This is a genomic window from Hahella sp. CR1, assembly GCF_029813005.1.
GTDB lineage: Bacteria > Pseudomonadota > Gammaproteobacteria > Pseudomonadales > Oleiphilaceae > Hahella.
Map to the genome: position 1 here is coordinate 229,021 of NZ_JAPELK010000008.1, position 56,876 is coordinate 285,896.

General features: G+C 53.8%; 54 protein-coding genes (1 of these 54 running past the window's edge). 29 read left to right on the top strand and 25 right to left on the bottom strand.

The features are described 5' to 3' along the window. Positions 1-98: 98 nt before the first annotated feature. A complete protein-coding gene (locus ONV78_RS19995; RefSeq protein ID WP_279505810.1) occupies positions 99-1,025 on the bottom strand; it encodes a DMT family transporter in 927 nt (308 codons plus the stop codon). Positions 1,026-1,199: 174 nt separating this feature from the next. On the opposite strand from ONV78_RS19995, the gene ONV78_RS20000 reads away from it, so the two are divergent. After that, the gene (locus ONV78_RS20000) at positions 1,200-2,078 is read left to right on the top strand and encodes an AraC family transcriptional regulator (protein WP_279505811.1); all 879 of its coding nucleotides are present in this window, start codon (positions 1,200-1,202) and stop codon (positions 2,076-2,078) included. Positions 2,079-2,086: 8 nt separating this feature from the next. Here the strand turns inward: ONV78_RS20000 and ONV78_RS20005 are convergent, their stop codons facing one another. Further along, positions 2,087-2,971: an SDR family oxidoreductase gene (locus tag ONV78_RS20005; RefSeq protein ID WP_279505813.1), complete on the bottom strand. Its 885-nt coding sequence runs from the start codon at positions 2,969-2,971 to the stop codon at positions 2,087-2,089. 166 nt (positions 2,972-3,137) lie between these two features. Here ONV78_RS20005 and ONV78_RS20010 point away from each other — a divergent pair, with 166 nt between their 5' ends. Then, positions 3,138-4,055, top strand: a complete 918-nt coding sequence (locus tag ONV78_RS20010) for a LysR family transcriptional regulator (RefSeq protein ID WP_279505814.1) — start codon at positions 3,138-3,140, stop codon at positions 4,053-4,055. Here the strand turns inward: ONV78_RS20010 and ONV78_RS20015 are convergent. Continuing rightward, on the bottom strand, positions 4,052-5,047 hold the full coding sequence (locus tag ONV78_RS20015) for a DUF4124 domain-containing protein (protein WP_279505817.1): 996 nt from the start codon (positions 5,045-5,047) through the stop codon (positions 4,052-4,054). The genes ONV78_RS20010 and ONV78_RS20015 overlap by 4 nt on opposite strands. Before the next feature lie 535 nt (positions 5,048-5,582). Here ONV78_RS20015 and ONV78_RS20020 point away from each other — a divergent pair. The 6 genes from ONV78_RS20020 to ONV78_RS20045 all read left to right on the top strand — a co-directional run bounded on the left by ONV78_RS20020 (position 5,583) and on the right by ONV78_RS20045 (position 10,517). After that, a complete protein-coding gene (locus ONV78_RS20020) occupies positions 5,583-6,074 on the top strand; it encodes a hypothetical protein (RefSeq protein WP_279505820.1) in 492 nt (163 codons plus the stop codon). Between the two features lie 301 nt (positions 6,075-6,375). Then, positions 6,376-7,065: a hypothetical protein gene (locus ONV78_RS20025; protein ID WP_279505822.1), complete on the top strand. Its 690-nt coding sequence runs from the start codon at positions 6,376-6,378 to the stop codon at positions 7,063-7,065. A gap of 93 nt (positions 7,066-7,158) precedes the next feature. After that, positions 7,159-7,869, top strand: a complete 711-nt coding sequence (locus tag ONV78_RS20030; RefSeq protein ID WP_279505824.1) for a PEP-CTERM sorting domain-containing protein — start codon at positions 7,159-7,161, stop codon at positions 7,867-7,869. Positions 7,870-7,965: 96 nt separating this feature from the next. After that, a complete protein-coding gene (locus tag ONV78_RS20035; protein WP_279505825.1) occupies positions 7,966-8,685 on the top strand; it encodes a hypothetical protein in 720 nt (239 codons plus the stop codon). Positions 8,686-8,697: 12 nt separating this feature from the next. Beyond that, positions 8,698-9,393 (top strand): PEP-CTERM sorting domain-containing protein, encoded by a 696-nt coding sequence (locus ONV78_RS20040; protein ID WP_279505827.1) that lies wholly within the window; start codon positions 8,698-8,700, stop codon positions 9,391-9,393. 128 nt (positions 9,394-9,521) lie between these two features. Further along, complete coding sequence (locus ONV78_RS20045) at positions 9,522-10,517, top strand: hypothetical protein (RefSeq protein WP_279505829.1); 996 nt, start codon at positions 9,522-9,524, stop codon at positions 10,515-10,517. Here ONV78_RS20045 and ONV78_RS20050 read toward each other — a convergent pair. Beyond that, positions 10,474-10,941, bottom strand: a complete 468-nt coding sequence (locus ONV78_RS20050) for a GNAT family N-acetyltransferase (protein WP_279505831.1) — start codon at positions 10,939-10,941, stop codon at positions 10,474-10,476. The two genes, ONV78_RS20045 and ONV78_RS20050, sit on opposite strands and share 44 nt — an antisense overlap. A gap of 183 nt (positions 10,942-11,124) precedes the next feature. On the opposite strand from ONV78_RS20050, the gene ONV78_RS20055 reads away from it, so the two are divergent. Together ONV78_RS20055 and ONV78_RS20060 are read left to right on the top strand one after the other, a co-directional pair. After that, the gene (locus ONV78_RS20055) at positions 11,125-11,910 is read left to right on the top strand and encodes a PhzF family phenazine biosynthesis protein (RefSeq protein WP_279505833.1); all 786 of its coding nucleotides are present in this window, start codon (positions 11,125-11,127) and stop codon (positions 11,908-11,910) included. A 104-nt stretch (positions 11,911-12,014) separates the two neighbouring features. After that, positions 12,015-12,518 carry a hypothetical protein gene (locus tag ONV78_RS20060; RefSeq protein WP_127973222.1) on the top strand — a complete coding sequence of 168 codons (504 nt, stop codon included), beginning with the start codon at positions 12,015-12,017 and terminating at the stop codon, positions 12,516-12,518. A 43-nt stretch (positions 12,519-12,561) separates the two neighbouring features. Here the strand turns inward: ONV78_RS20060 and pbpG are convergent, their stop codons facing one another. The 3 genes from pbpG to ONV78_RS20075 form a co-directional block, all read right to left on the bottom strand. After that, positions 12,562-13,503 (bottom strand): D-alanyl-D-alanine endopeptidase, encoded by a 942-nt coding sequence (pbpG, locus tag ONV78_RS20065; RefSeq protein ID WP_279505836.1) that lies wholly within the window; start codon positions 13,501-13,503, stop codon positions 12,562-12,564. 438 nt (positions 13,504-13,941) lie between these two features. Continuing rightward, entirely contained in the window at positions 13,942-17,340 is a 3,399-nt protein-coding gene (locus tag ONV78_RS20070) for a hypothetical protein (protein ID WP_279505837.1), read from the bottom strand. Next, positions 17,333-17,863, bottom strand: coding sequence for a hypothetical protein (locus ONV78_RS20075; RefSeq protein WP_279505838.1), 531 nt, complete (start codon positions 17,861-17,863; stop codon positions 17,333-17,335). The genes ONV78_RS20070 and ONV78_RS20075 overlap by 8 nt, the downstream gene beginning before the upstream one ends. Before the next feature lie 362 nt (positions 17,864-18,225). Between ONV78_RS20075 and ONV78_RS20080 the strand changes: the two genes are divergently transcribed. The 6 genes from ONV78_RS20080 (at position 18,226) to ONV78_RS20110 (ending at position 25,648) form a co-directional block, all read left to right on the top strand. Continuing rightward, positions 18,226-19,542: a sugar ABC transporter substrate-binding protein gene (locus ONV78_RS20080; protein WP_216736959.1), complete on the top strand. Its 1,317-nt coding sequence runs from the start codon at positions 18,226-18,228 to the stop codon at positions 19,540-19,542. Positions 19,543-19,675: 133 nt separating this feature from the next. Continuing rightward, positions 19,676-20,536, top strand: a complete 861-nt coding sequence (locus ONV78_RS20085) for a sugar ABC transporter permease (protein ID WP_216736960.1) — start codon at positions 19,676-19,678, stop codon at positions 20,534-20,536. Between the two features lie 7 nt (positions 20,537-20,543). Further along, complete coding sequence (locus ONV78_RS20090; protein WP_279505840.1) at positions 20,544-21,374, top strand: carbohydrate ABC transporter permease; 831 nt, start codon at positions 20,544-20,546, stop codon at positions 21,372-21,374. An 18-nt stretch (positions 21,375-21,392) separates the two neighbouring features. Beyond that, positions 21,393-22,499, top strand: a complete 1,107-nt coding sequence (locus ONV78_RS20095; RefSeq protein ID WP_279505841.1) for an ABC transporter ATP-binding protein — start codon at positions 21,393-21,395, stop codon at positions 22,497-22,499. After that, positions 22,492-24,753, top strand: a complete 2,262-nt coding sequence (locus ONV78_RS31935; protein ID WP_347815425.1) for an L-iditol 2-dehydrogenase — start codon at positions 22,492-22,494, stop codon at positions 24,751-24,753. The genes ONV78_RS20095 and ONV78_RS31935 overlap by 8 nt, the downstream gene beginning before the upstream one ends. A gap of 16 nt (positions 24,754-24,769) precedes the next feature. After that, positions 24,770-25,648 (top strand): AraC family transcriptional regulator, encoded by an 879-nt coding sequence (locus ONV78_RS20110; protein WP_216736963.1) that lies wholly within the window; start codon positions 24,770-24,772, stop codon positions 25,646-25,648. 15 nt (positions 25,649-25,663) lie between these two features. Here the strand turns inward: ONV78_RS20110 and ONV78_RS20115 are convergent, their stop codons facing one another. Both ONV78_RS20115 and ONV78_RS20120 read right to left on the bottom strand, forming a co-directional pair. Beyond that, the gene (locus ONV78_RS20115; protein WP_127973212.1) at positions 25,664-25,843 is read right to left on the bottom strand and encodes a hypothetical protein; all 180 of its coding nucleotides are present in this window, start codon (positions 25,841-25,843) and stop codon (positions 25,664-25,666) included. 362 nt (positions 25,844-26,205) lie between these two features. Then, the gene (locus ONV78_RS20120) at positions 26,206-26,949 is read right to left on the bottom strand and encodes a hypothetical protein (RefSeq protein WP_279505842.1); all 744 of its coding nucleotides are present in this window, start codon (positions 26,947-26,949) and stop codon (positions 26,206-26,208) included. A gap of 197 nt (positions 26,950-27,146) precedes the next feature. Here ONV78_RS20120 and ONV78_RS20125 point away from each other — a divergent pair, with 197 nt between their 5' ends. After that, complete coding sequence (locus ONV78_RS20125; RefSeq protein ID WP_279505843.1) at positions 27,147-27,704, top strand: MarR family transcriptional regulator; 558 nt, start codon at positions 27,147-27,149, stop codon at positions 27,702-27,704. 66 nt (positions 27,705-27,770) lie between these two features. Further along, on the top strand, positions 27,771-28,907 hold the full coding sequence (locus ONV78_RS20130) for a glycerate kinase (RefSeq protein WP_279505845.1): 1,137 nt from the start codon (positions 27,771-27,773) through the stop codon (positions 28,905-28,907). Positions 28,908-28,914: 7 nt separating this feature from the next. Here ONV78_RS20130 and ONV78_RS20135 read toward each other — a convergent pair whose 3' ends face one another. Next, positions 28,915-29,529 carry an NAD(P)H-dependent oxidoreductase gene (locus tag ONV78_RS20135; protein ID WP_279505846.1) on the bottom strand — a complete coding sequence of 205 codons (615 nt, stop codon included), beginning with the start codon at positions 29,527-29,529 and terminating at the stop codon, positions 28,915-28,917. Between the two features lie 138 nt (positions 29,530-29,667). Here ONV78_RS20135 and ONV78_RS20140 point away from each other — a divergent pair, with 138 nt between their 5' ends. Beyond that, positions 29,668-30,657, top strand: coding sequence for a LysR family transcriptional regulator (locus ONV78_RS20140; protein WP_279505847.1), 990 nt, complete (start codon positions 29,668-29,670; stop codon positions 30,655-30,657). On the opposite strand, the gene ONV78_RS20145 is transcribed toward ONV78_RS20140, so the two are convergent. Next, positions 30,617-31,474 (bottom strand): LysR substrate-binding domain-containing protein, encoded by an 858-nt coding sequence (locus tag ONV78_RS20145; protein WP_279505848.1) that lies wholly within the window; start codon positions 31,472-31,474, stop codon positions 30,617-30,619. The genes ONV78_RS20140 and ONV78_RS20145 overlap by 41 nt on opposite strands. Before the next feature lie 106 nt (positions 31,475-31,580). On the opposite strand from ONV78_RS20145, the gene ONV78_RS20150 reads away from it, so the two are divergent. Further along, entirely contained in the window at positions 31,581-31,784 is a 204-nt protein-coding gene (locus ONV78_RS20150; protein WP_279505850.1) for a hypothetical protein, read from the top strand. Here ONV78_RS20150 and ONV78_RS20155 read toward each other — a convergent pair. Then, the gene (locus ONV78_RS20155; RefSeq protein WP_127973204.1) at positions 31,749-32,240 is read right to left on the bottom strand and encodes a hypothetical protein; all 492 of its coding nucleotides are present in this window, start codon (positions 32,238-32,240) and stop codon (positions 31,749-31,751) included. The genes ONV78_RS20150 and ONV78_RS20155 overlap by 36 nt on opposite strands. A gap of 165 nt (positions 32,241-32,405) precedes the next feature. On the opposite strand from ONV78_RS20155, the gene ONV78_RS20160 reads away from it, so the two are divergent. Further along, the gene (locus ONV78_RS20160) at positions 32,406-32,699 is read left to right on the top strand and encodes a hypothetical protein (RefSeq protein WP_279505852.1); all 294 of its coding nucleotides are present in this window, start codon (positions 32,406-32,408) and stop codon (positions 32,697-32,699) included. Positions 32,700-32,725: 26 nt separating this feature from the next. Next, positions 32,726-33,673: an exo-alpha-sialidase gene (locus ONV78_RS20165; protein WP_279505854.1), complete on the top strand. Its 948-nt coding sequence runs from the start codon at positions 32,726-32,728 to the stop codon at positions 33,671-33,673. On the opposite strand, the gene ONV78_RS20170 is transcribed toward ONV78_RS20165, so the two are convergent. Both ONV78_RS20170 and ONV78_RS20175 read right to left on the bottom strand, forming a co-directional pair. Beyond that, complete coding sequence (locus ONV78_RS20170) at positions 33,674-34,684, bottom strand: GTP-binding protein (protein WP_279505856.1); 1,011 nt, start codon at positions 34,682-34,684, stop codon at positions 33,674-33,676. It lies immediately after the preceding gene. A 110-nt stretch (positions 34,685-34,794) separates the two neighbouring features. After that, positions 34,795-35,781, bottom strand: a complete 987-nt coding sequence (locus ONV78_RS20175) for an AraC family transcriptional regulator (protein WP_279505858.1) — start codon at positions 35,779-35,781, stop codon at positions 34,795-34,797. A gap of 196 nt (positions 35,782-35,977) precedes the next feature. Here ONV78_RS20175 and ONV78_RS20180 point away from each other — a divergent pair, with 196 nt between their 5' ends. After that, positions 35,978-38,017 (top strand): TonB-dependent receptor, encoded by a 2,040-nt coding sequence (locus ONV78_RS20180; protein WP_279505859.1) that lies wholly within the window; start codon positions 35,978-35,980, stop codon positions 38,015-38,017. A 124-nt stretch (positions 38,018-38,141) separates the two neighbouring features. Continuing rightward, positions 38,142-38,429, top strand: coding sequence for a DUF2218 domain-containing protein (locus ONV78_RS20185; RefSeq protein WP_127973198.1), 288 nt, complete (start codon positions 38,142-38,144; stop codon positions 38,427-38,429). A 193-nt stretch (positions 38,430-38,622) separates the two neighbouring features. On the opposite strand, the gene trxA is transcribed toward ONV78_RS20185, so the two are convergent. The 3 genes from trxA to ONV78_RS20200 all read right to left on the bottom strand — a co-directional run bounded on the left by trxA (position 38,623) and on the right by ONV78_RS20200 (position 41,701). Continuing rightward, complete coding sequence (trxA, locus tag ONV78_RS20190; RefSeq protein ID WP_216736977.1) at positions 38,623-38,949, bottom strand: thioredoxin; 327 nt, start codon at positions 38,947-38,949, stop codon at positions 38,623-38,625. A gap of 132 nt (positions 38,950-39,081) precedes the next feature. Further along, on the bottom strand, positions 39,082-40,725 hold the full coding sequence (locus ONV78_RS20195) for a PAS domain S-box protein (RefSeq protein ID WP_279505861.1): 1,644 nt from the start codon (positions 40,723-40,725) through the stop codon (positions 39,082-39,084). An 85-nt stretch (positions 40,726-40,810) separates the two neighbouring features. Beyond that, complete coding sequence (locus ONV78_RS20200; RefSeq protein ID WP_279505862.1) at positions 40,811-41,701, bottom strand: DMT family transporter; 891 nt, start codon at positions 41,699-41,701, stop codon at positions 40,811-40,813. A gap of 196 nt (positions 41,702-41,897) precedes the next feature. Between ONV78_RS20200 and ONV78_RS20205 the strand changes: the two genes are divergently transcribed. From ONV78_RS20205 to ONV78_RS20215, 3 genes are all read left to right on the top strand, one after another. Continuing rightward, complete coding sequence (locus tag ONV78_RS20205) at positions 41,898-42,236, top strand: aldehyde-activating protein (protein WP_279505863.1); 339 nt, start codon at positions 41,898-41,900, stop codon at positions 42,234-42,236. Between the two features lie 27 nt (positions 42,237-42,263). Then, positions 42,264-42,665 carry a hypothetical protein gene (locus tag ONV78_RS20210; protein WP_279505865.1) on the top strand — a complete coding sequence of 134 codons (402 nt, stop codon included), beginning with the start codon at positions 42,264-42,266 and terminating at the stop codon, positions 42,663-42,665. A 148-nt stretch (positions 42,666-42,813) separates the two neighbouring features. Then, entirely contained in the window at positions 42,814-44,691 is a 1,878-nt protein-coding gene (locus ONV78_RS20215) for a hypothetical protein (protein WP_279505866.1), read from the top strand. Between the two features lie 50 nt (positions 44,692-44,741). On the opposite strand, the gene ONV78_RS20220 is transcribed toward ONV78_RS20215, so the two are convergent. Continuing rightward, complete coding sequence (locus ONV78_RS20220; RefSeq protein WP_279505867.1) at positions 44,742-46,085, bottom strand: diguanylate cyclase; 1,344 nt, start codon at positions 46,083-46,085, stop codon at positions 44,742-44,744. Positions 46,086-46,317: 232 nt separating this feature from the next. Between ONV78_RS20220 and ONV78_RS20225 the strand changes: the two genes are divergently transcribed. Beyond that, complete coding sequence (locus ONV78_RS20225) at positions 46,318-46,968, top strand: DUF3885 domain-containing protein (protein WP_279505868.1); 651 nt, start codon at positions 46,318-46,320, stop codon at positions 46,966-46,968. Positions 46,969-46,983: 15 nt separating this feature from the next. Here the strand turns inward: ONV78_RS20225 and ONV78_RS20230 are convergent, their stop codons facing one another. Then, on the bottom strand, positions 46,984-47,310 hold the full coding sequence (locus ONV78_RS20230) for a hypothetical protein (RefSeq protein ID WP_279505870.1): 327 nt from the start codon (positions 47,308-47,310) through the stop codon (positions 46,984-46,986). Between the two features lie 198 nt (positions 47,311-47,508). Between ONV78_RS20230 and ONV78_RS20235 the strand changes: the two genes are divergently transcribed. Next, positions 47,509-49,515, top strand: coding sequence for a calcineurin-like phosphoesterase C-terminal domain-containing protein (locus tag ONV78_RS20235; RefSeq protein WP_279505872.1), 2,007 nt, complete (start codon positions 47,509-47,511; stop codon positions 49,513-49,515). Positions 49,516-49,583: 68 nt separating this feature from the next. Here the strand turns inward: ONV78_RS20235 and ONV78_RS20240 are convergent, their stop codons facing one another. The 6 genes from ONV78_RS20240 to ONV78_RS20265 all read right to left on the bottom strand — a co-directional run. After that, positions 49,584-50,258 (bottom strand): hypothetical protein, encoded by a 675-nt coding sequence (locus tag ONV78_RS20240; RefSeq protein WP_279505874.1) that lies wholly within the window; start codon positions 50,256-50,258, stop codon positions 49,584-49,586. A gap of 112 nt (positions 50,259-50,370) precedes the next feature. Next, complete coding sequence (locus ONV78_RS20245) at positions 50,371-53,808, bottom strand: hypothetical protein (protein WP_279505876.1); 3,438 nt, start codon at positions 53,806-53,808, stop codon at positions 50,371-50,373. A gap of 388 nt (positions 53,809-54,196) precedes the next feature. Next, a complete protein-coding gene (locus ONV78_RS20250; RefSeq protein WP_279505877.1) occupies positions 54,197-54,664 on the bottom strand; it encodes a hypothetical protein in 468 nt (155 codons plus the stop codon). Between the two features lie 59 nt (positions 54,665-54,723). Next, on the bottom strand, positions 54,724-55,476 hold the full coding sequence (locus tag ONV78_RS20255) for a 2OG-Fe(II) oxygenase (RefSeq protein WP_279505879.1): 753 nt from the start codon (positions 55,474-55,476) through the stop codon (positions 54,724-54,726). Continuing rightward, a complete protein-coding gene (gene ada, locus ONV78_RS20260) occupies positions 55,473-56,540 on the bottom strand; it encodes a bifunctional DNA-binding transcriptional regulator/O6-methylguanine-DNA methyltransferase Ada (protein WP_279505881.1) in 1,068 nt (355 codons plus the stop codon). The genes ONV78_RS20255 and ada overlap by 4 nt, the downstream gene beginning before the upstream one ends. A 165-nt stretch (positions 56,541-56,705) precedes the next feature. After that, positions 56,706-56,876, bottom strand: partial view of a Crp/Fnr family transcriptional regulator gene (locus ONV78_RS20265; protein WP_279505883.1) — the 3' portion only. The gene runs 426 nt beyond the window's last position; only the last 171 of its 597 coding nucleotides appear in the window; its start codon lies beyond the right edge, outside the window; its stop codon occupies positions 56,706-56,708.

Here is a 56,876-nt window from a genome sequence, read left to right on the forward strand (position 1 = left end):
GTAAATGTTGGACCGCAGATCATACAATGAACTTATTTAAATTCGAATCATTTTTAACGAGCGGCGCTCAATTCTGTGAACGCCGCCAGCCCTCGCCATCAGGGGCTGTGCGGGTTGGCGGCGACTTCGCTGCGGGCGCGCAAAAACTTGCGGATTTTATCGACAGAGCCTTGCAGAATGAGATTGCCCGACAGCACCAGGATCAGTCCTGCGATATTCCACCCATCCCATTCGTATCCTTCATAAATAGACGACAGGCTCAAGGCGACTACCGGGAATAACACCGTCGCGTAGGCGGCGTTGTTGGCGCCGATGCGTGACACCAGCATCAGGTAAGCGGTGAATCCTACAATGCTTCCAGGGATAGCCAGATAGAGCAGACTGTAGAGGTACGCTGGCCGCTCATCCCAAACGATGGGGGTATCGGAAACGCAGATAAGCGTCAAAAGAATCGCGGCGCCGTACAGCATGGCGAAGGCGTTGCTGGTCAGAGGCGTCAGACCCTGACGGCTGTGCCGCACGCTGATCATATTGCCCAGAGAGAAGAAGTAAGCGCCCACTGCCGCCAGCCCCAAGCCGGTCAGCGCCTCAGTAGACAGCGTATTGACGCCCAGTTCGCGCCAGAACAGCAAAGTCAGTCCCAGTACGCCGACGGCGCCGGCCACATAAACCCGTCCGGCGGGCTTTTCTTTCCATATCATCCAGCTATTGAATGCGTTGTAGAGGGTGGCGGCGGAAAAGACAACTGAAATGACGCCGCTCGCCACATACTGAGCGGCGTTGTAAAAGCAGATGAAGTTCAGGGAAAACAGGCAGGCGCCCTGAAGCAGAAAAAACAGGTGGTCCACCGTCCGCGTAGACTGTAGGCGGCGGCATAGCAGCAGGATTGGCAATAACAGGCTCCCCGCCAACGCAAAGCGGAAGAACACTGACGTCAAAACCGGCGTTGAACCCAGTTGCAAATGGATGGCGATCCAGGTGGTTCCCCAAATGAGGACGGTGGTCAGATAGAGCAGGGCGTTCATAGATGCTTCCCATCATGCATGACATTGATGCGTGAAAGGTTAATAAGCCCGAGAGATTGCGTCTTTTCTGAAATTGCTCTTTTTGCATAATCTTGCGCATTTCTGACTGTCGCTGGCTTGCCAGTCAATCATCGACCGGTTAATTTCTGAGTTAACCCCATTTGTTGTCATGTTATGCGTAAATCCTTCACCAATAGCGTTGATCTCACCTTGAGTCGTTCGTCCGCAACACGACTGGATTATTTGCGCCTGAATGAGGATCTGGCGCTGGCGCGTTGGGCGAACCGGCAGGACCGGGTGCGCTATCAGATGGTGGGACACCACACCTTGAGTATCTATTTGCGTGGCGGGACGGAAACCTGCCGTATCGATGCGCCCGAACGTTACGGTGGCCCAGGTAAAATCTGCCTGATGCCGGCGGAGCACGACTCTACATGGCAAGTCAGCGGTCCCCTGGAGTTCGCGCATCTCTATTTTTCTGAGGCCAGCTTCAAGCAGATGGCGTTGAGCTTATGGGATATGGACCCTCGTCGCGTAGAACTGCCGGACCTGGCTTATGCGGACGATCCGGAGCTGGCGAGACTGGGGCATATCGCGGCTCTGCAACCGGAAGGATTGATGGGCGCGGACAATCTGGCGCTGCAGCAAATCAGTTATGAGATGATGGCGCACGTGCTGCGTCGTTATGCGGTTTTTCGCAAACCTGAAGCGGCTTACAAAGGCGGACTTGCGCCAGCGACCAAAAGAAAAGTGCTGGAGTATATGCAGGCGCATTTTGGCGAAGATCTGTCTCTGGAGCGCCTCGCGTTGGTGGCGGGGCTCAGTCCTTTCCACTTCGCCAGGATGTTCAAAGTCACCATGGCGGAGGCGCCGCATCAGTACCTGCGCCGGCTGCGCATTAACGCGGCGAGAGAGCTTCTTGCGCAAGGCGTGGATCTGTCGGAAGCGGCTTTAATATGCGGATTCGCCAATCAAAGCCACTTTACACGGGCGTTCAAGCAAATGGCGGGCGTTACGCCGGGGAGCTATCGTCGCCAGACGAGGCTCCCTTGAGTCACGGCTTATGCGAAAGACTTGATATAGTCGCGCACAGACTGTGGTTTGCGCCCCAGGATGCGTTCGATATCGCCGGATACTGCCGCATATTCGTTCTGTTTGGTGGCGGCGAAAATGCCCAGCAACGCCTCCACCATGAATGGCGGTAAGCCAACTGACTGCAGTATTTCACCAAATCCCGCTGGCTCCGCCTCAATAACCGTTACCTGCGCGCCCCGAGCTTCGCCCAGGATGTCTGCGACGTCATACAGACTCAACGCCTCAGGACCAGTCAGCTCGTAAGTGCGGCCTTCGTGTCCTGACTCCAGCAACACAGCGGCGATGGCGTCGGCGATATCTTCATGAGTAATAAACGCCACTTTGCCGGCTGCGCCAGGCTGCGCCAATTGGTTGGTTTCTTTCGAGTGCGCCAGACCTGAGCTCAGGTTGGCGATATATTGGTTGTTGCGCAGGATGCTGTACTGCAACCCGGATTTCTTCAGGTACTGTTCTGTGTCCTCATGAATGCGAGCGAAAGTGAACGGACTTTCTGCGGTTGGGTTGACGAAGCTGGTGTAAACCACGCGTTTGACTCCCACTTTCCTGGCGGCGTCGATAGCGTTGCGGTGTTGGCGAATGCGCACATCTACAGGGGCGTCGCCGGAGATGATCAGCACGGTGTCGGCGCCGGTGAAAGCGGTTAGCAAGGTCTCTGGCTGGTCGAAGTCCGCTTTGACTATTTCATTGCCCGGCGCAGCCAGCGCGGCGATTTTTTCAGGAGCGCGTGCGGAGAAGGTCAATTGATCTGCGTCGCCTGCGCGCGCTATCAACGCTTTTGCGACCAGTGAGCCCAAGCGTCCGCTGGCGCCAGTGATAACGATTTTGCGGGTAGAAGGAATCGATGTGTTCATAGTCTGCTCCTCATATAGTCTTGTTACTAAGCGAAAGCCGGTATGGCTAAAAGATGGACACACTATAATTTTCTTTATGCGCCCAATAAATGCAGTAAAATGACCTTCTTTGTTGCTTGAATTGAACAAATAAAGTTTCCGTTCACATACCGGGGAGACGCTGAAGATGGATAGACTGACGGCTATGCAAGTGTTCGCCGAGGTCGCCGCCCGCAAAAGTTTTACTGCGGCGGCGGATAATCTGGACATGTCGCGGGCGATGACCACCCGTTATGTGAATGAACTCGAAAGCTGGCTGGGCGCGCGCCTGCTAAACCGCTCGACCCGGCGCATCTCTTTGACTGAGGCGGGAGAAGCCTGCCTGTTGCGCTGCCGGCAGATCCTGGACCTGACCGATGACGTGGAAGCCGTCGCGGGTAAACGGGAGACCGAGCCCTATGGGCTGATTCGAATCACGACAAGTGTGGCCTTCGGACAAGTGCATTTGGCGCCGGTGGTGGCGGAATATCTCAAGCGTTACCCGAAAACCCGTGTGGACATGCAACTGCTTGATCGTAGCGTTAATCTGATAGAAGAGCGTATTGATCTGGCCATACGCACCACGAACGACCTCGACCCCAACCTGATCGCCCGCAAACTGACGGACTGCCGTTCTGTCATCTGCGCTTCCCCGCAATATCTCAAAGAGCGGGGCGCGCCCAAAACGCCAAGAGAGTTAACGGAGCATAACTGTCTGACATACTCGCACTTTGGCAAAAGTCAGTGGCGCTTTACCCATAAGAAGACCGGCGCTGTCGACGCTGCTGAAGTGACAGGTAACCTTAGCGCCAACGAAGTACTGGCGTTGACCAACGCCTGTGCTGCGGGCGCGGGGATCGCCATGTTACCAACTTATATGGTGACGGATTATGTAAAGCGTGGAGAGTTAACTGCGCTACTAACCGATTGGGAGGCGCTGCGATTGGGCATGTTCGGCGTCTATCAGTCCCGCAAGCACATGCCCGCAACCTTGCGCACGCTGCTGGACTTTTTGGTGGAGCGCTTTGGCGATACGCCGCCCTGGAACGATGACATATTGGGCTAGCGGTAGCGTCGCCAGGACTTCAGAGAGCAACTGATGTCTCTGCGAAAGCTATGGCGGCCAATACCCGGAAGTTTATCCAATACGGCCTGTAAGGCTTCGTCAGAGAGTTCATTCTTCTTCTGCTCGACTTTCTCCATAAGCAGGTCGCGTGCGAAATGGCCGCCACTGGCGTTGGTGGCGCCGAGCTTGAGGCGCTCCTCCTCAGAAACCGGGCGATACTTGATCAGAGTGTCGAGCTCGCCGCAATCCACGTTTTTATCCGCCTCACACTTTTCGGGCGCGTTGAGCAGCCAGTCGCGAACGGCGCCGCAGCTTTCCCGATAATCCTTCTGGCATTGCGACTCCAGAGCCAGCTCATCGCAATAGAAGCCACTGTGTTGCAAGCAGCTCCAGTCTTTGTCGGAGACATTGGCGCGCAGGGGGAGTGAACGCCCGAGATCTCGAACACCCACGACAGGGGGACGCCAATCGATAACAAAACGCGCGTTATCGCAACGGTCAGTCGTACAAACTTTCTGTAAGGCGCAGACTTTCCAGAGATAAACCTCTTCGCAGGGCTTGCCGAATCGCAGCTTACAGACGCGGGTGTCCTGTTCGGAAAAACAGTCGCCATTAACGTCATCGCAAAGGATATCCTCAGTTTTGACTGACTCAGACACATTAACGACAGGGTTTGAGCTGGGCGCATTGGTTTGCTCTGGCTCTGAAGGGAGATTTTTAAAACGCGCTTTGGCCTCATCGGACAGCAGCCTGACGCCGTCAATGGCGGATGTGGGAGTAATAACCTGCGCGTCGCTTTCAGCAGGAGCGGCGTCGGAATAGTGCACAGTGCCTTTGGCGTCGGTCCATTTGTAGATTTCAGCCCTGCTGTTTATTGAAAGCGTGAATAAGACGACGGGAATCAGCATCATCAAAACATGCGTCATTGATGAATGGGGGGAGGTCTGCTGGCGTCTTGAGAATCCCATCGCAGTTTGAAGTGAACAGCGCATATAAACAGTCCTGTGCGACACTGACTCAGCAATTTTGCGGCTGACTACTAACGACTATTAAGTTACGGAATTATAAGCACATCTTTGAAGATAAAATAATAGCAAATGTCACGTTTTGTTTGGTCATAAATATCCGCTATATGCGGGCTCTGCGCTGTGAAAACATAGTCTAACCCGTGCTTGAAGGTAATCGGTATATTCTCTAAATTGGAGATTCAATTACTAAGGAGCCTATGAAAAACTACCTGCGGCCGCCAACGTTTTTCAGAGGCTCCCTAATAAACAGACCCCGTCCAAGACATGGGGTCGTCGGACTTTCCTTCACCGCCTGAGCAGTCTCAAACCAGACACGATAGTTGGATTGAGAAGAGGTTTGCGTCAACGGACCTAACGCGTCAGCTTGATGTCCATCATAAAAACTGACGCCCTCTTGCGCTATAAAGAGCCCGGTATTGCCAAGGCTCTTTGAAAATAAAGTACGTTGCGGAAAGAGCGATGACGCAAATCAGGAATCAAGGGAAACACGGAGAAGGATATGAGATACATCGCGACAATCGCCCTGGCGCTATTACCCACACTGACCCCCGCCTATGCTTTGCCCACATTTAATGTCGCTCCTGCTATTACGGAGATTCATCACGATGGATTAGCTGGCGATCATTTGTTGTCAACGGATGAGTGGCGATATACGCCTTTTGCCGGAGATATAGCGCCACGCAACCTGATTCGGGCCATTGCGACTTCTGCTTCATCTAGGGCGGGACTCACAAGTTCGAACTTCTCATACTCCAAGCGTGCTGATACGCGGGAGTTGTACTATGCATCTGGCGTTAACAACGATGCGGACCGGTATGAAAGGTTGATAGTAATCCCTGAGCCAGCCACTAATACGCTTCTGCATACTGCGTTGCTTGTTATGTTGGGAATAAGGGGGCGCAGATTCATTCTCAATGAGAAGACGGTCACGCTATTCGCTGCTTTTTGTCGCCATAACCCGTCTTTTGGGGGGGACGGATTTGCAGTATAAAGTGACAAAATATCACCTGAAAACAATGCGTTGAATGTCCCTCGGCGATACATTATAGTGCTTGAAATAACATAATAACTTATCGGCTGTAGAGCCCTCTACAAGCCAATTCGACTTCTCTTCACGCCAATAAATAAATCCTGCGTCGTTGCGATGCAAGATACCGTCTCGCGCCAAATTTGGGTTGTATTGGCGTTGGCGATATTAACCCTCGTGAGTTTGCTTTTGACACCTTACGGAACGTCCATTGACGGAGTGTCGGCATGTCTCACGATCATATGGAAGATCAATAGGATTGATAATGAAACTCTCCAGAACTTTACTGTGCGCAGCGATGGCTGCGGGATTGGCTGGGCAAGCTAATGCGGCCCTGATTGAACTCGGCTTTGAAGGCGTAGTCGACACTGTGACGAATGGCGCTGGTAGCGCGCCATATTCTTATGCGGATCCGGTGACTGGAAAAATTCAGTTTGACTCAAACTCCCCTGATTTAGACCCCGTTGATATAGTTGAAGGTCCTGTGGTTGTCACACATGGCTTATACCTGAATGCGTTGACGGATATGAAGTTAAACATCAACGGCGATAATTTTGCTTTTGATGCTTCGAAAGAAAATCAAATCGAAGTGACAAGTGACACTAGCGCAGCGCTAAACTTTAACTTCGACGTTACAGCTTGGTTGACTTCAGAAAGCGGCACGAGTCTGAAGGTCTCCTTTAAAGCGCCGGATGCATTTAGAGGAATGATCGATTACCCGGAATACCCAGACTATATATTGGACGCCCTGCCTGAGAGTGGCTCCGGCGGCTCCGGCATATGGTTCACCGCTGAAGCATACGATAACGATGGCGAACTCCAATATACCCTTTTTACTCCAAGCAATGGCTATATAAATGCTTCTGAGTTCAAAAAGGTTCCTGAGCCTTATACGGCGACCATCTTGCTGATGGGCGTTGCAGGACTGGCGGCTCGACGCCTGAAGAAAGTCTAAACGATGACGTATATGCCGCTTTGCATTCAGCAAAGTGGTTCCCCTCAAAAATATAATTTTGTTTGTTCTCTCGTAAGATCAATAGGAATGATAATGAAGCTTACTACTACTCTTTTATCCGTATCTATATTTTCCGGTATTGCCTTCCAAGCCAATGCGGCCCTGGTTGAAATGGACTTCGAAGGTGTTTTTAGCGAAGTGGAATCTGGCGACTCCCCTTATGAGATTTGGGGCGATATTTTTTATGGAACCATTCAGCTTGATTCGCGTACGCCTGTTTCTGAATACAGTACTGAGTCTACTAATCACTCTGGCGATGTATGGGTGGATTATTCAGGGAAGTACAATAATGCAATTACAGACTTTAGCTTTCTGATTGGTGGAGATAAGTATCATCTTGATGGGGCTGCTTCCAATGATGTGACGGTTGCTGGATATGTAACTTATGACGAAGAAGGAAATATGTCTGGATACAACTATTATACATTTTCCTTTTCGGCATGGCTGGAGTCGGTTGATGGTAAAAAAGTGAAAATAAGCTATCTGGGATCAGATGCATATAGAGAAAAGGGCCCAGGTAGCGATGTTCTCTATGCTTTGCCTACCGATGGGTATGGCCCATCCAGTATGACTGGAATTGATCTTGAAGGGTACGATGCAAGTGGAAACATGACTTATAAGATTAAGTCAATATCCTCAGATAGCGCTAGCTACGAGTTTAAAAAGGTCCCTGAGCCTTATACCGCTTCAATGTTGCTAATAGGGATTGCGGGATTAACCGCAAGACGGTTTATAAAGGCGTAATAATCTAATGATTTGCCGCCCTGGTATCCGCTGGGGTGGCTTATTTCTGAGAAATCAGAGTCTTATTATTCATATGGACGCTCAATAGGATTGGCAATGAAGATATCTACGGCTCTTTTATCTGTTCCTTGTGTTTTAGGTCTGGCTTTTCAAGCTAACGCTGCGTTGATTGAAACAAATTTTGAAGGTTTCTTTCATGAAGTGGAATTTGGCGATTCACCCTATGAGTTGTGGGGGGGTTATATTTTCTCTGGCTCGGTGAAATTTGATTCATTAACGCCCGTTACCTATACCAATTATGATTACTTTGAATATCCCGGCGGTAGTGGCGAAGAAACGGAAGTGACTTATTTAGGCGCCTATAATAATGCCCTGTCTCAGTTTAGCCTGTTAGTGGGGGATGACAGATTTTATCTGGATAAAGATAAGGTTAATACCGTCACAATAAACGGAATGGCTAATTCTGTTAAAGATGTCGGCGTATTCGGAGGCGAATATTATGACTTTTCTTTCTCTGCCTGGTTGGAAGATGAGGGTGGTAATAAACTGAAGGTCAGCTATATGGGGGCAGGGGCGTATAGAGATTTTGATGTGAGTAGTGGTGTGCTTCATGCACTGCCAACAGGAGGATATGCGCCATCCTCTGCATGGATATCCTTTGAAGGATATGATAAGGACGAACAGCTTCTGTATAAAATAAATTCATGTTCAGGGTGCAATGAAGGTGATGGCTTTAAAGTGGTTTCTGAGCCAGCGTCTATCTTGTCAATTTTCCTTGGCCTGATTGGATTGGTAGTTAGAAAGTATAAAATTTAAATGGAGTAACCGATGAAATTAACTACAATTTTTCTGACATCTATCTGTGCTTTTGGCGCTTCTTTTTCAGCGCATTCTGCTCTTATTGAAACGGACTTAAATGGTGTCTTCGATACATTAGAGATTGGAAATGGTCCATATCAAACTGGTGATGATGTGTTCTCTGGATTTTTTCAGTTCAACTCAAACGCATCAGTTTCTGAGTATAGCTACAAGGACGAAAAATATAATTTTATGCATTATTCTGGTAGCTATGATAATGCGTTTTCTGAGTTTTCCTTTATATTAGGAGGGGATCGTTATCACCTGAGTGATAGTGGCTCTAATAACATAACTATAAGTGGTTATGTTCAGTACGCGGAAGAAGATGGGACTGAGTTTCATTCCGAGTATTATGATATGTCATTCTCTGCATGGTTAGAAACAGATAGCGGCGATAAAGTAAAAATTGGCTATCAAGCATATGATGGAATAAGAGATACTATTACCGGCCCATTGTTTTCTCTTCCAGTTGATGGAGATGGCCCTAATTCAGGTAATTATATGTATCTTGAAGGGTATAATGAGTTTGGCGAGATGACTTACCGGTATGGCTCAACCTATAACAGTGATTACTTTGTTTTTCGAGAGGCTCCTGAGCCAGCTACATACGCGATGTTGTTGTTGGGTGGTATTGGACTGGTCGCCAGACGCCTGAAACGAGCCTGATTTTATCCTTTCTTATCAATAAAGAGGCCAAAGGCCTCTTTATTTGTTTTCACCTCGGCTATTTGCAAGGCTTAAATTCTCTATAGCGGCTAATATATCTTGAAATCACGCGCCAATGAGCTGTTGCAATGCACAAAGAATACCGCTTATCCAACCAAGTCAATCAGCTGTTAAAGCGCTGTCTTCTTCACGCCTTTGTTTTGGTGGCGGTGTGGATGGTGTTTTTTGGGCCATGGCGAAACAGGGTTTTTGAGTGGCTTCCCTATCTGGAGAAGCATGGGACGGAGCTTTTCGTCGTTTTCCTATTTGTCTGGTCGGTGCAGTTGCTTCGTTTTATACGCCGAGGCGCTATTTCCGGCATTGCGTTGCAAGATAATGCGGTTCGGTTGACTTATAACGGTTACTTTTCTGATGAGCCTATTACTGAAAGAACGCTAGAGGCCAAAGATATTTATTACATTGGTAGGCGAGGCTTTAACCTCGCGCTAGTTACCTCTGAGGGGCGTATTGAGCTGGGCGCTTCCGCCGCCGTGAATGAGTTTCTAAGCGACTTACAAAATACTTTCCTGTTGAATAAAGCGCACTATCAGAGCCTGGATAAATCTCGCTTGTATGACATTTTTCAAGCTTTGCCGGCGGGCGCGCAGGCGGAATTGGTGGGAGAGGTCATTAACGAGAAAACAGAGACGGAGGCGCTTGAACGCCAGCAGGAGTACTTTACGCCAAGTGAAGAAGCTGAGCCTCATGTTCATGGCGGAAATATTCATGAGTATCGAGGTTATAAAGCGCTTCCAGAACTTTCTTTCTCTGTTTGTCCCCGATGTGCTGGTGAGTTGATATTAGCGGGAGGGTTGCTGTATGCGAATGCTGTTCCGCTTGAACTCGACGACGCCAAAGCGAAAGGTATACGTCAAAGGCTAAGCAATTCGCCGGCTCTAATGGATCGCCGAATATGTGCATGTTTGTCATGTGGGCTGGTGATAGGACAGGCGCGACCTGGCGGCTTGCAAGAACAGGTCAGGAAGTATGGGCCGGAGGAGCTTCGAGCGAAACTGGAGGCAATGTCCGACCCGGGAGGCTCTACTTCCGGGGTGAATGCATCTGGTCGTTCAGACGCATCGTGACTCTATCGATACCCTCGCCAAATCCGTCGGTCTCTGACTTTTCTATTGCAAAGCCATAGCGGGCGAAGAAGCCTTGGGTGTGTTGTGAGGTTTCAATCACAATCTCTTTTCCAGGATGCAGACGAGTTGCCTGCTCCAGCCGATGCCGTAACAGTTGTTCGCCCAACCCCGTTTTATGCTTTGTTCTGGCGAGCATGCCCCAGGATAAATAGACCGTATCCTGATACAGGCGCAGTCCGCCGCATCCTACGAGCAGGCCATCCTGCAGGGCGACGTAATACTGATTATCGTCAGCCTGGGTCACGCTATCTAAGAACTCAACGAATTGTTCTCTTTCATGAGGCGCGAAATATTTGTCGAGATTGCTGTCGAAAACACGAAGGCAATCCTGTTTGTGGATAGCGGAATAAAGTTTGATTTCCATGGTGTGCGCCCCTGATTTTGTCACGTCCTGCCTGTTGGCTATACAGATCGCAAGATTAAGTTGCAAGCTGCTGTTCTGCAAATGATTATTGGAGTCCGTCGGATTTGATTCCACGTCTGTCGAAAAAGACGTCAGGGATCTTGTTGTCCGCTTTTTGAAAGAAGTCACTCAGCGAGGAGAATGATGGATATAAAGCTTTTTCAGGTTGACGCCTTTACCGATGAAGTCTTTGGCGGTAATTCCGCGGCGGTGTGTCCATTGGAGGTCTGGTTGCCTGACTCTGTGCTGTTGAAGATCGCACAGGAAAACGCCTTGGCGGAAACGGCCTTTTTTGTGCGGGAAGGGGATGCCTTTCATCTGCGTTGGTTTACGCCGGAAATAGAGATGGACTTATGCGGCCATGCAACCCTCGCATCTGCTCATGTTTTGACGACGCATCTCGGTTATGAGCGTGACGCCATGGTATTCCGTTCCCTTAGCGGAGAATTGCGAGTGACCAGGAGAGATGGACGGTTGACCCTGGACTTTCCCGCCCGGCCGCCGAGTGTGGCGACAGCGCCGGTTGAGGTGCTGGAGTCGCTTAATATCCAGCCGCTGGAAGTCTTGCGCGCACGGGACATCGTGCTGGTGTACGCCGATGAGGACGCGATTCGGGCGCTGCAGCCAGATCGAGTGTTGATGGACCGCATTAACCTGGACCCTGGCGGCGTAGTGGCGACAGCGCCGGGCAAAGAGGTTGATTTTGTCTCCCGGTTTTTTACGCCCCAGGCGCACATTTTCGAAGACCCGGTCACTGGGTCCGCGCATTGCACTCTGGCTCCGTACTGGGCGGCCCGGCTTGGCAAGACTTCGTTGACCGCGGCGCAGTTGTCCCAGCGTGGAGGTCGTCTGGACTGTGAAGTGGCCGGCGACAGAGTGCTGATGTCCGGATCGGCAGTGACCTATCTGAGAGGCGTTATCTCGATCTGATCAAGTGCGTTTTCGTCTGCTCCAAGAAGCGTTTTTCTTTTGCGCCGGTTATGCCATTATCCGACACAGATTTTTGATTTTTGTTGAGATAGCGGCGATAGCGGATGACTCCTGGCGAATCGGAAAAACTGGTGCTTGAACATGATGCAGCCCGTTTGTTCATGCGGTGTTATGAGCGGCTGACGGGAACGCCAATCCGGCATATCTGGCACAACCAGCCGATCAAGCCGGATGTTTCCTGTTTTCTGAACGGTGAGCGTCTGGATATGGAAATCGCGCATTTGTATGGCTCAGAAAAGGAAGCCATGCAACTACTGGGGCGCGACCTGGACCGTAATACGCTTCATGAGCTGCAGATGCTGGAGGAATCGGACGCCGACGGACGTTTGTTGCGAGCGCTGAACCGCATACTCGCCAACAAAGCCTTGAAGACATACAAAAGCGAGCGCGTATGGCTGGTCATCCGCAACGCTCATCCAGCTTGGCGCGCTGATGAGATTCGAGGTTTGCAGCATTGTATTCAGGTGCCGGACAGTCACCCTTTTGAGCAGATTTGGATGGTGGCGGATATGAAGGCGGAAAGCGGTATCGTACAGCTGTTTCCCTGAGACGGAGACTGCGGCGCGATGGAGTCGCCGCAGTCAAAGACCCTTAGCTTTGTGTGTCGTCATCCATTGCAGCGGTCTGGAATACGCCGGAGTTTTTCTCCTGTTCGTATTTGAGCGCCGCACCCGCGACGGGCGCGCTTTTTCCAGTGACCATCCATTGTTTGATGCGGTTGGCGTCGCCGATAGGCGTGCGTCTGCCATAGGAATCCAGCAGCACGATCGCCACAGGGCGTTCGCCCACGTCCGCCAGCATCACCAGACAACGACCGGCTTCATTGATAAACCCGGTTTTACTGAGTCTGATGCCCCACTCGCCCTGGCGCACCAAAAGGTTGGTGTTGCGGTACTCCATTTCGTTTTCCGTTTCGCCAAGCTTGATCAGGTGACTGGGAGTCGTGGTGTAATCACGGATGAGTTTATAGCGTGACGCAGCGGAGACCATTCTGACCAAGTCCGAGGCGGTGGACACATTCTCCATGGACAATCCGCTGGGCTCGACAAAGCGCGAGTCGCGCATGTTCAGCGCTCTCGCCTTGTCATTCATAGCATTGACGAAGGCGCTCATGCCGCCAGGATATGAACGTCCCAACGCCAGCGCAGCGCGGTTTTCCGAAGACATCAGCGCCAGCAGGAGAAGCTCGCTGCGGGGCAATACGGCGCCGATACGCATCCGCGAATATGTATTTTTCCAGGTGTCGACGTCTTCTTCCGTAATCGTCACCATTTCATCAAGGGGCAACTCCGCATCCAGCACGACCATGGCGGTCATCAGCTTGCTGATGGATGCGATGGGCGCCACCGTTTCCGGATTTTTGGCGAATAAGGTAACGCCGCTCTCCACATCCACCACCTTGGCGTTTACGGAACCCAAGCTGATGTTGGCCGTATCCAGACTTTGCAGGTTTTCAGGGAGAATGGTTTCAGAATCAGCGAGTACAACCGAGGAACAGAATAAAAGAGACAGAGCGATCAGGATGTTTTTCATAAATGGCGCAACGTGGTAGTCAGGTCTGAAAAGTATCTTGCCGCACGAACCCCGACCGTAAACGGGTGTAAGGCGTTAAACAGGGTCTATTGCTCTAGCATAGACCAATTGTGTGATTTTGCACCCATGGTGCGACAAAATTACACAATTCTATACCTTTTTAATCAAAAGATTATGGTCTTCTTTTAATGTGGTTTAGGTCAATGGGAAATCCGGTATAAAGCAAAGGTTTAGCGTGGATTAGGTCACGCCGGGCAGGGTTGTTTAATGGCGTCCATGAATACGGATATGCTGGATTTTTTCCGGTGGAAAACTGGCTATGTGGCAGAGAAAGTCCAGCCTCATACAGTTTTCACATTTTTCTGTGGGACTGGCTTTTGCTGTTTGCTGATATCGATTTGAAAGGCGCGGTGGGACGCGCCTTATTGTTGAAACAATCTACTTGCTGCGTTTTTTCGCTTTTTTAGGCGCTGGTTTTTCCTGACTGTAGCCAAGAATCATGGCCTCAAACGCCATGGATTGCGCCAGTGATAGCGCGGCGTTTTCATTCTGGACGGGGATCTGTCCCGCGCTCTTCAACTCCTCGTCCTCCATACAGGTGCGGAAGTAGAGGTTATGCACGCCGCACTCAAACATGACGCTGTCGCTGGTGGGGGTAATCGTCAGCGTGTAGATGGCTTCGTCATCGTCGGGGCCTTTAATAGGCTGTTTGAAACGGATGGTTTCGCCATTGTTTATTTGGAACGCGTTTGCATCGGGCAGGGCGCGGCGACGGGTCAGGCGGCTGACGTCGAGGGTGTACAGGCCCGCCTTGTCTGCACAGCGCTTAAGTTTCTTTAAGCTGCCATCTATGCGTTTATCGCCTTTGAATCGCGACAGGATCTGCGGCAGCCTGATCAGTGTCGGTTCTTCATCGCTCCAGTCTCCCAGGGGAAATGACAAGCGGTGTTCCATCGCTTGAGAGAGCGCATTGATCAACGGCTCCGAATCCTGATTTTGATTAAGGGCGATGGCGCGTGCGGCGATCAGGTCCAGCCAGGGTAGAAAACGGGGCGCTGGGTTGGCGAGTTGCGCCAACAGCTCAGCCAAGTCCGCGCTGTATAGCCACTCGCGTAAGTCGGCTTCAGGCTCCACGAAACGCATGGTGTAGATAATCGTGTTGAAATGGTCTGTCGCCATATGCTCCAGTTGCAGGAGGCTCGCCAATGCAGGCTGGGCCTCAACTCCCTGAATGCGTAAGGCGCGCAGGCCTTCCCTTGCTTCGACTCTATCGGTGTCGTCACCACTGTATTGCAACAGGTCTGTTAAATATTTGGATAAAGCAGGTATGGCTTCCGGAGAGACGTGGTTTTCCTTGTAGATGCGCTTGCATACATGGTCCGGATCGTGTCTCTCAGGATGACCCAGGGCGTCAGCGAGCTTGTCCACTTCGACATAACGGGCGAACTGGTCTTTCTTCCTTTGAGCAGGGGCCTCGATGCCATCTTTATTGAGCGCGCGATAACTGTCCCAAGCGATTTCTTTGAGCAGAACTTGTTCGGGAAATAAGTCATTGTGATCAGAATAAAGGTGATAACGGACGTCCTCCATCAGCGACGTCAGCTTAAGCTCCCCCGCTGCGCGAAGGGGGCCGCAAATACGCGTGGCGTTACTGCGATTGCCCAGCAACCGACGCGCCCAGCTCAATAATTCAGCGTTATCTTTATCATCCGCCAGCAAGGCGTAGAGCTGCCCGGACTTGATTTCCAGGTCGAAATACGGACTCTCGGTTTTGCGCTTAAATAGTTTTTTAGCGGTAGCTTTGGCCGCCTTAGGATCTAACTTGCACCAGGCGATGGCGGCCTCAATATAGTTAAGCAGTGTGAGGTCGTCGATGGTCATTTCAGTATCGTCAACTTCAATCGCTGCGACGCGCGTTACGTAATATTTAGCGAACTCCGCATGCTCTTTCAGGTCGTGGTCCCCGGCGAGCCTGAAGGCGTCTCCCAATATGTGCTTGAACAACCTGAAATGCTCACGGTTACCAAGAAGCTTTTCAGCGACCTGTAAGGCTTCGCTGGAGCCTTCCTGCAAAAATATATGCGTCGCCGTTAGATAATGGTTCTCCACATCGATCATATTATCCAGCGTCGGGCCTTCTTCTCGGCGTTGCTGGGCCTGCTCCTGCTGATTTTTCAAAGCGGCTTCCAGAATATCGAACAGCCGCCAGGCGGCTTTGCTCATCATTTCGTTGCGACGGGGATGCTGGCTGTCCTGCAAGCATTGAATGACATACTCAAGGCGATCATCGTCTGGAGGCAGTTGTGATACTGCCGCTTCCAGCGCAGCCATTGCGTTGTCATCGTCATACTTGCCAAGAGTCAGGGTGATGCCTGAGTAAGCTTTTTTATGATCTGCGTCGTACTTCAACCCGGATTTAAACGCAGCGGCCAAAGGCAGTGACAAGCGCCTGTCTATAAGCTCTGGCTGTCGCTTGTAGGGCCACTCATTAAACGCGTCTCCAGTTCGCTCCTTGAAATAGGCGGTGACTATTTTATTGAATTCACTGTCTTGTTCTCCCAGGGCGGCCAGCGCCAAGTCATGGGTGGCCACGTCATCAGGATATTCCGCTATCAGCGTTAGCGGATCGACGCCGCTGGCGAGACGCTGTTTGCATTCTTTGGGGTTTAGCCGTTTAAGCTGGGCCTCGCCTCTGGCTTCCAACAGGGCTGCGCGGTGCGCAGGCTCCAGATGCTCAGGTGAGCAATTGGCTTGAGTCTGGCTTATCAGGTCAGTTATTTTCTGATGATCCAGACGTCCGAATTGTGCGGAGTCCGGCTTGGTTTCCAAGGCGGTCAGTGTTTCATCCAGGGCTTCCGCCAGCGCTTGCGTAATGCTTCCGAGGGCGTTGGCCTGTTTGACCAGATTAATCGTGTCGCGACAGGCGGCATGATTGCCCAGAAAGAAATGCGCGAGCATCCAATAGTTCGCCAGCGCAGGTTCTTTATCGAGTAATGGTTTCTCCTGCTCGTACACCTCAAATGTAGGGGCTTGATCCATTTTTGAGGCGAAGGCGTAAGTGGGGCGGCCGGAGGGGTGGCCATGCAGCCAGTCTGTGCGGTTGAATAATTGTTTGGGGTCGTGGTAGTAAGGGCGTTGTTCTATTTCCGCTTCGGCGAAGGCGTTGAAGTCTTCAATGGCTTGTTTGGCGGCGTCGGAGTGTTTGCTGAACCATTCTTCTTCCTGGAAGTCTTCCTCGTACTCATCTTCATCCTCTTCATCATCACCTTCGTCCTCATCATCCATGTCATCGTCGTCCGGCTCTCTAAGGCAGTCCTCCTCCCAACGGTCTGCGACGAAGTCTGCGATGGAGAAGTACTCTTCGGAGGACGGCTCCCCGGTTTCGTGATCATAAACGATCACTCGGGCCGTACCGAGAGGAGAGGGGAGCATGTTGAGAAAGCAGGTGTCGCCGCTGGGGTCCCGGCCGATAATTTCGAGCCCGGTGAGCAGGCGCATAATCAGTTCGAAGTCACGGAGAGAGGTAGCGATGTCTTTGGCGCTGACTTTGTTTGGCAGGCTCATCATTTCGCCAGCAAGCATCCAGACGTCTTGGGCGACGCCACTGTACCTGTCATAAGCGGTCATGCACTCTTCCGCTTCGATAACTTCAGCGGGGACGGGGTAGCCGAAAAGCGACTCTACGCGTTTGGCTTTGTCCTCGAATTTACCTTTTTGCTTGCGGGCGATGTTTAAGAAGTCCTTTCTGTCCGCGTCCTGCTGCAGCATGTAGTAGCTCATGATCTCCGCCAGCTTGCCGCCCAGCAGATCGTCTCGCGTCAGTATGGGATTATTCATTTTTACTTCCAGGAAATGCAGGTCTCATAAATGAATGGCGTGTTTGTTCTGACAAACAGCATAACTCATATTTCGACATATCCCGAACCGACACCCGGGCCAGGAAAAATCCATGGCGCTTGAACATCAGGTAGGAGCGGAATACGACGAAACTGATCGACTCCGAGGTGACTTGCGGGGTGATATCGTCAGGGCCCTGGCCGGTGTAAGCTTCGACACCGGCCCAGTAAGGCGAGTTGGCGCATACCAGCTCTCCCATATGATTTAGCTTGCAGAGTATTTCCGCCATGCCTCTGGCTTGTGATGGCGAAAAATGGCTGACGAATACGCCATTTTGGATCAGCAGATTATTCAGGTCCGCAATGTCGCAGACTTCTTCTTCGATATTATCGTTGGCGTACACCAGCTTGAAGCGGGTGAGCCGGGCGATATCCTGATAGGTGGCGCGTTCCTCAAACTCGCTCACTGAATACAGAGTGAGCTCCCAACCAACGCCACAGATTTTTCCCGCCACTTTTGTCATTGTCTTCTTCCAACTCCCTCAATCGGCTCGGTCAGCGTTGAGCGTCGCTATCGCATCCGGTCGGCGCCGGATGCAGAAACATAATAGACGCTCATAACCGCACGCCACCTGGGGTGTACCCTAGGCTGCGGTAAAGAAACGCTGTGCAACGCCAGCTGACTTTGCCGATTCCCTGAAGATCTACGTTATATATGTACTGAATTTACAAAATTATCCCGATTTCATGGAAATTTTGTCAAAAAAGTATAATTTTTTCGATGGTAGGTATTAGAGTTGGAAACTGGATTGACGCATAGTAATTCTGCTTTAAGTCATTAAGGCCCCCTTTGAATATAAAAATAACACTTCTTCGGAGGTAACCTATGAAGTTTCTATCCCGCGCTGCGCTGGTTTCGGCGGCGACCATTTCCCTGGGGATCTCATCTCTCGCGTCGGCGGTTGAGGAAATCACAATCGCTACCGTCAACAACGGCCACATGATCGAAATGCAGAAGCTGAGCAGCCATTTCGAAAAGGCCAATCCAGACATCAAATTGAAATGGGTGACGCTTGAAGAAGGCGTGTTGCGCCAGAACGTCACGCAGGACATCGCCAATAAGAGCGGCTTGTACGATGTGATGACCATCGGCATGTACGAAACGCCGATCTGGGGCAAACGCGGTTGGTTGAAGGAAATCAAAACCGACGCGTCCTATGATGTGGACGATATTCTACCGGCGGTTCGTAAAGGACTGTCGGTCGACGGCAAACTCTATGCTGCGCCTTTCTACGGCGAAAGCTCCATGATCATGTACCGCAAGGATCTGGTTGAAAAAGCGGGCATGACCATCGAAGACCGACCCACCTGGGGCCATATCAGAGACGTCGCCGCGGCGCTGCATAAGCCCAAGGATGGCGTCTACGGCATCTGCCTGCGCGGCAAATCCGGATGGGGCGATAACATGGCGTTCATCTCCACCATGGCCAATTCATTTGGCGCGCGCTGGTTCGACGAGAAATGGAAACCGCAGCTGACCACTCCAGCCTGGACTCACGCCGTCAGCTTCTATGTCGATCTGCTGAAGAACTACGGCCCGCCGGGCTCCAGCTCTAACAGCTTCAACGAGATCCTGGCGTTGTTCAATGAAGGCAAGTGCGGCATCTGGATCGACGCCACTATTGCTGCGTCATTCGTCAGCGATCCCAAACAGAGCAAGGTTGCGGATAAAGTCGCCTTCGCTCAATCACCCGTCGCTGTGACCGATAAAGGCGCCAACTGGCTGTGGGCATGGTCGCTCGCTATTCCCGCCGCGACCAAGCATGCTGAAGCAGCGCAGAAGTTCGTCACCTGGGCTACTTCCAAGGACTATATCCAACTGGTGGCGGATACGCAGGGATGGGGCTCGGTTCCCACTGGAACACGCACCAGCACCTACGAAAATCCTGAGTTCCTGAAAGCGGCGGTATTCGCATCAGCGGAACTCAAGGCCATTAACTCCGCTAATCCGGAAGACAACACTCTGGAGCCGTCGCCCTATATCGGTGTGCAGTTCGCAGCCATTCCCGAGTTTCAGGCGATTGGCATGGCGACCGGGCAGATGTTGACCGGGGCGTTGACGGGCAGCGTGTCCGTTGAAAAAGCGCTGCAGTCCGCCAATGTATCGGCGGATCGTCAGATGCGTCAGTCCGGCTATTACTGATCCGCACTTCGTGACATGAGGTAGGCCGCCTGCGCCGCCGTGTTTATGGGCATTCACGGCGGGCTGCGGGCGGCGACTCCAGCCGCGAAGCCGTCTTCGGATCTTAAGAACCCAGTTACCAGAGAGTGTTTCGATGCAACGTGCTGTAACGCGAACGTTACTCGCTCCGTCCGTCATCTCACTGTTGTTGTGGATGATCGTGCCCCTGGCGATGACGATATATTTCTCCACCATCCGTTATAACCTGCTGTACCCCGGCGAGCATAACTTCACTGGCTTGCTGAACTACGAATTTTTCGTCACCGACCCCGGCTTCTGGCCGGCGGTGAACAATACCCTGATCCTGCTGGGATCGGTGCTGGCTATCACTGTGGTGCTAGGCGTGGCGTTGTCGGCCCTGATTGATCAGCCTTTCTTTGGGCGCGGCGCCGTGCGCGTATTGTTGATCTCGCCGTTTTTCGTCATGCCGACGGTCAGCGCATTGATCTGGAAAAACATGATGATGAACCCGGTGTATGGGGTCTTCGCCTGGCTCTCGCAAATGGTCGGCATGGAGCCGATGGACTGGCTGGCGGATGCGCCCCTGCTGTCCATTATCATCATGGTGAGCTGGCAGTGGCTGCCGTTTGCAATTCTGGTGTTCGTCACCGCGTTGCAGTCTCAGGATACCGAGCAAAAAGAAGCGGCGCGTATGGACGGCGCCACCAGCTGGCATATTTTCCGCTATCTCACCATTCCTCACCTCGCGCGTCCGGTTGCTGTGGTGATCATGATCGAAACCATTTTTCTGCTGGTGGTATTCGCCGAGATTTATGTTTCCACCGGCGGCGGTCCCGGCTATGACAGCACCAACCTGGCGTATCTGATTTATTCCCAGGCGCTGCTGCAATTTGACGTGGGCATTGCGTCCGCAGGCGGCCTGTTTGCGGTGGTGTTAGCCAATATCGTGGCGTTTTTCCTGATTCGCGCCATCGGCAAGAACTTAACGGTGTGAGGCGGCTATGAATCTGAAGCAAAAACTTAAAGTGCGAACCTGGATTGTAGGCGCTTCCGCCTGGGGAATCGCGTTGCTGCTGTTTTTCCCCATTCTGTGGATGTTCCTGACCTCATTTAAAACCGAACTGCAGGCGATTTCCACGCCGCCTACATTCGTGTTCGAACCGACTCTGGAGAACTTCTCTCTGGTGCAGGAGCGTAGCGATTATCTGAAGCACGCAATCAACTCGATTGTGACGTCCTTCGGCGCGACTATTCTGGCGCTGCTGATCGCCATTCCCGGCGCTTACGCCATGGCGTTTTATCCCGGAAAGCGCACCAAGGATCTGCTGCTGTGGATGCTGTCCACCAAAATGCTGCCGGCGGTGGGCGTACTGGTGCCGATTTACATTCTGTTCCGTGATTACGGGCTGCTCGATACGCGTATTGGTCTGATCATCATTTTCACCATGATGAACCTGCCCATCGTGGTGTGGATGCTGTTTTCCTACTTCAAAGACATTCCCAGGGAAATCCTGGAAGCCTGCAGGATGGACGGGGCCAGCCCCATGGGCGAGGTGGTGAAAATCGTCATGCCGCTGGCCTGGGGCGGCATCGCCTCCACCGGCCTGTTATCCATCGTGCTGTGCTGGAACGAGGCGTTCTGGTCTCTCAACCTGACTGCTGCGGACGCCGGCACGCTGACTTCCATGATCGCCTCATACTCCAGCCCGGAAGGCTTGTTCTGGGCCAAGCTTTCAGCGGCTTCCACACTGGCCTGCGCCCCCATCGTCGCGTTCGGCTGGTTATGTCAGAAGCAGTTGGTGCAGGGCCTGACGTTCGGCGCCGTGAAATAGTTTTCGAGGATTTATCCGATGAGTTATCTGAATATTAAAGATCTGCATAAACATTACGATCAGTACCATGCTATTCGCGGCGTCAATCTGGAAATCCAGGAAGGGGAGTTTATCGTTTTCGTCGGTCCGTCCGGCTGTGGTAAATCCACGCTGCTGCGTTTGATCGCGGGGCTTGAACTGGTCTCCGAAGGCTCTATCCATCTGGACGGACGGGATATCACCGAAGCGCCGTCTTCCAAGCGGGATCTGGCCATGGTGTTCCAGTCTTATGCGCTGTATCCGCATATGACCGTGGCGGAGAACCTTTCCTTCGCCTTGCGTCTGGCGAAACGGCCGCAGGCGGAAATCGATCAGAAAGTGCGTTCCGTCGCCGCCTCGTTGCAACTGGATAAACTGCTGGCGCGCAAGCCGCGTGAGTTGTCCGGCGGACAACGGCAGCGGGTCGCCATCGGGCGCGCCATTGTGCGTCAGCCTAAAGTCTTCCTGTTTGATGAACCCTTATCGAACCTGGACGCGGCTCTGCGGGTGCAGATGCGTCTTGAACTGGCGCGTCTGCATAAACAGCTTGGCACGACGATGATTTACGTGACTCACGACCAAGTGGAGGCGATGACTCTGGCGGACAGGGTGGTCATTCTCAACCAGGGCCAGATCGAACAATGCGGCTCTCCCATTGACCTATACCAACAGCCGGCGAATCGCTTTGTCGCGGAATTTATCGGCACGCCGAAGATGAATATGTTGGCGATCGATCAAGTGATTCACGGCGGCGAAAGCGTCGAAGTGCGCGCGGCTGACGCCCATCTGCGTCTTCCTGCGCGGGTGTTGGCGAACAATGTCAGCGCCGGATGGAGTCTGGGAGTGCGGCCTGAACATATCCATATCGCTCCGATAGGCGATGGACCGGTGCAGGGGCGTATTGAACTGATTGAAAACCTGGGTTCGGAAGCCTACTGCCATGTGCAGGTGAACGGCTGCGGCAATCTGGTGGTGAAGTCCGCCGCGCGCAGCGGTTTGATGGAAGGCCAGCAAGTGAGCCTGAACTTTGATGCGGAAGAAATGCGTTTATTCAATCCGCAAAATCAGGCGGTGTATGTGAATGGCGGGGAGACGGCTCATGTCTGATACGCGTTCTGGGGCGAACGACGCAAGGTTGCTCAAGCTGTCCTATGATCGTTCGCAAGTAAGCTCGTCGGTGGTCCATCTTGGCGTCGGTGCTTTCCATCGGGCGCATCAGGCCTATTATTTCAATGCGCTGCTGGCTCATGAGGACTGTCTGGACTGGGGCATTACCGGCGTGAATCTACGGCCCGCCGACAGCCCCGCTTTCGCCGCGTTGCAGGCGCAGTCTGGAAGCTATGTGCTGAAAACCGTTTCGCCTGAAGGTGAGGCGCGCTATGAAGAAATTGGCGCGCTGATTCGTTTGCTGGATGGTGCAGTGTCTCCGCACAGCGTGGATCAATGCCTTGCGGATGCGCAAACGCAATTGGTCACCATCACGGTGACGGAGGGCGGCTACTATTTGAAGGAAGACGGTCTGCTGGATATCGCCCATCCTGAAATCGCCGCGGATCTGCAGGGCAGTGGACGTAATACGTTATATGCGTTTCTGCATGCGGGCTTAAGAGCGAGAATGCAGTCCAGGCAGGGGCCTATCACCCTGCTGAGCTGTGACAACCTGCGTCATAACGGCGATACCCTGAAGACCGGGTTTACCCAGTACCTGCAGCAGGTTGGCGATGTCGACCTGTTGTCCTGGCTGCGTGATAACGCCAGTTTCCCCAACGCCATGGTGGATCGTATTACGCCGCGTCTTTCGCCTGAGCATTCACGTGATGCGCGCGAGCGATTTGGCGTCGCCGACGCGTTGACGGTGATGGCGGAAGACTTTGTGCAATGGGTGGTCGAGGATGATTTCGCCGGGCGGCGTCCGCCGCTGGAGCGCGTCGGCGTGACGCTGGTGGAGCATGTGCAGCCTTATGAGGAAGCGAAAATCCGTATCCTCAATGGCGGTCATACCGCCTTGTCCTACTACGCCGCTTTGCGTGGATTCCCCACCTACGACGCGGCGGTGCATGATCCTGAGTTGAGAGCGTTTGTCGAAGCCTTTGAAGAGCAGGAGGCGATTCCTGCGTTAGGCGATTCGCCCCTGGATTTACACGCCTACTGGCGCAAAGTGCTGGCCCGCTTTGGCAACCGCAATATCGGCGATCGCATTGAGCGTATATGTGCGGACGGCGGCAGCAAGTTCCCGATATTCATTCTGCCGACGTTGCAAGGCGGCTTCGCGGCCGGTCGCACGCCGGAGCGAACACTGCGGGCCATTGCGTACTGGTATGTCTTTATGCAGCGAGTGCGCGCCGGACAGGCTCCGGTTCCTTATTACGAACCAGAATGGCCGCGGCTGCAAAAACTATTATCCGCCCCGGATGCATTGGAGCGCTTTGTCTCCGACGCCAAGCTCTGGGGAGATCTGCCGCAGCGCTATCCTGCATTCGGCGAATTGCTGCGAGGTCATATTGAGTCGGCTTCTCGCGCTTTTAACGACATCCCCTCTTTTGAAAGGAAAGACACTGTGAGTTATCCCATTGAAAACCTGACCAACCTGCAGGGCAAAACCGCTCTGGTGACCGGCGCTGGCGGCGGTATTGGCGCGGCCGTGGCGGAGGCGTATCTGGCGGCGGGCGCTTCCTGCGTGCTCTGCGATTTGCCCGCAACCCCGTCGAAAGAGGCTGCGGCCGTGTTGGAGCAGTACCCCGAAACAGCCTGTTATGTGCAGGCGGACGTGACGGATATGGCCTCCGTGGATCGCTTGCTAGAGCAGTCAGTGGAACGTTTCGGCGGCGTGGATATCCTGTTCAATAACGCGGCGGTATTTGATCTGGCGCCGCTGCTGGAATCCAATGAAGCCATGTATGAGCGGATATTTTCCGTAAACGTGAAAGGGGCCTTTTTCACGATGCAGAAAGTGGCGCAACACATGGTAGACTCGCAAAGGCAGGGCAAAATCATCAATCTGGCGTCCCAGGCAGGGCGCAGAGGTGAGGCGTTAGTGTCGCACTATTGCGCGAGCAAAGCGGCGATCATCAGCTATACGCAGTCGGCGGCGCTGGCGCTGGCCAAGCACAATATCAACGTCAATGGGATCTCCCCCGGAGTGGTGGATACTCCCATGTGGGAGCAGGTGGACGCCTTGTTCGCCAAATATGAAAACCTGCCTTTGGGCGAGAAGAAAAGGCGGGTGGGATTGGATGTGCCGCTTGGACGCATGGGCGCGCCGGAGGATATCTGTGGAATGGCGCTGTTTCTGGCGTCGCCGGCCTCAAACTACATTACGGCGCAGACATTCAACGTGGATGGCGGCAACGTCATGAGCTGAGCAGTAGGTTAAGTCGATGCGGAAGATGAATAAAGGCGTGCCGGAAATCGAGTTGACGGACCGCAGCGCGGGCACCGTGCGTTATATCGAGCATGGATTCCCCAGCGATTTGATTCGCTGGCACGTGCACGAGGAGTACGAGTTGCACTTCATCGTCGCCACCACCGGCAAAGTCTTTATCGGTGATTACGTGGGGCTGTTCGGGCCGGGACAGTTGATTCTGACAGGGCCCAGGCTGCCGCATAACTGGATCAGCAAAAATGACCCGGAGTCTGAAGTGGAGCTACGGGACATGTTGCTCCACTTCAATCACGACACGATTGAGCAGGGCATCAAGGTCATTCCCGAATTGAGCCAGTTGCTGCCGATGCTGGAGCGTGCGCGCTCCGGCATCGAATTCATCGGCGTCGATCTTGATGAGGTGCGCACCCGTTTCGCAGAGATCCGCGACGCCTCCGGTCTGGCCCGTATTGTGCTGTTTTTTGATTTCATGAATGAGCTGGCGGCCTGGCCGAACTACCGCATGCTCTCCACCATGCAGATCAACTCCAAAGCCAACGAGACCATGCAACGCAAGATCAATACGGTGGTGGAGTATGTTATCAACAATATTGAATCGCCGATCAGCTTGCAGGAAGTATCGGAACTGGTGGGCATGACGGACAGTCACTTCTCACGCTTTTTCCGCAAAGCCACCGGCAATCGTTTTGTGGAGTTTCTTAATCGCATCCGCGTCAGCCGCGCATGCTGTCTGCTGGCGGAAACCGATGAGCAGGTGGCCAGCATCTGTTTTCAGGTGGGCTTCAATAATGTCGCCAATTTCAATCGGCGCTTTCAGGAGTTGAAAGGGCTTACGCCCAGAGAGTACCGGCAGCAGGCGACTCAGCGTTTTTAGTCAGGCTGGAGAGCGTTACTCGTTCTCCACTTTCGCCCTGACGGCCTGGATTTCATCCAGTTTGACTTTCAGTATGGCCTCCAGCTTGATGAGCTTTTCAAGCGTGTCGACGTCTTTTTGCCGTTCATACAGTTGCGTGAAGGTGCGGGTGATTTCATTGAGAATCGGATGCAGCTTTTCGAACTCCTCAGCCATGGCGTGTCCTCCTACATTCTGAATAGACACCTGATACAGTTTCGTACCCAATACTAATTTTATAGAAGCAGAACCCCGCTTTCGCCAGCTTGACGCGGCTATGCGCCATCACGCAAGGAACGCCGTGTTTATGCATACAGGTGGGCGTTAGCACGGCGAAAGTCCGCAGGAGACAAGGCCTGGCGCGCCAAGACCTTGTCGTTTGTTGGACCATTGAAGGGGGGCTGTCGGCCGGATTAACTTACTTTCACTATTCTCACTATTCTCACTATTTTCATAATGCTCATACCGGCGTTATTCACCCACCCGCATGTTTAACATGCCTGTACATTTAACATGTCTGTACGTTTAGCATGCCCTGGCTACTTCGGAGCGTAAGTCGCCGGCAGGCTTAAATCGCCGGAGGCTACATCCCACACATTGGTCACGCACAATAATGGACTGTGTACGTTGACGTTGACCCGCAGGGCGGCGGTGACGCCGTCATACTGAAATGCTTCAGGGAAACCCATGTCTTTGAGTGGAACCCGTGCGCGGACCTGCTCTCCTTTCAGCTCCGGCTCATAACCCGGGCTATCGATAAACAACGGCAGTCCAGGCCAGGTCGCAGGCAGGTCGGGGTGCGCGCCTGCGGGAATGTCCTTCACCTTCAATGCACCGGGGCCGCACTGTTCATCCGGCGTCAGCACCACCCAGTGGCTATGCCAGAGATCGCCGTCATTATCGAACTTGCCGTCAGCGTTCTCGTCGAATTTTGGCGTGTCGTCAAAGTCGGGATGTGCGGTTAGCACGAAGGCGAGAATGCCCTGGTCTGCTGCAAACCCCACTGCGCTGCTATTCAGAGAGGTTGGCCAGACATAGCTGAACACGTCGCTGCCGGCCAACTGTCCGATAGCGTTGGGCTTCAGCGCGCCTGCGCCATCGTGAACGCTGTGTTCAAAGACCGCGTTGGGGCCCTCGCGATAAACGCGGGTTTGAATCAGGTCGAACTGCGCCTTCACTGCGTTATTAGTGGCGGACTCGATTTTCGTGTCGGAAGGCGTATGGGCGCAGGCGCCAACGGAGAGCGCCAGAGCGCTGCAAGCAAGTAATCGGGACGTAAACATAGAAACCTCTTTTTAGTATCGAATCGAAACATGATTAATTTATCTTTTTGAAAGGTTTCGAGTCAATACTATATTGGCGTCTATGGAGCCTAATTGTTCTTATCACCCTGATAGAAATTGCATATCAGAAGGATGATCAGAAAGTTCGCATCATCGGGACGGTTGTGATTACAGTGTTGTGTCGATAATATTTGCGGATGCCTGATAATCTTATTTTTGATTTCATCGAACGTATCGGTTACGTCATCCGCACAGAGTGGCGCAAGGCGTTACTGGAGTACGATCTGCAGCCGGTGCATCTGGATGTGCTGCGTTATTTGGCGGCCTGCAACCGCTATTCGGATACGCCGCAAGGCGTTGCGGAATATCTGGAAATCACCAAAGGCACGATCTCCCAGAGCATCAAGCAGCTTGAGACCAAAGGCTTTGTAGAAAAGCAGGCGGACGCCTCGGATCGGCGCATGGTGCACCTGCATCTGACGGAAAAGGCGCAAGCGCTGCTGGATAAACTGACGCCACCACCCGGATTCGACGACGCCATGCGCAATTTCTCCGGACAAGAGGAAGCCGCCTTACTTGGAAACCTGCGCGATATCCTGGCGCAATGGCAGATCGCGCGTAAACGGCAGCGTTTTGGCGTTTGCCATACCTGTCGACACTATCAGCCCGGCGGCGCGGGCACGGGTCAATGTGGGTTGACGGGGGAAGGGCTGTCTGCGGAAGACTCGCAAAAAATCTGCCGTGAGTTCACCTGATCCTTTAGCCCTGGCATGGGAATGGCTAGGCTTAGTCGGTCACCTTTTCTTATGCGGAAACAAATAATGAAAGTTCTGATTGCTCCAGACTCGTTCAAAGAATGCCTGTCTTCCCGGGAAGTCGGCGCCGCTATCATGGAGGGCGTACTTCGCGCTGCGCCTCACGCTCATTGCGAAGCGATACAAATCTCCGATGGCGGCGAAGGCTTTGTCGCGGCGATTCTCGCCAATAAGGGCGGGCATGAGCGCTACGTGACGGTGCGTAACCCCTTGGGAGAGCCGGTAACCGCCATGTGGGGGCTGTTGGAGGATGGCGCCACGGCGGTGATAGAAGTCGCCGCAGCCACAGGTCTGCATTTATTGGCGCGAGAGCAGCGTAATCCTTTTCTGGCGGGCAGCTGGGGCAGCGGTGAAGTCATTCGCGATGCCCTGGACGCCGGCGCCAGGCGTTTCATGATCGGACTCGGCGGCAGCGCCAGCAATGACGGCGGAGTCGGGATGTTGATGGCGTTGGGGCTGCGCGCCCTCAATGCTGAGGGTGGATTAATCGCTCCTTGCGCGCAGGGTTTAAGGGATCTGGTCACGCTGGACTTCAGTGGGCTGGACCCGCGCTTGCGCGCATGCGACATCACCATCGCGCTGGATGTGGACAATCCCCTGTGCGGGGAACAGGGCGCGTCGGCGGTTTTTGGTCCGCAAAAAGGCGCTACGCCCGGTGATGTGCAGGAACTCGATCGCTTGTTGTCCCATTGGCTGGCGTTGAATGAGCAGACGCTGGGACGAGAGTTGGGGGCGATACCCGGTGGTGGTGCGGCGGGAGGATTAGGAATGGCGTTTGTTGGCGTACTTGGCGCCCAAGGACGCAAGGGCATTGATTTGGTGCTGGAGCTCAGTGGATTTGATGAAAAGCTAAAGGGAGCGGATCTGGTGTTTACCGGAGAAGGCTGTATGGACAGTCAAAGTCTGCGAGGCAAAGCGCCACTGGGCGTGGCGCAGAGAGCTCAAAGAGCCGGCGCGCCCACCATTGCGCTGGTTGGCGCGCTTTTGGGCGATGCGACGGCGGCGCGAACAATGGGATTGACCGCTGTCTTTCCCATTGCGCCGGGAGTGGTCACTCTGGACCAGGCCCTGGCGGATGCCGCCGTCAACCTGCGTCGCAGCGCGGAAAATGCGACAGCCTGCTTCCTTGCTGGACGAGGCTGACGAACTCTTAAGCGGCGGCCACTTCCGTGGCTGCGGCGATTTGCTGTTGCGCGTCGGCCAGAATGGACTCCGGATCAACCATGATGCGGTCGGCGTTGATAAAGGTCACATCCTTGATGCCGATGAAGCCCAGCACCTGACGCATATAGGCGGACACAAAGTCTGCCGCGCTGTTGACGGGCGTGCCGCCGGTGACAGCCACTACATACGCCTTTTTATTTTCCAGCAGTCCAACAGGGCCCTGCTCGGTATAACGGAAAGTCACCTGCGCGCGGCAGATCTGGTCGATATAGGCTTTCAACGTGGCGGGGACGCTGAAGTTATACATAGGGGCGGCGATAATCAGCGTGTCGGCCGCCTGTAACTCCTCGATCAGGCTGTCTGACAGCGCCAGCGCCTGATTTTGCGCTTCAGTGCGCTGATCCGCCGGGGTGTAACTGGCGCCGATCCATTCTTCCGTGACGAAAGGCAATCCGCCGGATACATCGCGGGAAACCACTTCCGCGCCAGGGTTGGCCGCCACCAGTTGTTCAGTAAGTTGTTGTGCGAGCTTGCGGCTCATTGAACTTTCCGCACGGGCGCTGCTGTCGATTTTCAGAATGCGAGTGTTTGAATGGTTCATGGATTATCTCCTGAAAGTTTGGCTGTCGTTTAGATGGGCTCACTATATTTGTTGAGATAAAAGGGATAAACATGGCTGAAGGGAAAATTCTGTTGCTAAAATAAGAACAATTAAGCGAAACATAGTTGGAGGGAACGCATGAGTCGCTTTGAGGAAATGCAGATCTTCGCCAAAGTGGTGGAGACTGGCAGCATCACCCGCGCAGCGCAGGTTCTGGACATCGCCAAGTCAGCGGTGAGTCGCCGTCTGGCGGAACTGGAATCCCGTCTGGGCGTGCAGTTGCTGGTGCGAACGACCCGCAAGTTGACCCTGACCGAAACAGGGCGCAGTTATTACGAGCGCTGTTTGCGACTGTTAGAGGATCTGGCGGAACTGGAAGAGGCGGTGACCAGCGAGCACAAGTCCCTCAGCGGCAAGCTGAAGATAGCCGCGCCGTTCACGTTCGGGATGATGCACTTGGGCTGCGTGTTCAATGACTTCATGCAAATGCACCCGAACCTGAATTTCGACATCAATTTTAATGACCGTCAGGTCGACATCGTGCAGGAAGGGTATGACCTGGCGATTCGTATCGGGCGCCTGGTGGACTCCACTTTGATCGCCCGCCCGATCTGCAAAATACACACGGTGATCTGCGCCAGTCCCGCCTATCTGGAGAAGTTCGGCGAGCCCAAAACCCCGGAAGAATTAACGCAGCATCGAGTGATTCATTACTCCAATCTGCCCAACAGCATCTGGCGCTTCTGGAACAGCAAGGGCGAATGCATCGAGGTGAGTGTGAATCCCTGGCTGCAGGCGAACGCCGGCGATTATTTACGGCAGGCGGCGGTCAACGGCTATGGGATCGTGACGCAGCCTAATTTCATTTTGTACAAGGAAATCGCCAGCGGCGCCCTGAAGCCCATACTGACGGAATACCAACTGGTGGAATCGAACGCGTATCTGATTTATCCCCATACCCGCCATCTTTCGCACCGGGTGCGCACTTTTGTGGATTATGTTCTGGAGCGTTTCAAAGGGACGCCTTATTGGGATCAACCCCTGAATGAGTTCTGCGAAAACGCGGGCTGTCCGTCGCCCTCCGACTTCAAGCCGCGACCGGAGGACGGGGCGCCAGCCATGAAATAAAGAACTCGGCCAGCCTTGAGCTGCCGCGGGTTTGCGCCACGACAAAAATTTCCGGCAGCTCGGGGAGTCCTTCCTCTGGTCCTACCACCCGGGTTCCCGGTTGCAATGCATGCTGGGTGCGGGCGCTGACCGCCAGATTGCCCCGTACCGCCGACATCAACGCGTTGAGGTTGTTGGTGGTGTACGCCTCCTGCCACACAATGCCGGCGGCTTTTAGCGCCTTTTCACTGATTGAACGGAACTGGCAGGGCGTGGTGAAGTTGGCCATGCGCAAAGGGACGCTGGGATCGAACTGATACTTGTCCGACGCCACCCAGACCATCTTCGCTTTGCTGAGGACTAACTCGTCCGCGGAAGGGTCCTGAGTCAGGCGAATAATGCAGTCAAACTCTTCCTGCTCGAACGCGTTATGCAAATGCATGCTGGATGCGGAGCGCACGTTAAGTTTTATCAGTGGATACTGCATGGCGAATTTGGACAGCTCATTGGTCAGGTCTCCGTCTACTAAAGAGCGGGAAATGCCGATGGTCAGCTCGCCTTCAAACTGCACGCCCTGGATAGCTTTCAATGCTTCGTTCTGCAGATCCAGAATTTTGCGGGCGTAGATCAGCATGGTTTCGCCTTCTGGCGTCAGTTCTTTACGCCGTCCCACCGTTCGGAACAAGGCGACGCCGAGGCGCTCCTCCAGACGGCTGAGTTGCATGCTGACGGTGGATTGGGTTTTGAACAGGCGTTCGCTGGCGCGCAGCACGCCGCCGCTGTCCACAACGGTGACGAAGGTTTGCAGTAATTCCGTGGAAATATCAGGTAGCTTCATATATCAAATATCTTGAACTATATGATCACGAAATATTGATTTTTATGAATCATAGAACGAACTAAGATGAAATGAAAGTTCAGTACAGATCCAAGAGGGTATGAGTATGAAAGCACTGACAATGGCGGAAGTGTTCCTGATGACGGAAACTGCTCGGGAAGATCCCGCGAAGAAAGCCCGTACAGTGGACTATCGAATAGAAGAGGATGGAAGCATCGATTATCGCTACTACATCAATCGGGCTCACGAGATGCGAGCGGAGTATGCGAATTCTTTAGTGCGTAAGCTGTGGAGGAAGCTGCGTGGTTGAGCTGAGTTTCCAGTCTACGGGAACGTCTTCCATCGCCAGTCTGCCGTCTTTGTCGCTGGAATAGCGGATTTTGACAGCGCCGCCTTCCACGACAAAGCGGATCGGCCACTTAACGATTTTTCCTTCCTGACCGTACTCCACTGGCGATGAAGCCAGCGCTTTTTGCAAAGGTTGTCCGCAGGCGTCAAAGGACGCAGGGGGACTGAACAGAGAAATGCTTTCTATTCTGTCCGGCCAGCCGCTTACATGAAGATACAGCTCGTAGACGTTATCGCCGACTTTCTGGCTTTCCAGTAATTCGTAAATATTGCCGAACAGGCACTCCTGCGAAGCCGCGTTACCGCGACTGTTAGCTTTGAAATACAAAGCGAGTCCCATCGCCGGCAATATTATCGCCAGCGCAGCAATTAATTTTGAATAGTTCGAAATCCCCATGCCTTCATCATGCGCCTTCACCGACTAGCGCTCGTATGTTAGCAGAAAGAATTAGGATGAGGCGTTTCCTCCGCATTAAACTGGGTTAACCTTTGACGTAGTATTGAGCATGAGCTTTTGGCCTGATGGCCGCTCCTATGGCGCCTTACTGCTGGCGTATATTCTGTAGAGGTTTGACCGGGCGTTATGGATTTATTGAGAGTGTTATTGTCGCTGGCGTTATTCGTCGGCGCGGTGATCGGCGTTGTAAGTCAGTTCACCCAGGGTTTTAATGGGTGGATACTGGCGGCATCCATCGCGGGATTTATCCTCGCTCATTATGTCTGGCCAAGTAAAAAGCATCGCCACAGCGATAGCGGCTGGCTGGACGCACTGGATTGGCTTGAGTTCATTATCGACATCAGTTTTGAACTGGTCATTCTGCCTTTCCGTCTCATTCGCATGCTGTTTCGCGATGGCGATGCCGGCATCGATTTGTAGGAAAGCTTCACAAGAGGTGGTCGACCATGCAGGAAGCCTTTGTTTTCGATGTTAACGATGGGAAGCAATATCATGCTGCGACCATTCAGGACGTAGAAGACGGCTTATTGCTCGCTTGCTTTGCGGGCCCTAGGGAAGGATCGCAGAAAACGGGGATTTGGGGGGCTGAGTATCGTGATGGACGCTGGGGCAACCAGCGCCTCCTGGTTGATCCCCTGCAGCCAAGCGGACGCCGCTACCCCTTATGGAACCCCGTTTTCTCAAGGTCTGGCGACGGTCGCATACTGTTGTACTATCAAGTGGGCCCGAGTCCTTCCCGCTGGTGGGGCGCCTATATAGAATCTGTGGATGAAGGCGCTACCTGGTCGCAGCCGCGATTGCTTGATAGCGGTAGAATTGGGCCGGTGCGCGGGCGTCCAGTCGTTTTACCCTCCGGCGTCATGCTTATCCCAACCAGCACAGAAAATGAGGCGTGGCGAATCTGCTTTGAGCGCAGTGAAGACAGGGGAGAAGCCTGGAGCGCGCATGGGCCGAGGGCCTCGTCTTTGTCGGCGATTCAGCCCGTATTGCTGATTCATGGGCAGGCCATTCAGAGCCTTTGCCGTACGACGGAAGGCTTTCTGGGTGAATGCTGGTCGTTTGATGAAGGTCTAAGCTGGACTGATTTGCGCCTGACACAAATACCTGCGCCAGACGCCGCCATTGATGTGGTGCGCGCCAACGACGGTCAGTTTCTACTGTTGCATAACTCCGGCGCGGCTGGTCGCGCTGTGCTGATCATGTCCGCCTCGACAGACGGCGAGCAATGGCGACCTGTTCATGTGCTCGAAAACGGCGAGGGAGAATTCTCATACCCGTCTGCCTGCGTGACTCGCTGCGGCGATCTCCATATCGCTTATACATGGCGGCGCGAGACGATCAAACATGTGTCCTTCACCGCAGAGGAGTTGCGCGGCCTGCTGGACGCGGTTTGATTAAGTCACCGTCTCGCTGACCAGAATCTCCTTTAGAAGCTTTTCCAAGCTTTCTACCTGCAGAGGCTGACTGTCGATCACTTCGATACGGCTGTCCGGCGCTTCGGTGACGGTATAAACGGTAACGCCTCCGTTCTCCGCATTGATCACCGCTGCGCCTTCCGATGTGCGAAATACGCCTTTGCAGCGCTCTACATTCAGGGAGTAGACGAGATTCAGCACTTCTTTCATATCGAAACGGTATTTGGGTGAGAAAACCCAGCCGCAACTGAAATAACCATCGCCGCGATTTTCTTTGCGTACGATATCCTGTTGAGGGGCGAGAGCAATGTCGATAAGTGGCAGTTTGCTCTCCGGCGACGCTGGAATGCTGTAGTCGCTGGGGGCGGCGGAGTGTTCCAGCCAATCCGGGTTCACGCGACCGTGATTGACCCAGCCAATGGCGTCCTCATGCAAGTCGGGCCTGGTGGCCTTAACCCATTCATAAAACACCCGCTTATCTTCGTCTGAGCATAAGTCGGTTTTGTTGGCGATCAGGATGTCGGCGACCTGAACCTGCTTTCTGAAATTCTCATTCTCGTTATAACGTGGGTCTGTGATCTTTCTTGGGTCCAGCAGGGTCAGGGTCGCTTGAATACTGACGATATCCCGGTAGTGCTCGCCGTTAAGCGTCGCGATAATTTCATCGGGATGCCCAAGTCCGGTCGGTTCGATCAGCAAGCGGTCCGGCTTGCGCGCCAGCAGCATGTTCAGGCCAATTTGCATTGGCAGCCCGTTCACGCAACACATACAGCCGCCAGGGACTTCTTTCACCAATGCGCCCTTGTTGGAAAGAATGGCGCCGTCTATGCCGACTTCACCGAACTCATTTACTAAAACCGCCCAGGTCTCGTTGGCGGGTTTTTGGTCCAGAAGGTGAAGAATGGCGGTGGTTTTTCCGGCTCCCAGAAAGCCGGTGATAATACTGGTGGGGATTCTGTTAGGCACTGCGTTCTGTTCTTTGGTTGGCATTATGCGAGTCCCTTTGCGTCGTCGGTCCGTGGAAACGGGTGTTATGTTATAACAAGTCTTTCCCTTGGACCAGACGCAATGAACTTACAATGGCTCCGTTCGAGGAAGCTCTACAGCTCTCCGGGAGTGGCGCCGAAGGCGCGCTTAAACGCGGTGACGAAATTGGAAGGATGGCGATAACCGGCTCTGTAAGCGGCTTCGCCAATGCTGAGTTCTTTTTTCAACAATGCATCGCGGGCCGCCTCCAGTTTTCGTTGGCGCACGTATTCGAAGACGGTGCGTCCGTAGGCGAGCTTGAAGCGGCGCTGTAAGGTGCTGACGCTCATGCCCACAGCGGCGGCGGTTTCTTCCAGTGAATCAATAGTCTCCAGATGCGCTTCAATAAACTCTCTGGCGGTTGCGATGCGGCGGCTTTCCTGTGGCTTTGGGGCGTCAGCGGTTTCTGCGCGGGGCTTGCTGATATGCTTCGGCAGCATCAACATGCCGTCGCTGAGTAGTTCCATAGCGCGGCTTTCAATATAAAGGCTCAAGAGTAGACGATTCAGGGGAGGGGGATTGAGAATCTGCTCCGCCAGTCCAATCAAGCGGGCGGACGCTGGCCATTTTGCGAACGTCACCTCCTCTCCAAACAGTTCCTCCAGATCAAGGGCCGCGCCGCCTTCCTCCAGACTGCGACATTCCAGCCATTCGCGACTGACGGAGATATTCACCTTGGTGAGACAGCGATTGGCGCGCAGTCTGCGGTGGAAGGTTTGCTGGTTGGGAATGCATAAGGCGAAACATTCCGGACCTGCGCCGCCGGCTTCAAAGCTGGCGTCGCCCAAAGCGAAATCCAGCTTGCCTCTCAGTATGACCGATAAGGTCAGTTTAGCCGGTAGCTCCATGCTGGTGGACAGCGTTTGCAGCTCTTTGAGGTCGCTAAGGTGCACGGAAAGACCTGACGGATAACTGGTCAGCGCGAAGCGTCCTTCCATGATGGCGTCTTTACGATGGGACTCTGAATACTCGACCTGCTGCCGGTAGCCGGCGTCGTTTGCCAGTCTGATCAGCTCGTCCGCGTTAATACGCGGGGCGGTTGACTGAGCCGCGTTTGCCATTTGGCGATACCTCATAACGTTTCGACGATTTTGCATAAGCATTGAGCCTTAATCACAGCTCATGTTAACGATAATATAATTGATAATAATTCTCATTAATATATTCCGGCGTCTAATGATCGCATCCGGACGGCTTTTTGTTGTCTGGGGCGTTATTGCGCGTCGATCCGGCTGGTTCTTAATTAGAGGTATTGAAATGTCCTTTCATGTTGTCCGAAGGTTAGCGCGTTCCGCCCAAGTTCCTTTCCCTCCCGCCAAGCTGCCGCTTGCATTGCGCTGTGCGTCTTTGGCTGTCGCTCTGGCGCCAGTGGCTGGCGTCGCTCAGGCGGAGGAGAGCACCAATCTGGCGCCGGTGACAGTTTGGGGGACGGAGGTATCCAGCTCGTCCGTGTATCTGGGTGAAGAAGACATTTCCATCAAACAGGCGGACCACCTCAGCGACCTGTTACGAGACCAGCCCGGCGTAGAAGTAGGCGGCACTCACTCCGTCAACCAGCGCATCAACATTCGCGGTTTGGACGACACTGACCTGGACATCCGTATCGACGGCGCTAGCCAAAGCAATTTCATGTACCACCACATGGGCAATCTGCTGATCAATGCGGATATTTTGAAAGCGGTGGATATTCAGGTGGGGGCTAACTCCATCGTTCACGGAGGATTAGGCGGCGGCGTCAAATTTGAAACCAAAGATGCGAAAGACCTGTTGAAGCCAGGCCACGACTTCGGCGGCAGAGTCTCTTTTTCACATTTCACCAATGACGCCACACAGGGATCTCTGACCGGTTATGGCAAATTGGGCGACAGCTTTGACTTCCTGGCCTATATGCTGGTGAACGACAGGGACAATCCGAAAGATGGCGATGGCGTGGAAAACGTCGGCAATGACGGCAAAATCAAAGACCACCTGATCAAGCTGGGTTATGACATCGGAGAGTATGATCGTCTGGAGTTCGGCTATGGCGCATATCGGGACGAGGGGGATTACACCTACCGTCCGGATATGGGACCGGCCACAAACACCAATATTCCAGGTAGCTCATTGCCCTATCCAACGGAATATAACCGTGACACATACACTCTGAACTACGACATGGATCGCGGCGATATGCTGAATTTGCGTCTGAGTCTGTCTCACAATGTACTGGACTTAAGGCGGGATGAATCCATCGTATCCGGCGGCATCATTGAAGGCGAGGCGATCAACTCAGGGGCGAACGCTACAGCGCAGACGTTGACCGAAGCGTTCGGTCTGGAGCACTTGTTCACTTATGGCTCTGATATCCTGCGTCAACAGGGTATTTCCTCTAAAGATGGGGAACAGTTGACTAAAGAGAAGGCGCTGAACATTGCTGTGTTTGCGGAAGATCGCGCCACTTTCGATAGCGGCCTCGCTATTACGCCTGGCGTCAGAGTAGATCGTTATAACCTTGATTCCGTGAATGCGGATAAAACTTACACGGAAGTGTCTGGCGCGCTGGCTGTAGAAATGCCTGTAACGGATGCGTTAAGTATTCGCGCCTCCACGACTCAGACGTTTAAAGGGCCTGAGTTGTCTGAGATCTTCAATAACGCAGGTGGAGTAAAAACGCCTAATCCAGACATCAGACCTGAAGACGGTCATAACGAAGAGTTTGGCGTTAACTATTTCAAGCCTGACGTATGGGGGGCTAAGTCTATCGCCGGTGGCGTGACTTTATACCGCACTAAGATCCATGATGTGATTCAGGCGTCTGAAACTGTCGACATGGATGAAAATGTGGGAACCGCCGTTATCGATGGTTATGAAGCCAGCTTTAAGTATTCATTGACAGACCTCTCCTTGATGCTGACCTATGCCTCCATGGACTCGGAAGTGCGTCGTCATGATGGTTCAACTACGCCGCTGGATCGAGAAATTGGAGACACAATAGGCGTTATCGTAACTTACTATGTACCTCGTGCTGATCTGACGTTTGACTGGAACGCGCAATTCGTATCCGAGGAAGACAACGTAGCTGAAGGCTCGGAAAATAAAGACGGCTACCAAGTACATAATGTGTCCATGCAATGGCTGCCGAAAGGACAGCTTGATGGTGTGGCGGTGACCTTTGGTATTGAAAACCTGTTTGATGAGCTATACACCGCTCACGCTTCACGCACGGGCAGAACCAATCACCCTGTCTTTGGCGAATTGCTGTTGAACGACTACGAGCCAGGCCGTAACTACAAATTGACGCTGGCGTATTCGTTCTAATGCTTGTGTAACAAGGACGCTTGTCAGTGATTCCGGCCTCGGATAGTTTGCGATGAATTTTGGAAACTAAGCCCGGGGCCGTTGGCTCTCTGCATAGAGGCCTTAACATAAAAAGGAAACACCAATGCTTAAATCTGTCGCGACAGTACCTACAGACTCTGCGAGCCTGTACCTCAACAAACTGTGCAAACACTTTCGCCATAAAGTGCCGGCGGAATGGGATGATCATGAAGGTCGGGTGCAGTTCAAGCCCGGTACTTGCGTGATGAAAGCCGATCAGGCGACGCTGGAAATGGTTTGCGAGGCGGAGAACGAGGAAGCGCTTGGCGTGGTTCAATATATTCTGGATGATCACCTAGTTCGCTTCGCACGCAAGGAAGATATCCAGATTAACTGGCGTCGCGTCGATTAAACCGTCAACGTTTTTAGCTGTATTACGCGTTCGTCCGACGTCTTCCGGGCGGCGCGTTTTTTCGTTTGTGGCGACGTGTTTTTAGCGCAGGCGCAAGAAGTCGCCAAGATGTGATGGCGGAAAAACGTGGCGAATAAATAAAGTGGTGAATAGATAAAAAAGGAGCAACAGGGCGTTGCTCCAAGAGGGGGTACTAAATCGCTTGCGCAACAAAGTTCTTTAACTGCGCCATACCCACGGCGCCGCTGTGGTTGGCTACGGCCTTGCCATCCTTGAAGACAATCAGAGTCGGAATGCTGCGAATGCCCATCGCGCTGGCGATCGCCTGATTGTCATCCACATTGACTTTGACGACCTGAATATCGTCCGCCATCTCTTCCGCTAACTCGTCCAGCACTGGCGCAATCGCCCGGCATGGCCCGCACCATTCAGCCCAAAAATCCACTAATACAGGCTTGTCTGAATTGATGACGGCGTCTTTAAAATCTGCATCTGAAATGTGCTTTACGAATGCGCTCATGGCTCACCTCGAATCTGAAATTGTGTAACTGAGGCAATAATGGGGATGAAACGCAAACAGGACTAATTGACCTTTTATATGGCGCTGATTAGTAAAGGTGATGATGGCTTGGGTTGGGGACAGGGCGCTTGCTTAAGGTTTAAAGTGCGCCGCCAGCTCTTTTAGTCTTGCGCCCAATTGATGCAGGTTGCGCACGGTTTCCTCCACCTGTCGGATACCGCTGACATTACCCTGGCTCGCTTCTCTGATGCTCTCTATCGCCTGGGCGATTTGATCCATGCCGCTGATTTGTTGCTGACTGGTGGCGGCGATCTGAATCGCCATCTGGCTTGAGGTTGTGGCGTTGTCCATGAGCGCCTTGATCGCTTCACCACTGAACTGCGCCCGCTGGGTTCCAATCGCGACCGCTTTGTGGCCTTGCTCAGCGACTAATACGGTTTTGTTCATCGCCTTCTGAATATCAGTCAGAATGGCGCGCACCTGTTTGGTCGCGACTTTGGACTGTTCCGCCAGGGATTTAACCTCCTGCGCCACAACGGAGAAGCCGCGTCCGATTTCCCCGGCTTTAACCGCTTCGATGGAGGCGTTCACGCCCAACAGGTTCGACTGCTCCGCCAGATCGTTTACCGCGGCGACCACATCGCCGATGGTCTGAGTTTGATCGCACAGTTGTGTAATGCTTTCGCCAATACCTTCCATTTGGGTGCGGATTTGCTGCATTCCCTGCAGCGCGTCATTCACCGCGGCGTGCCCTTCTTTGGCGACTTTACGGGTCTGCTCGGCGCTTTCGACGACCGTCTTGGCTTTGCTGCCCGCCATCAATGCCGTCTGTTTGACTTCTTCAACCGTGGCGGCGATTTCGCTGATGGCGGTGGCGGTATCCTGGCTGCTAGTCACCGCCTGATTGACGGAGCACATGATTTCATCATTGGCGGTTGCAAGCACGGAAATGACGTCATGCAGTTCTTTGCGCAGTCGGGTGGCCTTTTCGTCCGCCAGCTTGCGCTCAGAGATGTCAAAAATGCTCGCCAGCACCATGGGTCCTTCTTCTGACGCCATGGGGTTCAAGCCAATCTCGACGGGGAACTCAGATCCGTCTCGCTTGCGTCCGTACAGCTCTCTACCGGCCCCCATGCTGCGGGTGCTGGGATAGGCGAAAAAGGAGTTGATAAAGCTGGCGTGGCGACTGCGAAAACGCTCTGGAATGAGAAAGTCGACAGGCTTACCAATCACTTCATTCCTGGAGTAGCCGAATATCTTTTCCATTTGCGCATTCACCAACGTCACCTCGCCCTGTCTGTTGACGACTACAATGGCGTTGGGCGCGGACTCGATGACCTGGCGAAAGCGCTCCTCGGCGCGTTTACGTTCAGTGAGGTCGATAATGCTGGCCATCGCCATCATCTTGCCTCCTGATGGAATCGGCGTCAGGCCGATTTCAATAGGGAACTCCGCGCCGTCTTTGCGCATGCCGAACAGGTCGCGTCCAGAGCCCATTGCGCGACGCTCAGGATGCGCAAAAAAGCTGTTGCGTTGTGCGGGGTGAGCGTTACGGAAACGATGAGGAACCAGTATCTCAACCGGCTGGCCAATCAGTTCTCGGCGTGAATAACCAAAGCCGAGCTCGGTCTGCGCATTCACCATTTGAATGAGACCGTCCTGGTCGATCAGTATGATGGCGTTGGGGGCGTACTCCACTACATTGTGCAATGTCTCCCGCTCCGCTTTGCCACGAAACAGGCCTGCCTTGAACTGCTCCCATAGAGTGTTCTTCATACGCATATTCCCAGCGACTATTCCTTTCCTCTAAGCAAGAATAGACAAGTTTTGCGGGAGTCGTTGGCATATACGTGATATTGGATTAGCTTTTTGTGGCGCCAATGCGAACCGGCTTTTTGCTTGGGCGCATGGACAGAAAAATACCTGATACCGTGATGATGATGGCTAGCAACGCTTGCAGGTCCTGAGCCTCATCCAGGAACGCCCAGGCCATCAGGCTGGCGGAGATGGGCGTGGTCATGCCAATGATATTGTGCAGGGTAGGGCTCAATTTCATGGAAGACAGATTGTTCAGCAAATTGGGCAAAAAGGTGGCGAGCAGTCCCAAACCGACAATCAATATCAGATTGTGCTGAGTCACTTTTGCATCTCCTGGCTGAAGAAGCAGGCATGGCAATAAGAGTGCGACGCCAAGTACGAGGGTCAGATTGTTGATGTTGGCGGCGTTAACGACTCTCCCCTGATTTACTCTGCGCCACAAGGAAAAAGAAAACATGGCTCGCAAAAATGCGGCGCCCAAACCAAGCGCAGAGCCAAGGAGTATATCGCTGATGGCGTAACCTTCCGCAGCATAGTCTTTGCCGTAGAAATAGAACGCCAGGCCGGCAAAGGCGATAAGAAACCCGATGAGTTCATTCTGATTGAATTCACTCTGCAGGAACAAACGCAGAAGAAAAGTAAACAACGGCGCGAGAGCGATTAACAGCGCGGCGACGGCGACAGGAGCGTAATAGAAAGAGAATGTCGCCAGCACATAATAAAGCGTCATCATCAACGCCAATGGGAATTCCTGCGCCTGATAGGCAGAAGGCCCACTACGGCTGAAAGAATGCGCTTTTAGTAATACTGCGCCGAAAATGAAAGCAACTAAAAAGCGTCCCCAGATGATATGGAAAACGCTCATGCCATCGATGAACTTAACGAAAATCCCTGTCGACGCCCATAAAGTAGCGCATAGAAAGCTGTATAACATCCTGTTTGCCTATCGTTATTTTCCTGCTTCTTCTCTGGTAAAAGGCTTGCTGATGGGGACAATAATGCGACGCTTTTATCTGGCTATGAGCTTGTGGGGAAAGTGATTTTCACCGAAGCTAATCGAGGAAACCGGAAATATGCGCCGCCCGTTTTGCAGCTGTTCTTATTGTTATTATTTTTCAAGGGATTAGTAAATGGAAATAACCTGCCATTGCGGCAACATCAAGCTATCAATTGAAAATCCGCCGGCTGAGGTTGGTAAGTGCAATTGTTCGATTTGCCGCAGGTATGCGGCTTTATGGGGATACTTCTCTCCAGAAGAAGTAGAGATTGGATATGAGAAAGAAAAATCTGTCTTTTATATATGGGGAGATAGGGAGTTGGAGTTCCACCGCTGCAATCTCTGCGGGTGCGTCACCCACTATGTCACGACGCCTAAATGCCCGGGGGAGATAGTGGCGATTAATATGAACATGGCGCCTTGGGATGTGCTTGCGGCTATTCCTGTGCGTGAAATTGATGGCGCTGATTGATAGATATATAGGGTTACGGAAGTGAGTATGGATGTAGATAAAGATAAAAAGGTCATTTTTGACGTCATCGAAAGCGAACATAGCGAGGGGTTGGAAATCGTAGGCGTTCACTACGATTTGCAGTTTTTACGGGTTGATTTGGCGTCGCCGACGCTGGATGGCCGGATCAGCATGACTTTTGAACGTCCTACGGGGTTCAGGGTGCTGGATGAGGGAGATCTGCTGGAGTTCTGGGGAAGCCTCACTTCAAAGCAGGGATGGGCGTTCAGGATTCACGCCGGCGGCTGGTTGGAGCAGGAATCGCAGCGGTCGGGATTTGTGTCACAGCATCATGAAGGGTTGCAGGAGTATCTGATCATTGGCGAAAACGACTGTATCAGTGTCCTGTCGCAGTCTTATCCGACCATTGTCTTTCCCGACGTCGCCTAGCGGCGTTGTTTTCCCTGTGTGGGCGCGCGTTATTGGGTGGACGATTTTTGTTTATCCAAAGCGCCTGGGCTCGGAATATAATAGGGCGAATTAATACAACAAAAACCAACTACACCTCTTACTACATCCCTGACTTAAGGATTAACGAATGGCATTTGATTATGGCTCCATCGACCTGGGGCTGAAAAATCCTTTCAAACTCGAAGGCGCCGTGACGGCGGGCAGAGGCGCGATTCAGGTTTTGGTCGCTCTTTATCTTCTTGTGACGGCGGCGAGCGTGGTCAAAGGCGACGCCGCTTCAGGCTGGATTCTGATGGCCTTTGGCGTGCTCGTTCTGAGCATGGGCGTCATCGCCTTATCTTCGGGCGTCTATGCGATGCTGCGTTATTTTGTCGGGCGTAATCATCCCACCTCGCTGGCGGTAAATCAGAGTAAATCCCAGGCCAGTACGGCGCAGGAAGAACGGACCTACGTGGGCTATGACCATCGGCAGCTGGAAGAAATGCTGATGGGGCGCAAGAACATCACCTTTGTGGAGCCGAAAGGCTTGCTGGCGCGTCTGATTCACAGCCTTGTTCCCAAGCTGCTATTTATGCCGTATCCAGTCAGGAATATGTCGCAGCGTCTGTTTGGCGCCTGGGTGAATACCGCAGTGATGCTGGTCGCCTATGCGTTTGTCGCATTTGTGTCTCTCGCCGGTTTTGCGGGAGAGGCGGGAGAGTTGGCCTTTCCCGTGTATACGGCGTTATTGATGGCCTATTTGTTGTTTACCTGGCGAGCTGCAGGAAAACCTTTGGACCGCAAAGCGGAGAAGCAGGTTGAATCGCTGGGCGGCGGCTCTCTCGCCAAGGTGATTGCGCTCTCGTTCATTATCCCGTTGATCGTCGGTCTGGCGTTGTCCTGGGCCATGTCACAGTGGAAGATCTCGCGGACGGACGTTGAAGGCTGGCTGGCGCAACTGCCTGACCTGCACGCAGGGCTTTATATTGTCGGCGCATTGCTGATCGCCGCTGCCTGCAGTGTGATCGTATTGCTGATGTTGAAGCGGCGCCTGAGTAGCGCCGAGCCTGTCGCCGAAGTGTCCGAGCTGCGGGAGAACTGGCAGGAGTCGGTCCATCCCAAGGAAATTTTCATCAATCTCGATAACCTTGTCATGGCCAATCGCCGTTACAAAGAGGTCCCGAACCGTGTATACCGCGAACTTGACCCAAAACTGGACGAGCAGGTGGATGGCAAAGGCGGCTTCAAAGGAGAAATGATTCAGGAAGTGCAGCCGAAGGTCAGAGCCCTGGAACTGGGTGAGCTCTTCAAAAAGCTGCGAGTAGCGGCGTTGTTGGCGGGAAATATCCTGTTTATCGCAGCGACTGTGTACACGTTGATGCTGGCGTATGCGTTGGTGGATCTATATGCCTTTACTGTGCAGTCGGGCATCTCTTCATTGAAAGAAATATGGGGAACGCCGCGTTTTGAGGAATGGGCGGGGCTACTGATGAGTTGCGCGCATATGTTTCTGATCGGCTTTCTGCTCAAGTCTTTCGCCAAATTGCTCAGCGGCGCGGCGCATTTATTCTTTGCTGAAATCCAGTTTGAATCGCTGCTGGTCTACTTCAAGTGCGAAGGCACTTTTACTGAGTCGAAAATTTCCACTGGAACTGGCATTCACGACAGCACCCGTTCGGAGAATACTCTGGTGCGCTGCAGCATTACGCCATGGGTGATTGTCTCGCGCATCGTTTCGACCACTTTCGCCGCCACTGGTATGAGAAACCTGGAGCATCCCAGACATATTCTGGAGATGCATCGGGATGACGAGCAGTTGCAGGAGATTAAACACGACGTGGTGGCGTTCTTGAAAGACAGGGAGTCCATCGCCGCGATCACCAGCGCAAGAGATCTAGGCAACGCGTCGCAGATTCATCAGCTTAATCAGCAAACCCGGGCTATCCCCACCCAGCAAACCCTGGCTCATGATGAAGAGGCGGCTGGCTATCTCAGACAGGAATCGCAGCGGGACGATTCGCATTAGCCGTTAGGCGAAGATAGGCCGCCATCCGCGGCAGCCTGGTTGATGTCTCTTCAATGAACCTGGGAGCAGCTCAGGCTGCAAACCTGGTTGCGGCCATTGTTCTTGGCCTTGTATAGCAGCTCATCCGCCACGGCCAGCATGTGTTCGAAGTGTTCGCCGTTGGTTTCATCACAGATGCCGAAGCTCATGGTGACGGTCAAACCTTCTGCCGTCTGCTCCCATGGGTGCTGCTCAATGGCTTTGCGGATTCTCTCCATCATTTCCATCGCGGCTTTGGGTGAGGTGTTGGGCAGCGCTAACACCATTTCCTCACCGCCGTAACGGGCTACGATGTCGCTGTTGCGAATGCTGTTCATGAGGATTTTCGACACCTGTTTCAGCACTTCGTCGCCAATGACATGGGAATAACCGTCATTGATGCGTTTGAAAAAGTCGATGTCTCCCAGCACCAGACAAAAGCCGTTACCGTAGCGCAACGCGTTGGCGTGAAGCACTTTGACTTCTTCATTGAAAAAGCGGCGGTTATAAAGCCCGGTGAGTTCATCGCGGATACTGAGTTCTCTTAGCTGTTCCGCCTGTTTCGCGACTTTGTTGCGAGAGTCCTCCAGGTTTTTGTAAGCCTCATGCAACTGGGTGTTCATCAGGTTGAACGCCTTCGCCAGAGCGCCGACTTCGTCTTCGGATTTGACCGGCACCTGCTGCTTGAAGTCGCCCTCCGCCATGCGGTTCACCGCAGATGTCAGGTGATTCAGGGTGCGCACGAGACGGCTTCCTTCCCAGATCCCAAATGGAATGATGAATACGATAGCGCCTAATGCGGAGAAGAACAGCGTTTCCCTCAGCGTATGCAAATAGGCGAGATCGGCTGCCGACAGATCTGGTTCGCCGCTGGAAAGCGCATAGGCCACAAGGCGGCCTTTCAACCACAGAGAATCGGCGCCTGACAGCTCCTCTTCTGTGAGCTTCTGACCAATTTTATAGTCCTTGCCTCCATGCAGAATATGGCCCTGGGTGTCCGTCAGTACGAATGCGAAGGGGCGTTCATCCGATGCATTGGCGTCAGGGCGTTGCATCGGCGGGGGCAGCCCGGAGAAATAGGGCGCGTCCCCCTGGCCTTGTGGCCTCATAGGTGGAGGATTGCGGGGCTTACGATGTAATTTGCGACTATTTTCTTCCGCTATGGCGAAACGCAGCGCGTCTTTTTCCGTGTCCCAGGAATTGTTCTCCCGAATATAGCGTTCAATGGCGGCTTGAAAGCGCCCATAATGCGCGTCCTTGGCATGCTCGACGAATTCGTGCTCCACCATAATCGGCGTCATAATGGCGATGATGATTACGACTAGCAGACTGGTGGAAATCAAGGCCAAAACGAGTTTTGCTTTTAATGAGGTCACGGCGCTCTCAACAAGTGGACGTGGTAAATTATTGTAGCCTTTCTTGAATAGGTGTTCCTACTTATTATAGCCCAGCGTGATAACGCTGCTCAGGTATGGCCAAAAAGTATAAGGCCAGCCTGGCGCCAGCTGTTTTAGCATGTGGCGCTTAAAGATTAAGTGCTGTCTGAGGTGAATTTTTCTATGTCCCCGAAGGTCTGTGAAGTGAGAAAGGGGTTGAAAGGGAGTGCAAATGGAAAACTCGGTGTGCCGCTATCTTCAAAATAACTTCAAGGGGCTCGAGTTGGCGCCGCCCTTGTTTTACAGGTGGCCTATCGGAGTCCGGTTCGAGATCGGGTCGCCGGAAGCAGGCGTCTGGCGCGATTTTGAAAACGGCGTTTTGAATACCCTTTATTTTGAAAAGGCCTTGCAGCGAGAGGTTTCTATCTGTGATGCGGTCTTTTCAGAATCCGACGATGTGGACGTTGTATATGAAATTCTTGGCCATCGTCGCCGTAAAATAAAGATGAAGAGTTATGTTTTACGGCAGATAAATGATTCGGCGCGCAAGCATGTAACCTTTGCATCGAAAAAGGTGGATGGCGCTAGAGGCCAATATCGGAAAATCGCGTATGTAACAGGAGCAATCTCCAGAGAAGTGAACTATGCAAACCTGTTTTTATCCATAGTGAACACGGACTTTCCTCAACGGAAACCGTCGTTGCGTGGGCGCTGTTATTTCGTGAACCGAACAAAAGGTATGATCCTTCATTTGTACGATGATCGTGGCATGGATGTCATTGCGACAAATCGTAGCGCTCTGAGGGAAGTATACGTTCGCTGTAACGATTGGATTCTGGATCAGGACAAGCCGGGAATCGACGCGCTGTTCCTGAATGAGTAGCCACAGGCTTAAGCGCTAGTCCGCCTGCAATCGTCGCTTGGTTTGCAGCCTTCCATCCGAAAACTCACACTGACAGGCCACCCGGAAGAAAGGCGCTTGATGATTCAGGATGCTTAATCTGTCTGACGCGGCGCCGTCGCGCATAACAATGAATCCCTTGGCCTCGGCTTCCTGAATGACGGTTTCTATTAACGCGCCTTGCGGGAGGTCCTCGCAAAATGTCTGGATTGAGTGCTCCAGTCCCCATCGCAGGGCGATAACGGCGCCGATCAACGCCGCCACGATGGCGAGGGGGATGATGATTTCCCTGAACAGTTGAGACAGAAAGCCAGACTTGCTCATAAGACGAAATATCCTCTAACCAGCGTCTTAACCTGCTTGTTGGAGCACGCAATCGGGCTATCGTCCAGCCCATCCACCATTAATTTGATCCCTGCAAAATAACTTTTACAAACATGACCTTATAACGTCACTTTGCACTTTTACGATGTACACTCCTTAGCTCAAGACAAAGGAATTCATGCAACAAAAGGAGGCATTGTGAAAACCATAACCCCATTCATTATAGGCGTGAGCGCGGCGTTCGCCGGGCTGGCTGATGCGGCGCCGACGGTGTCAGCGGACGCTTTCAACGGGTTGGGCGGACGCCCGGAATTGTATCGTGGCGGAGTGGAAATAATTCCCTCCGACAACGGTGAGGTCACACGGGAATTTGCGGAAGGTCGGGTTTTTGAAGATCGTAACCGTAACGGCAAGCTGGATCGTGGCGAGCGCGGATTGCCACGGGTGAGGGTGTCCAATGGATATGATGTGGCGCTGACGGACTATCGCGGTTATTACAAATTACCCGCGAAATCCCGCGGCCTGAATGCATTCACCCTGTTCGTCACCAAGCCGGCCGGTTTCGATTTGCCGGTCAACGAAGACAACGTCCCGCAGTTTTCCTATCACCATATTCCCAACGGTTCGCCGGAGCTGCGCTTTGGCGGGTTGCCAGCCAGCGGACCGCAGCCGAAGGCGGTGAATTTCCCCATGGTGCGGGGCCCTTATAAGAAACACTTCAAAATTGCCGTATCCGGCGACACGCAGCCCTATTCCAACAACGAAGTTGGTTACGTGCGCGACTCTCTGGCCGCAGAGTTGGCGGCGAGGCAGGATCTGGAACTGGTGATGATTGAAGGCGACATCATTGGCGATGATCTGGGTCTGTATCCCCGTCTGAAAAAGACGATGAGCATAGCCGGCGTGCCGGTCTATCTGACGCCGGGCAACCATGATATCGACAATGACGCCACCAGCGATAAGCACAGCCTGGATACGTTCAAGCGCGAGTGGGGACCCGCTTACTACTCCTTTGAAGTCGGCGACGTGCATTTTGTCGTGCTGGATAATGTGCGCTATCCCTGCACGCCTGAGTCGGATAATGCCGACGGCAAACATGACTATTGCGACAATCCGGCGACTGCTCCCACCTATAACGGCGTCATTGATGAAGCGCAGGTGGAGTGGCTGACCAACGATATCGCTGCGACGTCGCAACATAAGTTGATCGTGCTGAACATGCATATTCCGTTGGTGTCGTTCTCGGATATGGGCTCCACCAAGCATCAGACGGATAACGTCGCCTGGCTGTATGAGCTGTTGCAGGGGCGTCCCGCTCTGGCGCTGGCGGGGCATACGCATAACCTGGAAAACATCGTCGCCGGCGAGTTCTATCAGGGATGGGACGAAGCGGTGGGGGCGGGACCCACGCCGATCCCGCACATTATTACCGGCGCTACGGCGGGCTCATGGTGGTCCGGCGACTTTGACGATAACAACCTGCCGATGTCCATCCAGCGCATGGGAGCGCCGCGTGGATATATGCTCTTTGAGTTTAAGGGATCGCAGTTCACCAGTACTTTCAAAGCCGCCGGCAAGGACCCACAGGAGCAAATGTCCGTGGACTTCCTGTCGCCGACCTTTTTGAACTGGTATCAGTCTCTGAAAGAGTGGGCGTTGACGCCCGAAGGCTCCCGTTCGCCGACGCCGCCCTTGAATCTCAATGATTTACCGGACACCAGCATTTTGACCGACGCTGATTTCGCTGGCGGCGTCAGTGCGGCCATCAATGTGTGGAACGGCTCCAAAAATACGCAGGTGTGGACGCATATCGACGATGGTCCTCTGGTTGAAGCCGTGCGCACTCAGAGTGGGACCGGTGAAGGCAAGAGCAATAGCCTCGATCCTTTCGCCCTGAAGAAGCAGATGTATGTGTATCGCTATGCCGCCAAGAGTGAATCAGGAGAGGAGCGGGCTCAGGGGTTTGAGTTGTTTAACGGCTCCCGTTTTGGCGTCGCCGATCCGCAACCCTCCGGCGCGTCCATGTGGACGGAATCCTCCAATCATATCTGGACTGTCGCTATTCCCGCGGACCTGGAGCAAGGCTCGCACTATCTGAGAGTCATCGTGAGTAACGGCGAGGGTCAGATCTTCACCAGCGTAAAAGCCTTTGAAGTGATGGACGAGCGGCCGGCGCCGTATTTCCGCAAGGAAGTGTTTGAGTAGACTTACATCAAGCTGTTAGCGCCACTGCCGGAGTTGGACTCCGACAGTGGCGTGGGTCAGGTTGGCCTTTATACGACCTGTGCGCCTCGTTTGCGCAACCCCGCCATACCTATCCACATCAGACCGCTGATAAACAGACTCTGCAATAGAGCGGGCTCCGCCACGATCGTCACGCCGCCGTTATTGACGCTCGCTGCAATAGGATTGCCGAGAGAATTTCCCAGTGAGTTGACGACCACGGAGAAATAGCTGAATCCCGACGACAGGGCGGTGAAACTGAGAGACGCGAGCAGAAAGGAGTTGTCCTGATGGGCGTCCAGATCCGCAGGAATATCCAGAGACAGATCGAACAGGTTCAGTTCCCCGGGCGCGAAAAGTTCGGCTGACATGGGATTCAAACCAAGCCCTAGAACATCCAGCTGGCCGTGTGGGTCCAGCGCGACGCTGTCCATCACGCCATTGTCGTCCGCGTCGGTGGCGTCGATAGCGACGGCACCGGGATCAAAGCTTAAATTGAGGTCAAAGGTGGATAACGACGGCGCGCCGCCGGGCGCCAGACCGCTGATAGAAATATCGACAGTAAACAGCTGGCCCGGCAGTACTGTGGAGGTGGAAGGCAGAACGGTAATGACTGCGGCCTGGGCCTGCATGCCGCAAAAAACCGCTATGCCGAAAGTTAATAGAAGCGACGCCAGAACGCTTTTCAACACATGTGCGATAGACAACAACCGAGAGGTGGACATAGAAGTTCTCCCTGTGGGGTTGAGGCCGGAGCGGGCGGCTTGCGCCGTCGCTCCGGTTTCCGGTTAGTGCTTGTGAGTGAATATAAACGTCAAAACGACAGGGCGACGGCGCTCACTGCGTCGCGCAGTACGGCCGGGTGCACAGCAGCCGCAGCTGGCGGGCGTCCAGGCTGGTGATCATGCCGTCGCCATCCAGATCCCTGGGATCATCACTGCCTGTCGCCGGCGTGTTACGAGCGGACACCACGACGTTCAGATCATCCCGATCCACGTCGCCGTCGCCATCAACATCGCCTTTGACCGGGCCGACAAAGCCCTCAAATTCGCTGGCGGCGTAGCCCTTGGTCGTCGCCACGCTGCTCGCCACCAGATTGCCGCCGCTGGAGCCATACATCAGCAAGCCCCGCACGTAGTAAGGTCCGGCAATGCCGTTTTGGCCAATGGGAAGTCCGGCGAAATTGAACTCAATCTCCGAATCTCCCTTATTGAGCGCGCCGGTTTTGGCGTGGAAGCCGATCTCATTACCCTTAACGTCCAGCAGCCTTGCACTCCAGGTATAGACGTCGGACTTGGCGAGAGAGACGCCAACCTTGACGCGAAGCAAGTCAAAAAGCCCGTTGCCGTTGTTATCGACACCGGCGTCGCTGGAGGCACCGGTCAACACGATAGCGCCGGGGGTTGATATCGGCTCAAAGTCACTGTGGCTGTAAGGTGCAGTCGCGTCGCTGATCGCGACCTGGTCGATAATCTCCAGCGTATCGGGGTGGCGCAGCGTTACTCTGACGAAATAGGGCCCATCTAACTCCAACTGGTTGATTTCAGGACCGGAGAAGGTCAGCGCGACGGTTTGTTCGCCATGGTTGAAGGTCTTGACCTCATCCATGTATACCGCCAAAGGACCGGATGCGTTGCGCAACGCGGCGGACGTCATGAAGGTTCCGGCAGCTCTCAGGTCTGCGCTGAACTGGATTTTCAGTTGCTCGAACAGCCCGTTGCCATTGGTGTCCACGCCCTGATCGGAAAAGGCGCCGGTGACGTCCAGCAGTCCTTCGAACTCGCCATGGTGATACGCCTGAGTCATCGCGCCAATATCCGCCTGTCGCTCTCCATCGGCATTGAACAGGCCCACCACCAACTCATATGGGCCGTCCTCGCCGGAGCGGAAAATGGTGGAGCCGGGGAAGCGCAGGGTCAGGCTGTGAGGGCCGTTGGCGAGAGGGAAGCGCTCCGTCGCGTTGGCGACCGTTTTGCCCGCCTTCATCAAAACGCCCTGCAGCATGTACTCGCCTTCCTTGGAGACTTTCGCCTGCACCACGGCTTCCAGATAGTCATAGCGGGAGTCGCCGTCAGTATCCACGGCGGCGTCAGAGATATCCGTCAGGTGCGAGCCTTTCTCGCCAAATTGGCCGTGAACATACGCGGGCGTCGTCAGCACAGCTTGCACCGGCGTTGAGCCTTCGGCGAACGCGATCACCTTGACCTCATAAGGGCCGTCTTTGCCGGACCGCAGGATCTGCTCGCCGGAAAACTTCAGCTTGGCGGTGTACTGCCCTGGGTCGTCGCCGACGGTGTCCTGGGTGAATTTCATCGACTCAAACTCAGGAATATTGGCGACCACTTCGCCGTTTTTACGCAAGGTCGCCATCACCAGATAGACGCCAGCGCGATTGACGTCCACACGCACATTGGCGATCAAGGCTTCATACGCCCCGTCGCTGTTGGAGTCCGGCGTCACGTAGTCGACATCGCCGGGAATACTGAGGTCAGGCTCTATCATCATCACTCCCTGATCGTTGTTGGCTGAGGCGAGCAAGGCCAGTGGCGCCGGCGCTTTGTATTTGTAATCCCCCCATGAATCGTAAGAGTGGGCGCCTGGCACCGGATACACCTTAGCGCCTTCGAAGGTTTCCAGATAGCCGCCGTCAGCGTCATAGTCGACCGCGCCGTTATGGTTCCAGAGGATGAATTCATCCACGGCGGAATAAATGCCGTTGAAGGTGGCGTCGTAATAATCGGGAAAGAAAAAACCGCGACTGCGCAGGCTGTGACTGGAGAACTCATACTTGTCATAAGGTCCGCCGGCGAAGGGGCGGGCGCTGCCGGTAAAGGCGGGGTCAAGCGACGGCGCGCCGGTGGTGACGAAGCCATTGCCGCGCCCGTCAGTGCGCACCGCGCTGAGTCCGCCGATTCCCAATGTGGCCGCCATGTTTTCAAACACATCGCTGAATACATAGCAGTCGGAGTAGTCACAGGTGATCGGGTCGGCGCTGAGTTGACTCCAATTGCATTTGACGGCGGCGCCGAAGCTGTAACCATAACGCCAGTTCAAGCCACCATAGGCGTAGCCGCCGCTGAGCAGATGCTCCAGCACGTCGCCTTCATCAATCAAACCGCTGGCCCAGTCAGTGGCGTGCTCGTACCAGGAAATGCGGGGCGCGCCAGCCGTGATCGGCGTGGTTTTGGTGACGTAGAGTTTGCGGGTGATGGTGGGCAGAGCGTCGCCATCCACTTTGTATTCAAACTCGACGTCATAGCCGCCGATGACGTCCGGCATAGTGAGCGTCATGTCGCCCTCCGGCCCTGACCAGACTTCCGTGCCGTGCAACGACGTGCCTACAATTGTCCAGGAGGCTTCGACTTCCGCATCCGATGGCAGACTGCCTGTGGGACAGGCGTCCAGACGGGTGCGTATCTTGACCTCGCCAGAGCCGAACCATCCGGATTCCGCTGGCCCGGAGAAAGGATAGTCGTCTTTCGGCCCGATCACTTCCGTCAGGTTGCAGCTGGCGTCGCTGGTTTGCTGGTAGATCACGTCAATCAAGTCATTAGAGGCGAGGTCATTGACGCGTACGGGGTTGGAGATAGTGGGCTCCAGCGTTAGCGCGACTTTCGGCTCCACCGGGAGAATCAGCGCCACCCAATCGACGGCGGTGCACCAGCGGCCGGTGCTGAGCGTGTCGATGTTGACCTGGACGCGGTTGGCGCGAGGAGCGGGAGGCGTTCCGGGCGCAGGCGGCGCGGGAAACTTAATGTTCTCAATGCTTACCGTGAAGGTGTTCAGCTTCCAGACATTGTTGTCGCCGGTCAACAGGCCCAGACTGGTTCCGTTGAAGACAACTTCATCGCGTTCCGGCGGCGGTGAGCCGTTAAAGTCCACATCGAAGGCGGGCAGAATGATGTCCACGGTGGCGGGAATGATTCCCTGGGCGATGAGGGGAGCGGGATCGATCAAGTAGCCGTCCCCGTCCACCGGCCCGACGGAAACGTCAATCATGACGTCAATCATGAGCGGGTGTTCAGGGCTGGTATTGAACGTGCATCCCGTATCCAGACCGGGGCCATCGTCCGCGACGAAACTGTCAGTGTCCGGAGGATCGAACGGTGAGCTGCGGGTCAATAGCATCGAGGGAGCGACAAGCCCGTTCGGCGTGGGCCAGACGTCGCCATCTTCTTGTGCGAAGGATGTCTGAATTAACAGACAGCCAATCAGAAATACAAAGACATGAGCTGCAATATACAGGAAGGAGATCGTGCGCTTTTTGTCCACCATATATCCCTTCTCCTTGGTAGATCTTATCGGAGCAGCGCCTGGATACAGCGAGTGGCGCCCTGACTTTTATAATCACGTACTTCCACTGCTAATGTGATGAACTGTGACAACCAGCAAGTCTTAAGCCAGTCAGGGCTATGGGCTTTATAAATCGAGTAATTGTCAGCTTTTGGAGGAGGTTGATCGGGGCTGGTTGTAAAGTAACCTGACGGGACTGTCTGGAAAATCGGAGGCTGGGAAAGATCCCATCAAAGAAAGAATGGCCTGCATATCCCTGCAAGCCTATCTTTGGCCGGCGTGAAGGCGACTGCTAATTTTTTCGACGCGTCCAAGTCAGGTCGCGGCGAGCGTTTAGAAGAACAGGCGGAGGTTAAGTGGGAAGCGCAGTTTAACTACTGCGCTCAGGCCAGACGGGCTCATGGTCCTCGTCAAACACATAGCCGAGGTTGATGTTGGTCAGGCGGCCGTCGTTGAACTGAAATTCTGTCCAGATATCGTGATAGGTATGACTTTCGAACGACAGAAATTCATCGACTTCAGACTTTCCTGCATGATGGCTTTGAACCACCTTGAGTACCTCTCCCTGGGGTTCCCCGATCAGTGATTGCCCAAACAAAACCGCCTTGGGATTGTGACAATCAATCCACGACAGGCGGAGATCGCTGTCATGGTCAAACCTCAGCGCCAGTTGTTTTTCGTGATAATGCAGGAAGACGTCGTTGTAGTCGTTGACATGCTCTTTATCCGGCGCGCCCAGCAATTTTTCCACGTCTTCTCTGCCAAGGCCGAATATCAAATCGCCGATGCCAACGCCGGGTTGGATATGGAACTGCTTGTCGCTGTGCTCTGCTGTCATGAATAAGTCCATCAATGTCAATTGCGGCCGTTTGTCAGACCTGGATCTTGCTGAGAAGTTTAACCCTTGGCGTCATGAAAAATCACTCCCAGCGCATAGCGCCTGCCTGAGCGCACCCGGCTGACGCCATGGCGCATGGTGACGCGATACACCCCTCGGACGCCTCGTACAGGGCGATGATGCACTGCGAAGATTACCCCATCGCCCTGCCGTAGTGGAACCACTTCCGCGCGGGACTGCATGCGCGGCCGCTGTTCTGTCAGCACAAATTCACCGCCGCTAAAGTCACGCTCTGGCGCAGACAGCAACACCGCCAGTTGCAGGGGGAAGACATGTTCGCCGTATAAATCCTGATGCAGGCAGTTGTAGTCGCCTTCCTGATATTGAAGGATCAATGGCGTCGGGCGCGTCTGCCCATCGTTGTGGCAGCGTGTGATAAAGTCCTGATGCGCTTCGGGGTAGCGGATGTCCAGATTCATGGCGGCGTTCCATTGGTTCGCCACGGGCGCAAGATAGGGATAAGCCTGCGCCCGCAGCTCTGAGACCAGATGGGGCAGGGGATAACGGAAGTATTGGTATTCGCCCAGCCCGAAGCCATGATGCGCCATGATCACTTTGCTGCGATAGAGTTCCGCTTCGTCATACAGGGAGACCAATGCTGCGCACTCCTGTTCGCTCAGCAATCCGCCCAGTATGGCCGCGCCGCGGGTCGTTAACTCATGACCCGCTTGCTCCCAGTCGTAGCTGCTCAAGCGCGTGGGCAGGCTTGTAGCGGGCGTTTGCATCGCCGCGGCGTCAGTAAAACCGTTCATTCCTGCGCCTCCCGCTCCAGCAGCGCCTGCTTGCGTTCGACGCCCCAGCGATAGCCCGAGAGCGCGCCGTCGCTGCGAACTACGCGATGGCAGGGAATGGCCACGGCCAACAGGTTGGCGGCGCAAGCCTGCGCCACCGCGCGAACGGATTTGGGGGAGCCGATGCGCTGGGCGATATCGGCGTAACTCGCCGTCGCGCCTGAGGGAATCTCTTGTAAAGCACGCCACACGCGCTGTTGAAAGGCGGTGCCGCGCACATCAAGGGGAAGGTCGAGCCCGATCTGAGGCGCTTCCACAAATCCCACGACTTTGGCGATCAGGCGTTCGAAGTCGGCGTCGTCGCCAATCAGTTGCGCTTTGGGAAAGCGATCCTGTAATTCATGCACAAGGGCTTCAGGTTCGTCTCCCAGTAAAATAGCGCAGACGCCCCGAGCGCTTTGCGCGACCAGGATGGCGCCCAGGGCGCACTCGCCCACCGCGAAACGGATTTCCGCGTTGGTCCCGCCCCGACGATAGTCGCTTGGCGTCATGCCGAGAAAGTGATCCGATTCCCCATAAAAATGCCCATTGGAACTGTACCCGGCGTCATAGATGGCATCCGTCACCGTCTCAGCATTCTGCAGGGCGCTGTTGAGGCGTTGCTGACGTTGTGCGGCGGCGTAGCCGCGCGGAGTGAGGCCGGTGATCTGTTTGAACAGACGATGGAAGTGAAACTTGCTCAGGCCTACGCTTTGGGCCAGTTCATCCAGACTGGGGAAGGTTTCTGAGTCAGCGATCAATCGGCAGGCCGCAGCGATTTTCTCCGCCTGCTGCGCGGCCAGAGGCGGAGCGTCAGGGCGACAGCGCCGACAAGGGCGATATCCCGCCTGCTCCGCTTCTTCGCGGCTATCGTAAAAGCATACGTTCTCTGGGCGCGGCGTCCTGGCGGCGCAGGATGGACGACAATAAACGCCGGTGGTCTTCACTGAGTAATAGAAACTGCCGTCCGCCTGGGCGTCGCGCTCCAGCAGCGCGCGCCAGCGGGGATCATTTTCTGTGGCGATGGCTTTGGTTGATGCGTTCATGGTGGCGCTCCTTGGTTAAGGTCTACCTGATGGCGGAGAATTTAGCAATGGACGTCTTTGCTCGCACTCTGAGGATTGCTTTCAAATTCGAGCTGTCCATTTGTCCATCTGTTCACCCTTCCGCCTGTCCCTCCATCTACCAGGGAGCCGCCGGGTAGTAGAGGGTCAGTCGAGGCGCAGTTTCTTGCGGATGCGGCTGAGCGCCACAGGGGTGATGCCGATGTAGGAGGCGATGTATTGCAGGGGAATTTTGTCGCTCAGTTGAGGATTTTGTTCCAGGAAGTTGAGATAGCGTTGCTCCGCCGTCAGTTGCACAAAGCCATAGATACGTTCTTC

Excerpts from the sequence above, each read along its gene's own strand:
- ONV78_RS19995 (WP_279505810.1), bottom strand. The coding sequence starts at position 1,025 with ATGAACGCCCTGCTCTATCTGACCACCGTCCTCATTTGGGGAACCACC.
- ONV78_RS20000 (WP_279505811.1), top strand. The coding sequence starts at position 1,200 with ATGCGTAAATCCTTCACCAATAGCGTTGATCTCACCTTGAGTCGTTCG.
- ONV78_RS20005 (WP_279505813.1), bottom strand. The coding sequence starts at position 2,971 with ATGAACACATCGATTCCTTCTACCCGCAAAATCGTTATCACTGGCGCC.
- ONV78_RS20010 (WP_279505814.1), top strand. The coding sequence starts at position 3,138 with ATGGATAGACTGACGGCTATGCAAGTGTTCGCCGAGGTCGCCGCCCGC.
- ONV78_RS20015 (WP_279505817.1), bottom strand. The coding sequence starts at position 5,047 with ATGCGCTGTTCACTTCAAACTGCGATGGGATTCTCAAGACGCCAGCAG.
- ONV78_RS20020 (WP_279505820.1), top strand. The coding sequence starts at position 5,583 with ATGAGATACATCGCGACAATCGCCCTGGCGCTATTACCCACACTGACC.
- ONV78_RS20025 (WP_279505822.1), top strand. The coding sequence starts at position 6,376 with ATGAAACTCTCCAGAACTTTACTGTGCGCAGCGATGGCTGCGGGATTG.
- ONV78_RS20030 (WP_279505824.1), top strand. The coding sequence starts at position 7,159 with ATGAAGCTTACTACTACTCTTTTATCCGTATCTATATTTTCCGGTATT.
- ONV78_RS20035 (WP_279505825.1), top strand. The coding sequence starts at position 7,966 with ATGAAGATATCTACGGCTCTTTTATCTGTTCCTTGTGTTTTAGGTCTG.
- ONV78_RS20040 (WP_279505827.1), top strand. The coding sequence starts at position 8,698 with ATGAAATTAACTACAATTTTTCTGACATCTATCTGTGCTTTTGGCGCT.
- ONV78_RS20045 (WP_279505829.1), top strand. The coding sequence starts at position 9,522 with ATGCACAAAGAATACCGCTTATCCAACCAAGTCAATCAGCTGTTAAAG.
- ONV78_RS20050 (WP_279505831.1), bottom strand. The coding sequence starts at position 10,941 with ATGGAAATCAAACTTTATTCCGCTATCCACAAACAGGATTGCCTTCGT.
- ONV78_RS20055 (WP_279505833.1), top strand. The coding sequence starts at position 11,125 with ATGGATATAAAGCTTTTTCAGGTTGACGCCTTTACCGATGAAGTCTTT.
- ONV78_RS20060 (WP_127973222.1), top strand. The coding sequence starts at position 12,015 with ATGACTCCTGGCGAATCGGAAAAACTGGTGCTTGAACATGATGCAGCC.
- pbpG (WP_279505836.1), bottom strand. The coding sequence starts at position 13,503 with ATGAAAAACATCCTGATCGCTCTGTCTCTTTTATTCTGTTCCTCGGTT.
- ONV78_RS20070 (WP_279505837.1), bottom strand. The coding sequence starts at position 17,340 with ATGAATAATCCCATACTGACGCGAGACGATCTGCTGGGCGGCAAGCTG.
- ONV78_RS20075 (WP_279505838.1), bottom strand. The coding sequence starts at position 17,863 with ATGACAAAAGTGGCGGGAAAAATCTGTGGCGTTGGTTGGGAGCTCACT.
- ONV78_RS20080 (WP_216736959.1), top strand. The coding sequence starts at position 18,226 with ATGAAGTTTCTATCCCGCGCTGCGCTGGTTTCGGCGGCGACCATTTCC.
- ONV78_RS20085 (WP_216736960.1), top strand. The coding sequence starts at position 19,676 with ATGCAACGTGCTGTAACGCGAACGTTACTCGCTCCGTCCGTCATCTCA.
- ONV78_RS20090 (WP_279505840.1), top strand. The coding sequence starts at position 20,544 with ATGAATCTGAAGCAAAAACTTAAAGTGCGAACCTGGATTGTAGGCGCT.
- ONV78_RS20095 (WP_279505841.1), top strand. The coding sequence starts at position 21,393 with ATGAGTTATCTGAATATTAAAGATCTGCATAAACATTACGATCAGTAC.
- ONV78_RS31935 (WP_347815425.1), top strand. The coding sequence starts at position 22,492 with ATGTCTGATACGCGTTCTGGGGCGAACGACGCAAGGTTGCTCAAGCTG.
- ONV78_RS20110 (WP_216736963.1), top strand. The coding sequence starts at position 24,770 with ATGCGGAAGATGAATAAAGGCGTGCCGGAAATCGAGTTGACGGACCGC.
- ONV78_RS20115 (WP_127973212.1), bottom strand. The coding sequence starts at position 25,843 with ATGGCTGAGGAGTTCGAAAAGCTGCATCCGATTCTCAATGAAATCACC.
- ONV78_RS20120 (WP_279505842.1), bottom strand. The coding sequence starts at position 26,949 with ATGTTTACGTCCCGATTACTTGCTTGCAGCGCTCTGGCGCTCTCCGTT.
- ONV78_RS20125 (WP_279505843.1), top strand. The coding sequence starts at position 27,147 with ATGCCTGATAATCTTATTTTTGATTTCATCGAACGTATCGGTTACGTC.
- ONV78_RS20130 (WP_279505845.1), top strand. The coding sequence starts at position 27,771 with ATGAAAGTTCTGATTGCTCCAGACTCGTTCAAAGAATGCCTGTCTTCC.
- ONV78_RS20135 (WP_279505846.1), bottom strand. The coding sequence starts at position 29,529 with ATGAACCATTCAAACACTCGCATTCTGAAAATCGACAGCAGCGCCCGT.
- ONV78_RS20140 (WP_279505847.1), top strand. The coding sequence starts at position 29,668 with ATGAGTCGCTTTGAGGAAATGCAGATCTTCGCCAAAGTGGTGGAGACT.
- ONV78_RS20145 (WP_279505848.1), bottom strand. The coding sequence starts at position 31,474 with ATGAAGCTACCTGATATTTCCACGGAATTACTGCAAACCTTCGTCACC.
- ONV78_RS20150 (WP_279505850.1), top strand. The coding sequence starts at position 31,581 with ATGAAAGCACTGACAATGGCGGAAGTGTTCCTGATGACGGAAACTGCT.
- ONV78_RS20160 (WP_279505852.1), top strand. The coding sequence starts at position 32,406 with ATGGATTTATTGAGAGTGTTATTGTCGCTGGCGTTATTCGTCGGCGCG.
- ONV78_RS20165 (WP_279505854.1), top strand. The coding sequence starts at position 32,726 with ATGCAGGAAGCCTTTGTTTTCGATGTTAACGATGGGAAGCAATATCAT.
- ONV78_RS20170 (WP_279505856.1), bottom strand. The coding sequence starts at position 34,684 with ATGCCAACCAAAGAACAGAACGCAGTGCCTAACAGAATCCCCACCAGT.
- ONV78_RS20175 (WP_279505858.1), bottom strand. The coding sequence starts at position 35,781 with ATGGCAAACGCGGCTCAGTCAACCGCCCCGCGTATTAACGCGGACGAG.
- ONV78_RS20180 (WP_279505859.1), top strand. The coding sequence starts at position 35,978 with ATGTCCTTTCATGTTGTCCGAAGGTTAGCGCGTTCCGCCCAAGTTCCT.
- ONV78_RS20185 (WP_127973198.1), top strand. The coding sequence starts at position 38,142 with ATGCTTAAATCTGTCGCGACAGTACCTACAGACTCTGCGAGCCTGTAC.
- trxA (WP_216736977.1), bottom strand. The coding sequence starts at position 38,949 with ATGAGCGCATTCGTAAAGCACATTTCAGATGCAGATTTTAAAGACGCC.
- ONV78_RS20195 (WP_279505861.1), bottom strand. The coding sequence starts at position 40,725 with ATGAAGAACACTCTATGGGAGCAGTTCAAGGCAGGCCTGTTTCGTGGC.
- ONV78_RS20200 (WP_279505862.1), bottom strand. The coding sequence starts at position 41,701 with ATGTTATACAGCTTTCTATGCGCTACTTTATGGGCGTCGACAGGGATT.
- ONV78_RS20205 (WP_279505863.1), top strand. The coding sequence starts at position 41,898 with ATGGAAATAACCTGCCATTGCGGCAACATCAAGCTATCAATTGAAAAT.
- ONV78_RS20210 (WP_279505865.1), top strand. The coding sequence starts at position 42,264 with ATGGATGTAGATAAAGATAAAAAGGTCATTTTTGACGTCATCGAAAGC.
- ONV78_RS20215 (WP_279505866.1), top strand. The coding sequence starts at position 42,814 with ATGGCATTTGATTATGGCTCCATCGACCTGGGGCTGAAAAATCCTTTC.
- ONV78_RS20225 (WP_279505868.1), top strand. The coding sequence starts at position 46,318 with ATGGAAAACTCGGTGTGCCGCTATCTTCAAAATAACTTCAAGGGGCTC.
- ONV78_RS20230 (WP_279505870.1), bottom strand. The coding sequence starts at position 47,310 with ATGAGCAAGTCTGGCTTTCTGTCTCAACTGTTCAGGGAAATCATCATC.
- ONV78_RS20240 (WP_279505874.1), bottom strand. The coding sequence starts at position 50,258 with ATGTCCACCTCTCGGTTGTTGTCTATCGCACATGTGTTGAAAAGCGTT.
- ONV78_RS20245 (WP_279505876.1), bottom strand. The coding sequence starts at position 53,808 with ATGGTGGACAAAAAGCGCACGATCTCCTTCCTGTATATTGCAGCTCAT.
- ONV78_RS20250 (WP_279505877.1), bottom strand. The coding sequence starts at position 54,664 with ATGACAGCAGAGCACAGCGACAAGCAGTTCCATATCCAACCCGGCGTT.
- ONV78_RS20255 (WP_279505879.1), bottom strand. The coding sequence starts at position 55,476 with ATGAACGGTTTTACTGACGCCGCGGCGATGCAAACGCCCGCTACAAGC.
- ada (WP_279505881.1), bottom strand. The coding sequence starts at position 56,540 with ATGAACGCATCAACCAAAGCCATCGCCACAGAAAATGATCCCCGCTGG.